Genomic DNA, 57,671 nt, shown 5'->3' with positions numbered 1-57,671 from the left:
AGTCGAAACCCGCAACGGCGCCACCACCGCCCCGGACGCCTTTTACATGCCCCAGTCAGTGTCCGCGGGACCATATGAGTACCAACTGTTTCGCGGCAATGGCGATCCTCAGGACGACGATAACTGGTATCTGCGCTCCACGCTGCCACAGCAAGGAGACAGCGAGCCAGTACCCGTTTACCGCCCCGAGATCCCCCTCTACGCCCAGGCGAAGTCCCTCGCCCGCCTCACTTCCCTGCAGGAAATCGGCAGCTATCACAAGCGAAGGGGAGAACAACGCAGCTGGTTCGATGGCATCAACGACGACTGGCTGCGCGTGCACCACATGAGCGCCGACTACAACTGGAGCGGCGATATCAACAACCGCTTCGACGGCAACATTACCGGCTTCCAGGTGGGTACCAACCTCTGGTCCGGCCCCACCTGCACGGGGGGCGCACGTGAGATGGGCGTCTTTGTCGGCAGCACACGCGCCAGTGGTGACGTGACCGGATTCGCCCGTGGCCTTAGCGATTACAGCTCAGGGCGGAACCAGCTCACCACCTACCATGCGGGCTACTACTTCAACGACTACCGCCCGGATATGGGCTATTTCGACATTACCGCCAAAGTGGCCTATCTGGGGCTTCAAAGCATATCCTCCCGCGGTATCGGCGATACCGTTACCGGCCCCCAGCTCACCGTCTCCGTGGAGAAAGGCTTCACCTGGCAGGCGTCCGAGCAGATCAATTTGGAACCTCAAGTGCAGGCGGTGGTGAACTACAGCAACCTGAGCGCCTACTACGATGACATTTCCTGGGTGGAACCCGACATGACGCCCGAGGCCAATTTCCGCGCTGGCCTGCGCGCCTACAACGTCGACAGTCAGTGGCTGGATGGCCACCTGCGCCTGTATCTGTTCGGAAACCTGTGGCACACACTTGGGGGAAACGACCAGCTGCTGTTCGACCTGAAGCTGCAAACAAGTTTGGAACGACAGGCAACCTGGGGAGAGTTCGGCGGCGGGGTAGTAATACTGGAAAGCAAATTCGGCAGCGCGTTTTTCAACCTGGGCTACCAGCGCTCCCTCGACAGCCTCAATTGGTCCGGCGGCAACGCCAGTCTTGGCTTTAACTGGGCCTGGTAAAGCGCGTGCAGCAGATGGCAAAGCGTTGATTTGGCAGTAAAAATCGAGTACTTTGCCAACCCGCTTGCAGATCACTGCGAGCCCCGGTGGGGGCCCTTAGCTCAGTTGGTTAGAGCATCCGACTCATAATCGGCAGGTCCTGGGTTCAAGTCCCGGAGGGCCCACCATTACTTCATTCCATAAAGTTCCATATACCCCCACAACCCCTACCATAGTTAGCTTTCCACTCTAAACTACTATTGCATACGTACCATACGTACCCCTAAAGACCAGGGTATAGAGGGGTATATGCGGGGGTACTTCGCCCGACACTACGTTCAGGTACCCCCAAAGCGACTGCAGGCCCTGCCACCACTGAGGTAGCGTTATGGCACTGACAGAACTTCAAGTAAAACAAGCAAAGCCCCGAGAGAAGGATTACAAGCTCAGCGACGGGAAGGGCATGTTCTTGCTTGTGGCCAAAAATGGCAGCCGGTACTGGCGACTTAAGTACCGCCACCCAGTAACCAAAAAAGAGCGCCTGCTCGCTCTCGGTGTCTACCCCGAGGTCAGCCTCAAGAAGGCCCGGCAGAAGCGCGATGAAGCCCGGCAACTCCTATCAGATGGTATCGACCCCAGTGATCACCGAAAGGCCCAGAAGGCGGATAGTTTTGCAGCCGCAGCAAACACATTCGAAGCCCTAGCACGAGGCTGGTTCGCCACACGCATGGGCGACAAATCGGTAAGTCACCGCACGAGGACTCTGCGCCTTCTGGAGCGTGACCTCTTCCCCTACCTAGGGTCGCGACCTATAGCGGATATCACCCCACCGGAAGTCCTTGCGGTACTCAAACGAATCGAGGCCCGCGGCGCCATTGAGACCGCAAAGCGCGCGAAGCAAACCGCCAGCATGGTATTCCGCTTTGCCATCGCCGGCGGCTATGCCAGCAATGATCCCGCTGCCGTTGTCGGCGACCAGCTTCAGCCGACTCAAACTCAGCACTTTCCAACGATTACTGACCCAACGGACGTAGGAAAACTACTAATTGCGATTGACGCTTATCACGGCACCCCGACCGTGCGTGCCGCACTCAAACTATCGCCGATACTGTTCTGCAGACCGGGCGAGCTTCGGGCCCTGGAGTGGGCAGAGATCAACTGGGAAAACCAACGTATCGAGCTCCCCGCCGAAAAAATGAAAACCCGGCATCCACATATTATTCCCCTGCCAAGGCAAGCAGTGGAGATTCTCAGAGAGCTACAACCGCTCACCGGACGGTCCCGCTACGTATTTCCATCCCCAAAAGGCGCCAGCCGATGCATGTCGGAGAATGCCGTAAGAACAGCCCTGAGGAACATGGGGTATGGCAACGAAGTCATTACACCGCACGGCTTCCGAGCGATGGCTCGTACTCTTCTCGATGAGGTCCTCAATGAGCGTGTTGAGCATATCGAGCATCAACTAGCCCACACCGTGAAAGACGCCAATGGTAGAGCCTACAACCGAACTAAACACCTGGACCAGAGAGTAAAGATGATGCAGCGATGGGCTGACTATTTGGACGAACTTCGACAACAGGCCAATAAGGAAAACGTCGTAACAGTCAATTTCAACTCCAGGTAAAAGGCGAGCTTCTTTCCGGCTTTAGCTGATTGTGTAGGAATCAACTACATGGAGTGACTACAACTCTGATTTGGATTTGCGCGGACGCCGCCCATGAAAAACTGGCTGACAAGTCTAATCTCGATCAAAAAAGCGATAAAGCAGCATCCAGACATGGCTATCCAACAGATTTTCAGCGAGATTGCCTCTGGATCTCTGGTTCCCTACTACCTGATCCCACCGCACCGGTATGCGAGCGAACGCCCGGTTGAAACATACCGACTGGTCACCGATGAAGACTACGGTACATCGCTAACTGTCTGGGCTGGAGGTCACGATATCTCAGGTCCCTGCCCGCTACCGATAAAGAACAGCGCTCAGCTTATTGAAGACGCGCTGTATAAGTTCGTCACCGACGGCGGTCCCACCAGTCTAAAAACGAGCATCGACCGGCGCCGCATCGAACTCAAAGACGGAGAAAGGGTTTTGATACCCGCCCGATGGCCCCTCATTCCTGCAGCACTTGGCGAAGAGCGTATCTCTCACCAAACCCTGGATGAAATGTTCACGAGGCAGTATCCCGACGCCGAGCAGCCTTTTATATATCGCGAAGTCGACAATACCCAAATCACAGCCGGTGATCTTATGATACCAGTGGAATTCGTGGCGTCAGCTTCCGGTACACCTTCAGAAATAGACCAAGTACCGACCAGTGAGGGAGGTATTGCGCCGAGGGAACGCGACAGTTTTCTGAACATTATCTGGGTTTTCCTACAACTTACTATCGAGAAAAGCCAGAACCCCAATGCTAACCAGACAATGATCCGTGAAGAGCTAATCGAATTACAGGAAAAGTTCGGCAGTATGCGAGGAGTCTCGCGCGCCAAGCTGGACGAAATATTTGCGGAAGCAAATAAGCTCAACAAACATCGAAAGCGGTAATCCAAAGAACACTAAACTAGCAGGCATCCGCAAAACCCTAGGTAGAGTTCCCCGCATACTACCTAGTATTCACTGATATTCCCTTCCCCCCATTTGCCCCATACATTACGCCTCGAATCCCAACGTAATTTAAAGGGCCGATAGATGAGACCGATTAATCAGAAGCAACCGATCAACCCCCAATTCCTGTACCGTGCATCAGAGTGCGCTCGCCTATTTGGGGTTAGCCTAACTACCTGGTGGCGATGGAGCAGTTCGGGTAAAACCAAGCGAGGAGTTCGCCTAGCGCCGAGAATTATCGTCTGGGAGGGGGAGTACCTACTGGAGTTAAAGCACAAACTGATTACATGTGAAGAAGATTGCTAACCATGAAAGATGAAAAAACCGGCCCGAGACAGGGGCGCTCCAAAATGGCAAAACAACCGAGCAGCGACACGGAAAATAGCGTGGCACAAGGCAGCGCCGAGGAAGAGACTAGTCGTACTACCGATGAATTAGAGTTAAAGCGTCTAGCAGCTTTAAACAAGCTCGATTATGGACGCCAGAGAAAAGACGCCGCCACCAAGCTCGGTGTAACTGTGAACATTCTCGACAGATTGGTAAATGACAGGCGAGCCAGCCAAGTCCGCGAGCCGAACGCCGAAAGCTGGGAAGTTAGCGACGGCATACGTCCGTGGCATAGATCAGTGGAGGGGCACACTATCGCTACGGAAATCCAGCAGCAATTTGATCGCTTTTGCATTCTTCCCGACAGCGGAAGCATCGCATTAACTCTATGGACAATCGGCACCTACTGCTATGACGGCTTCAGCATCTTTCCAAAGCTCCTGCTGTCATCGCCGGTAAAACGGTGTGGAAAATCTACCGTTATGGAGCTTCTTTCAAGCATGGCGCATCGAGCGCTACCCACATCTAATGTTTCTGCAGCGGCGATTTTTCGCATGATCCAGGAGTGGTCCCCCGCACTACTAATTGATGAAGCGGATACATTCCTGAATAAGAAGGATAATAGCGATATGGTAGGGATCATCAATTCAGGCCACCGAAAGAGCATGGCATTTGTAATCCGGGTTGGTGGCGATGACTACAAGCCTCAGCGGTTTAGTACATGGTCACCCATGGCCATTGCCATGATTAGTGAGCCCCCAGACACCATCAGAGACCGATCCATAACCATAACGCTACGGCGTAAGCTGACCACCGAAAAAGTCCAAAAGGTTCCAGTGAGTATTAATCGTAATAACCACTCCCTACGGCAGCAATGTCAGCGCTGGGCCCGTGATCATCAACGCAAGCTCAGTATGGCGGAGCCGGATGTTCCCGCGGTTGGTAACGACAGGGCTGAAGACAATTGGATCCCTCTCCTAGCCATCGCTGACACTATTGGTGGTGATTGGCCAAACCTGGCTCGCCTGGCCATGAGTAGGCTCGAAGACTCTCCGCGGGAAAACCAAGACTACAGCACCATGCTGCTAACCGACTTACGCTCGATTTTCTTGAGCACAAGCCGAGACAACCTATGGACAACAGAGTTACTCGGCGCGCTGATTGCAATGGAAGATCGGCCGTGGGGGGAATGGCGCAATGGCAGGCCTATCAGCCCTCATGCTCTCGCCAAGCTGCTACATCCCTTTGGTGTAAAAAGCCAACAACTCAAGAAGGGCTATGAGAACCGTCGAGGATTCTCGCGCGGGGCCTTCCAAGATGCATTTCTTCGGTATCTCCCCGAAGAGGATCTAGGCAGTGCTACTCCGCTACCAACCACGAATAGCAAGGGGACTGAGGTAGCAGAACCTTAAGTTGAACCAATCCATTAATAACTATCCGCTACCAGGAAAACAAGCAATGACACCTCAGGTAGCGATATAGCGTTTAATAACCGGGAGCATCATTGGTTCCCGGTAAGTTAACATCAACTAAGGAACCTTCCCTATGCCACGTCCGACAATTTTCACAAATGAAATGACATCCCAGATTTGTAGTCGAATCGCCAACGGAGAGTCTTTGCACTATATCTGCGCCGACAGGGATATGCCGTCACGCACGACGGTCCTCCTATGGCTTAGATCAGGAGAACACCCTGAGTTTTTGAACCAATATCTGGCAGCCAAGGATGCGAAGGCGGACTATCTCGCCGACCAAGTACTGGAGATCGCCGACAATTGTGAGGGCGCCGAGCTCACTACTGAAATTCAGGCCGCCAAGCTCAGGATTGGTGCCCGACAATGGTACGCAAAGGTCACGGCTCCTAAGAAGTACAGTGACCGACTGGCAGTGGATCAGAGGACTGAGTATCGACCCAACAAAGAAATGACTCCTGAGCAAGCGCGAGCGATCCTACTTGAGCATGGAATTGATCCCGACAAGGTATAGCTCCACGCTGAGTTCAGCCTTGGTAGGGGTAAAACCTGATAATTACTATCAAGCTTACCCACTAACTATTAGATGTGGAATGATGTCAGAGGCACATAGCATAGAAAAATCGCTGATCTAAATGACATCAGGGCTCGGCCAAAGTATTCCCGTGTAAGCCATCACGAATGCGTGAATTCTATCCGTTGAGGCAGCTCCAGAGGATGAGGTGGCCACCACTTTCAGAAACTTGTTATTAAAGACTGTTAGGAAGAGGTGGTGACTTATCTCTCCATCATCAGAAGAAAAATCTAATCTCCTACCCAAAAAATTATTACTACCCGAAACCGATCCCATAGGCACAATTTCTGAAACTTTACCATTATCACCATCCCCTGCCCTAAGGTTATCATTGGCTTCAGATATGAGGCTCTTCAACTCGATTAAAGCTTGTTCAGATCCGGATCCATCAGGAAGGTACTGATATCCTATATCGTATATCGCTAAGGTTATTTTAATACCGGGGCTTGAGTAAGGCAGCCTGGTTACGCGAGCACGCCCTGATGATCCGATGTCGACAGGCGATCCTGACGAAAAACCACCTAGTGAAAGTGGCGCAGGAACCCCTTGAATTTTCCTCTCACGGCCACCCCCAGCAACAGCCTTCGAACACCCATGCTCTGCTCCATCAGATTCCGCCCTTAGAACAAGCGTTTCTTCAGATAACTCTAATATGTCGTAAGTTTCGGCTAAATCATCTGGATCAAGGGAGTCAATATCCATGTATATATCTTTCTGGCTCCAACTACTAGCAGGATACATTTCGAAAGCGTCTTTGACCTGTGTTAACCGACCGCCTTTTACAGACCATCGGAGGCTTTGCTTGAATTTGAGATCAAATGGAATAGGTGATTCTGATTGATACATCACATTTCCAGTTGAATCTGCGCGACCACCTGCGAAATACTCAGCACTTTCAGTAGCACGAACGCGAGCCCCATCCTCGTCGGAATAATATTCACAGAACCACTTTCCGATTATTTTCGCCTCATAAACTACATCCTCACTGATGGGTATTGCCTCACGATTGCCACTGCGAACCTCATAACTTCCCTTTCCTGAGGACACATCTTCCTCGGGAGCCTTATCTATTGGAGAACACCATTGCCTTCTTTTTTCTTGATTACCACTTCCTAATAGAGAACTTGCGAGCGCACACTTCACTATAAGAGGATCCTCCCATATAAAGAATACCAAGCGCCCCAAAGGAATTAATAACGCCGCGATAGCCAGCCCTAAAAATATGCTATAAAGCTTATTAAATGAGCCCTTGATCCCTCTTTCTTTTTGACCACTTCTGAAAAGTATCGCTTGGAAGGACGTGGAAGATTTTCCTTTCTTACTATGGGCCCGAATATCACGTTCAAACCACTTGAGCTCTTCTTCAGAAAAATCTGTCCGGTTGCGCAGAATCTCCTCCAGTGCGCGTGTAGCTTCCGTGGGAAGCCCACCACGGGCATAGAGGTACATAAGCTCATCCGTAGTCGCACGCGAATACCGCCGCTTCCAATCACTGTAATTCATCACACGTCCCTCGCAATGGCGCTTTATTTATAAATTCTTACGAGCAGTATCCCTTCGCCTTTAGACCTGCTCGCCTCCGCTACCCTGCCCATCCCTCTGACAATACTTCTGCCTGCTTCAGCACCAGATCCACAGCTTCGTCCTGCTGGTCCGGAGGGTACTTATATTTCTTGAGTATCCGTTTTACTAACAGGCGCAACTTCGCTCGCACAGATTCCCGCACCTGCCAGTCAACGGTGGTGCTATTCCGGAGCCGCAGCGTTAACTCCACGGCAATGGTACGCAACACTTCCTCCCCGAGTTTCCGCACCGAGGCTTCGTTCATCTCCAATGCCTCGTAGAAGGCAAGCTCGTCTTCACTCAGGCGCAGTTGCTCACCGCGGTTGGCTGCCGCTTTGAATTCTTTGGCCATGGCGATCAGCTCCTCGATCACCTGTGCGGTCTGGATCGAGCGATTCTGATATTTCACCAGCGTGTCTTTGAGGCGGTCGGAGTACTTCTTGGCCTGCACCACATTCTTGGCACTACGGGTCTTGATCTCGTCCGCCAGCAAACGCTCCAGGATTTCCACCGCCAGGTTACGGTGTTTCATCCCCGCAACTTCCTGCATGAATTCCTCAGAGAGAATAGAGATATTCGGCTTATCGAGCCCCACTGCCTCAAAGATATCCACCACCCGATCGGAGACAATCGCGCTGCTCAAGACCTGGCGCATCCGTGCCTGCTTTTCAGCGTCGGTCAGCTTTTTATCCGATTGCTCCCGCTTGATCAGCGCTGCCCTTATCGCCTGCAGGAAAGCAATCTCTTCCTTCAGCGCTGCTGCGTCGTCCAGAGTCCCACACAGGGCGTACGCTTTGCTGATAGCCAGCACCGTATCGCAGTAGCGCGCCTTTCCATCTTCCTGGCCGAGCACGAAGTCCATCACCGGTGCCATCAGTTCCAACGGCTTTGCAGCAAAGTCGGAATAGTCGCAACCGTGGAGCAACGCTCGCACCACCTCTAACTTCTCCAACAACACCGCTAGCGCCTCGTGAGCATCGACGGTGGGTTTGCCGCGGCCATGGCTCGCGGTATATGTCTTCAGTGCCTCCTTCAATTCGGTAGCAATACCGATGTAGTCCACCACCAGTCCACCGGGCTTGTCACCAAACACCCGGTTCACCCGCGCGATAGCCTGCATCAGATTGTGGCCCTTCATGGGCTTATCGATGTACAGGGTATGCAGACAGGGGGCGTCGAAGCCGGTCAGCCACATGTCGCGAACGATCACCAACTGCAACGGGTCTGCCGGGTCCTTAACCCGCTGCTCAAAACGTTTCAGTGTTTCCTTAGGGTGGATATGTGGGCGGTAGTGGGCTGGGTCCGCAGCAGAGCCGGTCATCACCACCTTGATGGCACCTTTCTCGGGATCGGTGTCATGCCACTCCGGGTGCATAGCGGTAATCGCGTTGTACATATCCACGCAGATGGCACGGCTCATGCAGACGATCATGCCCTTGCCGGGAATCGCTGACTGCCGTGTGGCGAAGTGCTGGACAATATCGCCGGCCACCTGCTTGATGCGGGGCTCGGCCCCTACCACCGCCGCCAACGCAGCCCAGCGTCCCTTGAAGCGCTCTCCAGCCTCTTCTTCGTCTGCCTCGGTCAATTCATCTACCTCGGCGTCGATCAACGGCAACTGGTCTTCCTTCAGTTCGATCTTGGCCAGGCGTGATTCGTAGTGGATGGGCACTGTAGCCCCGTCCTTCACAGCCTGCTCTACGTCATAAACATGGATGTAGTCGCCAAATACTGCCCGGGTATCTTTATCCTCCAACTCAATGGGAGTGCCAGTGAATCCGACGAAGGTGGCGTGGGGAAGGGCATCGCGTAGGTGCTTGGCATACCCGTACTGGTACTTACCGGACTCGGTGAGCCGGGCCTTTAGGCCGTACTGGCTGCGGTGCGCCTCATCGCTGATCACCAGCACATTGTTACGCTCACTCAACTGAGGATGATGGTTCTCCCCGTCGAGGAGGGCAAATTTCTGGATCGTGGTAAAGATAATGCCCCCGGAAGCCTGTGCCGACAGCAGCCGCCGCAGCTCATCACGACTGTCCGCCTGCACCGGTGTCTGCCGCAACAGCTGTCGTGCCGCACTGAAAGTCTGGAACAACTGCCCATCCAGATCATTGCGGTCAGTGACGATGACCAGGGTCGGATTACCCAGCTCTGCACTGCCCGCCAACTTGGCAGCAAAACAACACATGGAAATGCTCTTACCGGAACCCTGGGTATGCCATACCACACCCCCACGGTTACTCCCCTCCTGATGGGCTTCAATGGCGGTCTCGGTCGCCGCACGCACGGCAAAGAACTGGTGGTAACCGGCGATTTTTTTGATCACCTTGCCGCGGTCCTCTTCAAAGATGATGAAGTGACGCAGGTAATCGAGCCAGCGCTCCGGGGCAAAGAGCCCTCGCACCAGTACCTCCAGCTCGAGCTTACCGATATCTTCATCCCGCTCCCCTGTGATGCTGCGCCAGGGTAAATAACGCTCCTGATTGGCCGTGAGGGACCCCAGCCGCGCCTGCTGACCATCCGAAATCACCAACGCCGTATTCGGCATGAACAGATCCGGGATCTGCTCCTTGTAGGTATCGATCTGGTTGTAGGCAGACCAGATATCGGTCTTCTCGTCGGCGGGGTTCTTCAGCTCGATCACCGCCAACGGCAGGCCGTTGAGGAACACCACCATGTCCGGGCGGCGTTTGCGGTGACCGACGACGGTGAACTGGCGTACCACCAGCCAATCGTTGTTCTGTGGGTGCTCGAAGTCGATCAAGCGCACAAACACACCCTCGGTGATCTCTTTGCCCGCTACATCGACGTTGACGCCATCCACCAGTAACCGGTGAAAGCCGCGGTTGGCCTGTGCCAGTACCGGCGCCTCCTGATTGGTAACCACGTGGAAGGCCTCCTCACACGCCACCTCCGGCAGGTAACGGTTGAGCCGCTCGATGGCAGCTTTTAGACGTGGGCGCAGGATCACCTGCTGCCAGTCATCGCGCTCGGCACCGGGGGCTTCAGGCGCAATCGTCTCCCCCTGGATCACCTGGTAACCGGTGTCTTCAAACCAGGTCTGGCAGAGGTCTTCGAGTTGGTCTTCGGTAATCATGCTGGTTCCGCTTGCTCCTCTACATCAGAGGCAAGGCAAAGCCTGTCAGCTCTGAATTGGGAAATTTCGCCTGGCCCGGTGACTTTGGCCAAGTGAAGTACTTCTTCCCCTTCAGTCACCAGTCGATACCCGGGGAACGCGCCGCTGGGCGAACTCGCCAAATCGAAGCCGGTCAGTGAACCCAGCAAGCTTTTGACATCAAAGTTCAGGAGCGCCTCGAACCATTGCTTGGAACCCTCATCACCGCTGGCATACACAATGGATGATGCCGTTTCTCTGGCCATCTGGTCTTCACGGATTCTTTGTGCAATGTACAACCAGCAGGCGTTCTCCCAGCGAACGACAGCCTTTTCCTCAAGCTGGGCGGAAAGCGGCAACCTGGCACGCAGCCTGATCCCGCTGGCATAGGCCAACCAGGTCATAACACCCATGAATCGGGACCACTCCTGTGTGCTGAAGACCGAATCCTCCCGAGCTGCACTAAAGAATTCATCGTTGTCGCGCAGGAAGTTTTTACACAGTTCAGTGAGCAAGTCCCGACATGCAGTAGGCGATATCCAGTCCTCTCCCTTGGCCTGAATCACCCGTTGCATAAACATGGCCAAACCGAGCGCAGAGGGGAGGCCACGCTTTGTTTCCCCATCCAATCCTTTTTTCAGCTTGACGATAGCGCGGTCAAACCGCTTTACGCAGTTCAGCCTGGTCTCTTCACTTCCCAGTAAATCGACCGGAACCATAGCGTCATCGGCATCCACGGCTTCTTCTTCGGAGCGCCCGAACTTATCTTCGATCGAACTGCGCTCGGCAAAAACGCTCACCTCGTCACAGGTTCTAATAAGTGCATCCAAAATGAGATCGACATCACCGGCAACGTTCAGTCGACTCCTGATCTGCCCCGTACAGCCACCGGAACCACCCAGATCGGTCAACAGAGATCCGGGAGCCTCGACGCTGCCCGCTGCCTCAACCCGCACTCTCCGGGCCAGTGTTGCCACAGGGTTACCCCCTCGGCTTTCCTTTTCCTCAAGCTTACTAATGCAATCGAAAATCAGCGCCAGATCAATAGCATCGGTATCGATCGAGCCCAGCGCTTGCCGCACCTTTCGCTCAAGCCCTGTATGACTCAGGCGTTCAATTTCCCGTACATGATGGAGCAAAATCGTCGCGACTAATTCTTCCTCAACTCTGACTTGCACCAGAGACTGTCCAAGAACCCGTTCTGCCGGCACTAGGATGGCGTCGGCACTCAGCTTGAAATCAAGCGGCTGCCAAATTTCGTTGTTGTCAAAGAAGCCGAGACTCAAGCGGTCGCCCCACTCAGGGGCCCGGGGGATAGAGATATCCTCTCCTCCCTTAACAGGCAGCACACATATAACCGCGCTGGCATCCTGGCTTTCGCTCTCCTGCTCCACCGGATAATCCAGAGAATCTACTGTTGGCGCATCTGCTAGCTGGGGCAAACCGAGAGACTGTGCGACATCGTCAACATCCTGATCCCGCCTAACCAGAACGGCCTCGGCATTGCTATTCACCCCTGATCTCAGCCAGGCTGGCGCCGAAAGGTTGGCGCTTCCAGTGATCAGGCAGCTACGCTCGCTACCACGCAAATACAGCAGCTTGGCATGGGAGTACCGGTTCTGCTCATCATCTGAAAGGAGCGCGGGGCTAGCTTCAACTACCTGCGCCGAGTCAGTATTTAACAGCTCTGCTGGTGCTTTGACGAATCGCTGTTGAATCCCCAGATGGAAGGAAAGGGGCTGCAAGGCGGCTAGCGCATCTACAAACCCTAGTTTCTTATCGAAAAACGCCGAGACCCCGTATATCCGCAAACTCTCATTGGGTAGGTCACTGGCAACCTGACTCCAGAGGCTCGGGGTACTTGCACTGGACCAAATCAGTTGTGTGTCTGGCGTCCCTCCTGCCGAATCGGGCTTAAGCCAGCTGGCCAGCTTAGACACCTTATTAGTCGATGCAGCAATCTCCCCTGGCAGGGCAGAACCGTAGTCTTCCAACCAGGTTAAAAATGCGCGCAAGGCGGTGTTAAATAAGGGCAGCGCACTCTCGTTTTCACCTCTTTTGAAGCGCACTACGTTGGTGATTTCCAGGTTTCTGCCGAAGCCGGATAACGTGACGTTATGACTACCGACAGCAAGGAGACCTTTGTCTTTACCCACCAATAACAGCAGCTTCGGGTGAAAAGCGCCACCGCAGTTCATCGGCGCGAGGCTGTAGGTTATACCCGCAGCATGGGGCGTATAGTTTGCCAACGCCTGATGGAGCATCCCCTGATCAACAAACAGCGCCTGATGGTCGATACCGGCGCTGCGCATCTTGGGCAGGAGTACGTTTTCATAGAAACTCAAATCCACGTTAAAGCTAGAGAGCAGGCAGGAGCTATAGCCACCTTTCTTGATTTCTTCGAAAAGTGAGATGCATTCAGCCATTAACCTGCTCCTCGAACTGTCTACCACGGGCAGTGGTGCGTACCAGACCGTTAACCTTCTGCAATAAGCCCAAGTCTGTGAGTATTCTCACCGCCTGCGTGAAACGGGGACTGGTATTGGGAGCAGCGGGCACCTTCCGGACCGTAATCCCCATCTCTCCGGGAATGAAGCGAAAGGTATTCTGACCCTGCTGGCGCAGCTTACGCATCGCCACACGGAGGTGTGCATCGAGGCAGAAGCGCCGGCACAGCTGGGCAAAGCCCGCTTCCGGTGATTGTGCAGCCAACTCACTGCGCCAGACGGCAGGCAACGTATTGAGATTGACGGGATAACCTTGCAGATAACCAGGCGGGAAGGCGAATTCCCCATATCCACTTTGGTTCTCTGGCCGCAATATCAGAGCGGCCAGGATAGTCATCGCCCCTCTGAGCACTTCGAGCGTGTCATCGGGTGTCCCGTCCTCTTTACCCGCCAAACCTCCCACTCGACGCATTAGCTCAATTTCGTGGTCCTCTTCCTGCCAGTGGGCGAGGTGGGGCAAGTGGCTATGCATTTCTTCCAGAACCTCTGCTGCCGTGCGTGCCTGAAAGTTCGACAGTAGCTCGTGGCCCAGGGACTCCCGCCAAAACCAGTCAGAGAAAGCCCGAGTGTTATCCAGGCGCACACCGCTCAGCTCCAGTGCTTTAACCTGTACATGCAGAAGCCCCTGCAGAGCGACCGCGAGTAGTTCATTGCGCTGGTATACCTGCCAGATAACAGCAGATGCCTGTATGGCTTCCGGCGCTTGCAGTATTTCACCAGCGGGGTTACAGCCGGTATAGATCATGCCGCGGAAGGTGTGGGCCTCAAACGTGACACCGGCCTCAGCGGCCCGATCCGCCAAATTACAAAGAAGCGACAAGCTCCGCGCTCGGGCTGTTGTAGCGGCTTCCTCTTCCAGAGACGGAGCATACTCCGGGTGCAAGGCCGTCAGCCCATTGGCAAACACACCGATCAGTTGCTCTGCTTCTTCCGAGGCGCGCTTCAGATTGCAAAAGCAGAAGGCACTCAGCGCCCGCAGCCGTTCCGCATCAATGAGGTCACCTTCCAGCGTGCGGATGAATTCCTCTCCGGGTACATGTTTGGATACCGCCCGCGCGAGGGCTTTCCCGGTCTCTTTGATGACTCGCAGGCTTTTGACCGACTCCCCCCGGAGCAGGCCCAACTCCTCCAGCACGCCGAAATAATACTGCCCCAGCCCTCCGTGCGGGTTTTTGAAGTAGCGAGTACCCGCCTCCGCATCCTGGTGGGCAAAATTTGAGAGTCTGACCGAAGCACCGGCGGCAACCTGTGCGGCAGCCTTATCGAGCGTGTTACTGCCCACCATCGCATCGCCGTGCTCTTCATCATCGTCGACGGTGTGGCCATGGAAGTGCGCAATCATGGTAAGCAGACATTCCGCTCGCCGCAGCCGGGGCGCCCACTCCGACTCAGCACGCCAGCCGTTGCGATCGAACTCCGTGAATAACCAGGGGTAAAAGCTGTAGTACCGGGCTCTGTCGGTGACATTAGTGATCCCGGGCAACAATTGACTGTAAATCTTTATGCAGGGTGCTTGTGCCCCCAGGTGGTCAAGCCCGCCGATCTGCTTGGGCGGTTGTACCCACCCCGTTTGCACAGCAGATTCCATTCTCCATTTCCCCCATTTTTTATTGTCTTTTTTCCTGTCGAGGTCGTAGAGCCTTTATCCCGACGTGAATTCAATCCCAATTTTTCGCAATTCCGGCCCGGCAGCGTCCACAAACTGCTGCAAGGTTTCCACCAGCCACTCATTGATGGCCGGCCAGTTGTCTTCATCAAAGGCAGCTACACGATAGCCCGCCACCAACCGCTGTGCCTTGCCCGGAGTCGGCTCCTCCCGTAGCTCCATCGGCATCGCAGCGAGAAAGGCATCGCGGTCGAACTGCTGGTAGTTCAGCAGCCCTTTCTTACGGTGGAAGATCAGCTTCACCCGCACTTCTGACTGGGTAAACTGCAAGGCGATGCGCACCCCTTCGCCGGGCACATCCACCTTGCGTACCGGGTAAATACTCGGCGCCACATTGGCAAACAGGTCGATACCCGACTCCTCCAGAAGAGGAAACAGCTGGGACCAGAACTGCTTGCGTACCCGTTGGCGGTTGGGGATTCCACGCCGTTCCTGTCGCTCGGCATCGGCCTTTTCATTGACACTGATCTGGTACTCTTCCGCCTCCTTCACCGGGATAATCTGCTCCAAGTTGAGGAACAGCTGATCCCCCAAGGCATAAGGCACGGCCTTGATGCACTGGATACGAATGCGATGCTCCATCAGCCATAGCGCGGTGGAGGTGACTTCGCGGCGAAAGTTGGCGGCGACAAAGAGGATGCGCTGGTCGGAACCGGGGTTGAGGGTCAGCTCGTCGAACTCGGCATCGTCGAAGAACTCGCTGAGGCGCTGCTGGGCGCTACTACCACCTTCGTACTTGTCCAGGTACTGCTGATAGATGGCAACGATCTGGCTCTTGGTCAAACCCGCGCAATAGGAAGCATACTTGAGCGCCTGCCACACGACGTCGCGACCGGAATCGTCCAGCTTGTTCTCGATGATAACTAGATGGCCCTGCTTATCTAGCGCCAGCAGATCCAGGCGCTCGCGGGTCTCATCGAAGCCGTCGAACTCCTTTTGGATAATCATTAGCTCCTCGCCCAGCACCTCCGGATTGGCTGCCAGCCACTCCTGCAGGTGCTCGCGCTCGCGAAAACCAAGCTCAGAGAACCTTTTTTCCTGCAGGGGGAGGATACGGTTGGCGCCCTTGTCGATCTGATACATTAGCTAGCCTCGGCGACGAATTCGGAGTTGAGCTGGATCTCACCCGACACCAACTTAGGAAGCAACGCCTCCCGCAACTTAGCCAAGCATGAATTCTCTGGAGAAAACTTTTTCGCATATACATTTTTTGCAATCTGCGAAAACGACCCAAGAACACCCTCTGCAGGTATTACAACCGGTTCCGTCTCCAGAAAATACTTAGTCTGGAAATTGCTAATTCCAGTGCTCTGATTCTGGTATGACCACATTTTACCGGCGTCATAAATACAGCTTAAATGTACGGCGAGATAGGCACCCAGTTCTTTGCTCTTAGGACGGAAAAGTCTACAAAAACTTGCAGGTTCTACAGGGGAATCGAACCGGCGAAGTAAATCCGCAGTAATATATAAAGATCTACCTGTGGACTGATCCTTGCTACCACCTGAAACCTCTATAGCGATATCTCCGTCTTCCAAAGCTCGCTTCGCTAACTTTTTCTTTTCCACCACTCTACCTGGAACAGACTCAACTTCTCCATTGAGGATCTTTGGAATGTCGGTCCCACGGATGATCCTCACCGATTCCGTGTGTTTCTCATCCGCTTCTTCCTTGCCCCAATCACCACCGATCTGACTCTGGAGGAGGTCGCCAAAAGGCCGAAAGCTCCAGCCCGACGGAATTACGCCATATTCATCCTCATCAAAGCTGGCAGGAAACTCCGCAGCAAGCGATCGAAGCTCTGCTCGCTGCTCCCCCTCCATCTCTGCAAGCTTAACTTCCAACATTGCCCGGGTGCCGTCGATATCGGAGGGGTCGAAGCTGAGGCCAGCGATGGTTGCGGCTGCGGCGATGTTCTGGGACTCCTCCATGTCCGCCGATGTCGGCAGCGATGTGCCCTGCTCGACGGCGCACTGCTCGAAGTACTCGCGTACCGCTACCTTCGCGCGCACCGGGTCGAAGTCCACGAACCAGCTTTTGAATAATGTATGGGCTATCTGCTCGAGGGTTTGGTTTATTTGCCGATTTAGTATCTCTTTCTCAACAATGCTTCCAGCTATTCCGGCAATCGCCCTCTGTGCTTCGATCGAAATTTTAGGTATATCGAACTTCTTAATGTCTCTAGCGGGAAGCTGCGGAACAGCAGAGCCAGATGTCAGGCTAGCAATCTGATTTTGTATATAGCTAGAGGTGAACAAAAAATATAAAAACTTCGAATCCCACTCATTTGGATTCGCGCGGACAATTATCATCCCTGAGTTAATACGAACGTGTTCAAAATCCACGGCATCATCAAAAAGCGCAACGTTACCGATTGTGCCGCGCGTCGTGACCACAATGTCACCGCGCTGGAGCTTGCCAGCCCTCAGTAAATTATCCCGCTCTTCGTTAATGAAAATTTTCTCGGAAAATTCGAACCCAGACCTTGTCACATTCTTCGCCGACAGAAATAGGCAATGTCCTTCAGGCTTAAAATCTTTCTGCTTTGGATAATTTTTGCCACGATCTCCGTCAACGAGCTTTATGTTCGCACTTTCGAGTTTTACTGTATCAAAATTCAAAGCCTAGCCCTCCTAGCTGGGCCTTTATCGCTGACTCTAATTCATGCCCCCTCTTAAACTGAGTGGTTAACTGCCCAGTTAGCCCAGCGATCTTCGCGGCAAAAGGCACCCCGTCATCGTCTTCATCCGCAGCACCCACGTAGCGCCCCGGCGTCAGTACATGCTCGTGACCGCGGATTTCTTCCAACGCCGCGCTCTTTACGAAGCCTGGCTCGTCATGATATTTCGCGTCGCCGTTTCGCCACTGATGGTAGACGTCGACGATTGCAGTGATGTCCTCGCTGGAAAATTCCTTCAGCACTCGGCTGGCCATCTCGCCCTTGATTCGGGCATCGATAAAAAGAATCTCTCCCTGGCGCGGCTTGTTGCGAGCCAGAAACCAGATACATGCGGGGATCTGAGTATTGGTGAACAGCTGCCCTGGGAGAGCCACCATACACTCCACCAGGTCCGCCTCCACCAGCGCCTTGCGGATGGCGCCCTCGTTGTTAGTGTTGGAACTCATGGAGCCATTGGCCAATACAATACCTGCACGGCCATTCGGCGCCAGGTGGTGCAGCATGTGCTGGACCCAGGCGAAGTTGGCGTTACCCGCCGGCGGGGTACCGAACTGCCAGCGCTTGTCAGCCTCCAGTGCATCACCACCCCAGTCGGAGATATTGAACGGCGGGTTGGCCATCACGTAGTCGGCCTTGAGGTCCGGGTGCTGGTCGTTGTGGAAGCTGTCCGCCGGTTCCTTGCCGAAATTGAAGTCCATACCACGGATCGCCATGTTCATCGCCGCCAACCGCCAGGTGGTGGGATTGGACTCCTGACCGTAGATGGAGATATCACCCAGCTTGCCGCCGTGGGACTCAATGAATTTCTCCGAAGAAACGAAGAAGCCACCGGACCCCATGGCTGGGTCATACACGCGCCCCTTGTAGGGCTCCAGCATCTCAACAATCAAGCTGACGATGGACTTGGGCGTATAGAACTGGCCGCCTTTCTTGCCCTCTGCACTGGCGAACTGACCGAGGAAGTATTCATACACGTGGCCGAGAACATCCTTGGCACGGTGCTCGGTGTCGTTGAAACCGATGGTGGCGATCAGGTCAATCAGCTCCCCCAGGCGCACCTGTTTCATGCGCTCGCGGCCGTACTCGCGGTTGAGGATACCCTTGAGGCGCGGGTTCTCCTTCTCGATCGCCGCCATGGCGTTGTCGATGGTGCGGCCGATATCCGCTTCCCGCGCCTTGGCCTGGATACTGCCCCAGCGGGCCTCTGCCGGTACCCAGAAGATATTGGCGGCCAGGTAGTGGTCGCGGTCCTCCAGTTCACCGGCGATATCCTCATCGGTGGCATCCTCCCAGTACAGTTCGTCCTCCGGGTCCTGAATGCGGGCGGTGAGCTGGCTGCGGAACTCATCGAAGCTGTCAGAGATGTACTTGAGGAAGATCAGGCCCAGTACCACATGCTTGTATTCCGCGGCATCCATATTGGAACGCAGCTTGTCGGCGGCGGCCCAGAGGGTCTTTTCGATGTTGGCCAGGCTACTGGTCTGTTTCGCCGCTTTCTTTTTGTCCATTTCGAATAATTTTCCTACTTCTACCAGCAATAATGTTCGCAAATGTAATCGAGTGTACCGGTGCTTCCCACGTAGAAAAAGGAGAAATACGTCACGCCAACCTAAGTGACACTACGTGTTCACTTATCGCCTTTCGTCTGGCTAAATGCGGAAACCGTGGATGGGGCAATTAAACATAAGGGAAATATGACCACTACATTAGTCACTGCCGACCTGGGTATTTCAGAGTGGTTGACTGCAGCTGGTATGGCGGCCGACCAAACAATAGTCAATGCACTAGGGGATTACCTACTTGAGGATCCGGATGAGTTCTTGCCAAGCGCAGAGGTAGAAAATATACGAGACCATTTTTTGTTCGGCGGCTACAGTTTCGACTGGTACGATCTACTGTCCGGAAACGCCTATTCCACGGTTGAACTGAATATCGATGAAATCGCAGACGCCTGCCAAGCAGGAACGATAATGACAGCTGATGAGCTGGGACCGTTCGTACTCAGTTTTGTCGGCGAATGGGGCTGGGCGGTGGAGCAAGCTTTTCGAAAGGCGTTGAAGGAGAGCGTAGAGTAAACCCCGCACGAGATGACTCAATGATTCGCCGGCTTAGAGGTCTGCTTTTATAAGGGCGCGCTTGCCGGGGATAATACCACCTAAGGCTTATCAACGGGGGTACATCTGGGGGTATGACAGATACAACAACCCATAAAAAACCATAACAATCAACAGCTTAACAATCATCTTCAATTGACGGAGGGCCCACCATTTTTCCCATCTATTCCGGCTTGCGCCCGTTCAATTCCATTTTCACGATCACCCCCATCTTCGCCGCTCTATTACTGCCCCAGGGTGATAGAGCAAAATTTACTGGAGCGGCACCCTACGAAAGCAGAAACAGCAAAAGAAATCTTTTCAGTGTAATTCCATGCGAATTGACGTTCCGGGAAGTATCTGAATTCAGGCCGCAGGCACCGCAAATACAGTGATAAATCCGAGCGCGGCAGCAATCGAACCGAAGAAACACCGCTGACGGACTGAACGGCTGACACTGGTTGCGACCAGGCATTGCAACAGATAGTAGAAAGCAAAAGCGCGGGACGCGAGCGCGACAATCTGTAATGTGTCCGCGGTCCAGGTAAGCCCGATGGCGCCGCCGCCCACCAGCACAGTGGCAAAACGGGGTTTCAGCTGGTGATGTGTCACCTCCTCCAGGTTACCGGTGGCGGCGAGGGTGTCGGCCACCGCAGCAGAGAACTGGCTCATGGCTGCGGCGATTACCAGCGGTACCACCAGCAGAGCAGATGCCGCAGCGGCGAGGTGGATCAGGCTGTTGTCGCCATAGTTGCCGTTCAGGGTATGCACCAGTGGTAGCGCTACACCGATAAATATCAGGTATACCCCACTCGAGATCAGTTGCGACAGCCGCGAGGCACGGATGCGGGTTCCGGCATCAAATGAGTCGCCCAGGTAACGGGTGGTTTCGAAACCCTGCACCACGATCAGGGTACCGGCGACAATGGTCAGGATTTCCCACAGACTGTGGGGGTTGGCCTTGAAAAACTGCAGCCCCGCAGGAGACTGCCAGGTATGCAGGTCATAAAGTGCAAAGCCGCCGATCAATAGCACGATGATCAGCAGGGTCACAGCCAGTGCCAGCCCTTCCATCGCCGCAAGGCCATTCAGCCCCCGGGTTATGCCAATAATAACGATAAATACGATGACGATGGTGGTCAGCAGATCTTCATTGAATGGGGTATCCAGGTGCAGGCTACCGAGCACAAACGCCGACAGGATATGCAGGTACAGGGCTACCGAGATGACATAGGCCAGCACCAGCGCAAGGTCAGAACTCCGTTCAAATGTGAGCGTGGACTCCGGCGGGTCCTTCTCCAGCACAGGTTCGGCAAAGCGTATATTGAAGCGGATAACGGCTCCGACGCAGAAGGCCAGCCCGCACACCAGTGCCATCGCCAGCACCGCGTAAGTACCCACAGCGCCAGCAAGGATCGGCACAATGACCAGGAAGCCGCTGCCGAAGATGGATGCCAGCGGCGTACAGGTTGCCCGCACAAGCGCGCGCGGGTTGCCGCGGTGGTGTATGGCGGGTTTGCGCTGCATCGACTCCCCTGGTTGGACCGGCAATCTCTCAGCCTAGAGCATAGCGGGGACAGGAAGCATTGCACGGCGCTACGGCGGGCGTTAGAGGCAGTACAAAAAAAGCCCGGCACAGGCCGGGCTTTTGGGGCTTGCAGGTGACGGGCCGAAAGCGGCGCGATCAGGCTTCCAGTCGGCGCAGTGCGCAGATTTTGTTACCGGAAGGATCGCGCAGGTAAGCCAGGTACAACTTCATGTCGCCGCCCTCGCGGACCCCGGGCGGATCCTCACAGGCAACGCCGCCATTGGCGATGCCAGCTGCGTGCCAGGCGTCGCCCTGCTCCTCGCTCTGCACGGTGAAGCCGATGGTGCTGCCATTGCCGCAGCTTGCCGCTTCACCATCGATCGGTTTGGTCAGTGCAAAAACACCGGTATCGGTGAAATAAAAGCAGCGCCCTTTCGGGTCGATAACACCGGGCTTATAGCCCAGCACGCCAAGGATCGCATCGTAGAAATTCTTGGATTCCTCAATATCGTTGGCGCCGAGCATAACGTGACTGAACATCGAATTTCCTTGTTTATCGGAACAGGTTTAGGGTTTGAATCGACGCCGAGCATAGAGGAAAAATGGCGGTAATAAAACACACTCGATGGTGCACAAATACTCGCCACCGATCAAGCCGCAGTGCGTGCCGGCTTCGCTCTGAACTGCAATACCGCTAACGCCACGACGGTGATCGCCAGCGGCAAAAATGAAACCCATAGCACGGTGTTCCAGCCGAATGCGCTCAGGATACCGCCCGAAGCAAAAGAACCGAGTGCCATCAAGCCAAACACAATGAAGTCATTGACGGACTGCACCCGCGTTTTCTCTACCTCTGTATGACACTCCAGCACCAACGCCGAGGCGCCGAGAAATCCGAAGTTCCACCCGACGCCCAAAAGAATAAGCGTCCACCAGAAATGGGCCACATCCATACCGCCGAGTCCGACTGCCGCGGAAATCCCGATTAGCAGCAAACCCACCATCATCACCCGCTCGGCGCTGAAGCGCGCGATCAATTTGCCGGTGAAAAAGCTGGGGCCGAACATGGCAATCACATGCCACTGCAGGCCGAGATTGGACGACTCGGTGGAATGCCCATGGGTGTGCATGGCCAATGGCGCTGCGGTCATCAGGAAATTCATCAGCGTGTAGGAGATGGCGCCACAGGTGGCAGCGGCAACAAAGCGCGGTTGCCGCAGTATGACCTTCAGTGGCCGCCCCCCGCTTTGCGCGTAGGCACTGGGCTTTGGCAGACGAACACCCAGGAGGATCGCGGCAGAGAGGGCAGCCACAGCGGCCTGCGCATAAAAGGTGGCAACGAACATCGGCTCTGGCAACAGGTGCATGGTCGCGGTCACCAGTTGCGGACCGACTACGCCCGCCGCCACCCCACCGGCCATGACCAGTGACAGCGCCTGCGCCTTGCGCGCCGGCGCCACGGCATCTGCCGCCGCAAAGCGGAAAGACAACACTACCGCTGCGTAGGCGCCACCAAAGAAAGCGGACAGGCAGAATAGCCAGAATCCGCTGACTCCCCCGAGATAAACGGCAGCCACTGCAATCAATCCGGCGATGATGCCCGCCGCGGCGCCACCGAGAAAAGCCACGCGGCGGCCATAGCGGCCAGCGATCGCGCCGGCGGGCAGAGTGCACAGCGCCATACCCACCACGAAAATGGTCAGCGGTAGCGTCGCCAGTACTGGCGAGGGGGCCAGCGCATTGCCGACAATCGCACCAGTGGCATAGACCACCACCGAGTTGGCACCTGCAAGTGCCTGGGCAATGGCGAGCCGCCAGATATTGCTGCGCTGTACTTTTTCACTGGGCAGTACAGCGGCGTCAGCTGCCGGGGAACTTGCGGAATCCATTTAGCGGTACTCTTTAATGACGCTCTCTAGCGGTCGTCTTTAGCGATATTTTTCACGCACCAAAGTGCTGAGGCGGTCACGCGGGATGGTCAGGGTCACTTCGCCCATAGAATAAGGCCCGAGAGTATACACGCCGTAAAGCAGCTCTATGCCTTGATCCGTCAGCCGGAAGTCATCACTGTGCGTGAACGGCCAGTTCTTACGAAACTCGCCGTCGACACCCTGTGAGTCCAGCCACTGTTGGTGCGAAGCTTCCGCGAGCTTCCAGAAAGCCTGCGCCTGTCCCGGTGCCAGCACATCGGTCAGTGCAACTGGCTGCTCCTTCGCAAGATCCCAGTTCAGCCAGTGGCTGACCGGCATGCCGTGGGCGCCACCGGTGTACAGGTAACTATTGACCACAATAGTGAGCAGATCCCCGCGCCGCGCCAGTTGCTTGGCGTCACCATTCAGCTCCCAGCGCGCGGCTGAGATTTCGCTAACGGCGCCGGCGTCGTCGATAAACTGCTGTGCAACTTTATCCAGAGAGTCGGCCGCCGCCTCTTCGGAATCTCCACTGCCCTGCAACTGCTGCAACAACTGCGCGTATATTGCGTCGTTCAGCGCGGGGCGATCGACAAAAACCTCGCGGCGAATGGTTACCGATGTACATTCTTCGGGAGAAGTGCAGTCGGGCGCGAGCATTTCCAGCGTTTCCACCTTTGATTCCAACGCAGCGGGTTTGCGGCTTGCCTCATTTTCGCAACCTGTTAACCCGAGCGCGACAGTAAGGCCAATGGCAAAAGTAGTGAAAGCGTGCCGCCTCTGTGACAAAGATCGCATGAAAAATTCTCCGTGCAGATGCGAAATACCTGAGACCAATAAACGATCGGGAAATGGGTACCATCGTACCCCAAGTTAAATTGCCCCGTCATAAGACGCTTGTTAATCTAGCCTGCGCTCAATGGACTGAACGACTCAAAGGAAAGGATTTCACGCATGGGCAATATGCACCTACCCCAGCCATCCAACGCCCTAAAGGCTTGGGGCACCAGCGGCCAGGGCCGTGCAATTTTCGCCAAGGGCTCTCATCGCCAGATTCTGGACAACTTCACCCAACTCAGCCAGCAACAGTGTAGTGAAGGCTATCACGCGCAAGCACTTGTAAAGGCAGTAAATAGCCTGCGCGGCGATGCCAGCCCGGTCAATAGCATGCTCAAACCCAATAATCCTACTCGGCGATTGCTGGTAGCGGGCGCGTTTGAGATTGAGTATGAGCTGAACAGTTACTATGGCGATTGTCAGACGGATGTGGAGATTGTGGATATTCGGTTGGTGACGAGGGAAGCAGAAAACTTCAGGCGACCGGCCCTATGGCGGATAGAAAAGAATGAAAGAGGAGCGCTTGATTTCCCGCCGAAACCCAGTTCGCGGCTAACCCCAACAAGAAAATTGCCAGGTAGCGCGAAGACTCCAATGAAAATAGGTGTGAATGGGCAATTAGGCGCGACAAATGACGTTCTAACGCTGATGACAAGTCATATTAGTCACGGAGATAAAGCAAAGCGCAGAGCATTGCGAGAATCTGGATTTCAGTTACTGTACGTCCCCCCAGAGAGCAGCGCGTGGGCGGCGGGCTGGCGCACTCTCAAGTCCCTCGGTAATCAGGGGTCGGAACAACAGCGTCAGGCGGCGCGAATTCTGGCGCAACACATGCTTGAAGCACATGATCAAAGTCTACATGTCGAGTGGACCAGTCAGGGCGAGGGGGCCTGGGTTCTGATCGAAGCTATGCAGCACTTACAGAGAAAGCAAATAAATTTACAGCAGCGGCAGAAGATCTTTCTCAGTGACCACACCCGCAGTCGATTCAGCGCTGATCGCGCGCGCCGCGAATTGAATATGAATCTCGAGGATGACAAATGGCACAACGCCGCCCCGGGACTAACCCAAACCGTCGGCGGCGAGCAATTCGGCCTGGCACCGCTGCTGAGCGCGGGACACGAGTTGCTACGCCACACACCAAAGGAGGAGCGGCTAGGCAAGTCGGTAAATCTAACGTACCAGACTGGCGAGTATTTATTTAAGAAATGGGGTGCCGCCGGTGTTGCCGGTGGTCTTGCGGCATCTACCGGCGGCTCCGCTTCACTGGCCGTGGCGGTGGTAAAGTCCCTGCACAACCTGGCTCCAACCCTAATTTCATCGCTGCCTGGCGCGAGAAGTTACTACTTCAAGAGCACCGGCGATCAGCTACAAAACCTGATCAACAATCGCCACAAAAGCTAACTCTCTTCGAAAACCGGATATCTCTATGTGGTTTGGTAGCGAACAAAACCCCAAAGGGCCGAACTGGCACAAGGCGCGGCCTGTCATCAAGAACCTGTCAGGCACCCGCATAGCTCTGCATGCTCCACCCTTACAATCCAATGCATACATGCCTTTTGCGTTCGACGATGAGCCGGATTCCTTTGATCTGGACTCGCCAGACACACTTGAGGCTATTGACTACCGCAGCCCGAAGCCGTCCGGCAGCGAGCGTTCAGATCGCCGCACAACCATCTGGAGCAGTGGTTGGAACTTTACCGGCCGTCCACTACTGGACGGGGCCAGTATCGGAGATTTGCAAGTCGAACTGGTACTGGAAGAGATCGACGAGCTGCCGATAAATTGCAGCTTGTTTCGGCGAGAAGATTTAATTCGCTACGCAAAAGGTTATTTTAGCGAGGGCTGGCTGGGTAACTTTCACCACGGCTTTGGTGAACCACACGAGCGCAATGTTTACGATCTCTCACCCCCACGGTGGTCCAATTATTTAGCCCCATTGAATAACCAGTGGCTAGTACTCAATGGCCAAGACTGGCTTTACTTTGAAGTACAACCTCTACGCGAAAGTACCGATGACTTTTACTGGCTATGTCCCATCGGCCACCGCCGCTGTCTGCGAGCAACCTATTCCGTCTCACGCCACCTGTCGAATGCAGGCAACTCCTACCGCAGAGAACGCTCTCCTATAGAAAATTACCGGGACCTGATGGAAAAAATCATGTCCACCATCATCGTGGAACTATCCGAAACAGCGAGACAGCAACAACGTTCGGTAGAAAACCCTGAAGCTCAATACCCACTTTTTCACTGCACCGCCGCGCAGGTGGAAGAAGCCAAGCACGTGATGTATATGCGCAGTGATATCTGCTACCGGGACAAACTTAAACCCGAAGACGCCGATCACCGCGCCCCCAAAGAAGAGGTGGCCGCGTTTATAGACCAGCGCATCCAGCCTCGTCCCCTGCCCGGCTGTCTCGCCATAGGCCCAGCCTTTGAGCAAGCCGATCCCACACCGTCATCACATAAAGACAGAGCCAACCTGAAGCTAGCTCAAAACAAGTAGCCCTACCCCGGGCCTCGCGAATCTCTGCTGCGTCGCCCTCCCGTCTCAACATGGATACTAACGATAATAGTTGGCATGACACCGCCCCAGGTCCGGCTCAGATCACTGGCGGTATGCACTTTGGCGCTGCACCTTTACTGTGTCTCGTGAATGAGCTTCGCAACAGAACGTCTTCAGATGAAGCATTAGGAAAGGGTGGCGACCTGGCCTGGCAAGCGGGCACCAAGGGGTTAGCCGTCTCAGGAGTGGCCTCTGCACTGATATCCGCGGCAGGCATCCCCGGAAGTCTAGCGCTACTGGGCGCAGGTATACTCATAGCTTCCCTACCCGGTGCCCGAGATAAGTATTACAAAAATCCAGGTCAGCAGCTGGGCAATTGGCTAAACCGCCTGCGTAAACCCGGCCGATAAGGAAGATCACATGTTATTTAGCAGTGAACAAAACCCCAAGGGTCCCGGCTGGCGACGACTACGCAAAGTGGAGAAAGACCTGTCAGGTACACGGGTAAATTTTATGGCACCGCCCCTACGCCAGCCGATTCCCTGTGGATTCGAAGCAGAATCGCAGCCCAACAGCTTCGATCTGAACGATCCCAGTATCTATTCGCTATTCGGTGATTTCGATTCAGAAAAGCAGATATATGATGCCCTTATCTGGCGCAGTGGGTGGAATTATACCGGCCGTCCAATCCTTGACGGAGAGACGCTGGGACACCTGATAATGGCCCTATGCGTACAAGAGCTGCGTGATTTTCCTGTAAACCACAGCCTTTTTCAGCGATCGGAAATGATTGAGCTGGCCAAACGTTTGCACGATGTAACGGACCTCGGCCAACACCATGACGGACACTCAGAAGACCGGGACCCTTTTGATCTAACCCGGTACCGCTGGCCCAACCATTTGTCCCCCATCAACTGCCAGTGGCTAGACAGAAACGGCCGCGAGTGGCTTTATTTTGAGACTCAGCCCCTCTGGGATGGCCCAACAGAGTTTTACTGGCTGACACCCATAAGCCACCAGCGCTACATAATGGCGCACTTCCATGTGAACCGCTGGCTGCATAACGCAGGCAATCCATTTCGTGAGCAACGCTCCCCAATAGACAACTATCGCGAACTAATGGAAAACATCATGAACACCATGGTGGTAGACCTTTCACCCTCGGCGAAAAATGAACAACAGATCGTGGATACCCTAGCGCAAGATTTCCCTCTCTATCACTGCAATGAACAGCTTGTGGATCAGGCTAAACACACCCTGTATATGTGGAGCGCTAAAGGCTATCGGAACAAATCCAAACCTAAAGACGCCGATCACCGCGCCCCAAAAGAAGAGGTGGCCGCGTTTATAGACCAGCGAATCCAGCCTCGCCCCCTGCCCGGCTGTCTCGCCATAGGCCCAGCCTTTGAGCAAGCCGATCTCGCACCTTCATCACATGAAGGCCGACCCAACCTGAAGCTCGCTGAAAACAAGTAGCCCTACCCCGGGCCTCGCGCCCCTCTGCTGCGTCGCCCTCCCGTGCTAAAGTGTAAGGTTCGCAACCAAGCTGCACCTGAAAATACCTGCGCGGGAGCCGTTTTGATCACCTTTACCCTCAACAGCGTTCACCGAATGGCCGATGAGCACAGTTTTGTCCGCGGTGAGGACTACTTTGCCCGCGGGCGGGTGATGGAGGCGTATTACGACGAGGAAACGGCCACCTATCACGGGCGGGTGAAAGGTTCGGCACGGTATATCTACCGGGTAGAGCTGGACGTGGAGCGCGGCAGACTGGTGGGGCTCTGTTCCTGCCCGGTGGGGCTGAACTGCAAGCACGCGGTGGCAACGGCACTGGCCCTACTGCACGAGGAGGCCGAGCCCGCTGAGCCGCACCCTGCGGATTCCCCCGCCACGCAACCGCCAGAATCTGCCTGGCAGCGCTGGCTGGCCGAACTGCCGCCGGCACCCGGCATGGAGCCGGCGCCACTGGAGCACGGCAAACTTTACCTGCTGTATATTCTTGAACTGGACGATCAGCGGCGTCTGCGCCTCGCCACGAAAAAGGCCTACCTGAAAAAAGACGGCAGCTGGAGCCAGCTCAAGCACTTCGCGCCGGATAGCGCCACCTTCGGCTGGAACCGACCCAGTTACCTGCTGGATGAAGATGCCACCATCCTGCAGCTGTTACCACGCACCAATGCATCCGGCCGCCTGGGCCTGATCGGTGAACAGGGACGACGCGCGCTGACGCTACTCCTCGACAGCGGCCGCTTCTATTTTGAGGATTCTGCGCTGCAACGCGCCACGGGCAAACGCCTCAGCTGGCAGTGGCAAACCGAAGGAAGCGATAAGCGCAGACTCAACGCCGTGCTGGAGGGGGTCCCCGACCGCGGCCAGTGGCATCTGATTCCGGTACAACCCCCGTGCTACCTGGATACTGAAAACACCACCATCGGCGACATCACCACCAACCTTCCCGTGGGCCAGCTGCAACACTTGCTGGAGATGCCCGCAGTCTCTGACCGAGAACTGGGATTGATGGCGGTAGAGCTGCGGCAGAGAATTCCCGCCACCCAGTTGCCACTGCCGGTGGAACCCAAGCTGGAAACCGTCACCACATTTACGCCGCATATCACTCTGGTGAGCTGTGATATGGAGCACCTCAAACTCCCCGCCATGAAGCTGCAGTTCACGTATGCGGGGTTTCCCTTTGCGCCGCCCTACAGCCGCCATTATGAGGGCCCCGAGGCTACCCGGGAGCGTGAGGGCACCTACTATCATATCCAGCGCGACACGGGCGAGGAGCGCCGCCGCTGCGACGATATTTACCAGCGGGGTCTGTACCTGATACCGGAAACCCTCGGCGGACAGGAAGAAATTTGGTTACCGGACTCGTCGGGCCCCCAGGATATTCCACAGCGCTGGCGTGCACTGCTCAAGGACACCCTGCCCGAACTGGAACAACAGGGTTGGGTCATCAATGCCGACCCGAGTTATCAGTTCGACGTTGCGCGCACGGATATCGCCATCGAGCTCAAGGACAGCGACAACCACTGGTTTGAGTTTGGCCTGGATCTGACACTCGCCGACGGCCGCACTTTCCCCATCGCCGAACTGGTAGAACACTGGCTAGAAAAGGATGCACCGGATGAGCTGACGATCAGCCTCGATGGGGAGTGGGTCAGCGTGAATACCAAACCCCTACAGAGCATCCGCGGCCTGTTACTGGACCTGCTGAAGGAGAAGAAACTCGGCGGTACCGTGCGCCTGCCGGCGTTCCAGGCGGCGCAGTTCGCCGCGCTCGCTGAGCTGGATGAACGCAAAGCCCCGGCCACCCGCAAAATGATCCGGCAACTGCAGGACTTTAGCGGACTGGAAAATATTCCCGTTCCCAAACACCTCAATGCCACACTGCGGCCCTACCAGCAGGAAGGCCTCAACTGGCTGGCATTCCTGCAGCGCTTCGGTTTCGGCGGTATTCTCGCGGATGACATGGGTCTGGGCAAAACGCTACAGACACTGGCGCTGGCCCAGCACATGAAAGAGTGCGGCCAACTGGAGAAGCCCGCACTGATCGTCACCCCCACCAGTCTGACCGGTAACTGGCAGCACGAGGCAGCGCAATTCACGCCGCAGTTAACAGTGACCACCATCCACGGCCCGGAGCGCGCAGCCGCTTTTGCTGCGATCGAATCCAGCGATCTCGTGCTCACCACCTACCCCCTGCTGGTGCGCGACTGGGAGCGCTACAGTGAACGTGCGTTTAGTCTGGTGATCTTGGACGAGGCCCAGGCTATCAAGAACCCGGCAACCAAAATTGCCGAGTGCGTGCGCAAACTCAAGAGCGATACCCGCCTGTGCCTGTCCGGCACCCCACTGGAGAATCACCTGGGAGAACTCTGGTCACTGATGGATTTTGCCCTGCCGGGCCTGCTGGGCGGGCGCAAGACTTTCAACGAGGCCTACCGCACCCCCATCGAAAACCGTGGCGAACATGATCGGCAACAGGAGCTTGCACGCAAGGTGCGGCCGTTCATGCTACGACGCACCAAGTCGCAAGTGGTTGCGGAACTGCCACCAAAGACCGAAACCATTCAATATGTGGAACTGGGGCGCAAACAGCGGGCGCTGTATGAAAGCGTGCGCATCAGTATGGAAAAACGCATTCGCGAACTGGTCGCCCGCCAGGGTATCGCGAAAAGCCATATCGAGTTTCTCGACGCGCTGCTGAAGCTGCGCCAGGCGTGTATCGACCCGCGGCTGGTCAAGCTCGACAAGGCGAAAGGCATCCAGGAGAGCGCCAAACTGAGCTGGCTGGCAGAAACCCTGCCGCGAATGCTGGAGGAAGGACGCAGTGTGCTGATTTTTTCCCAGTTCACCGAAGTGCTGAACCTGGTAGAGGCGCAACTGCAGGACCAGAGAATCGACTACACGAAACTCACCGGCCAGACGCGCAAGCGCCAGCAGGTCATCGACCGCTTCCAGAGCGGCGATGTGCGCGTATTCCTGATCAGTCTCAAGGCCGGCGGCGCCGGGCTCAATCTCACCGCCGCCGATGTGGTCATCCATATGGACCCCTGGTGGAACCCGGCGGTGGAAAATCAGGCTACCGACCGCGCCCACCGCATCGGCCAGGAGAAGCCCATATTCGTGTACAAACTGGTGGCGGCGGAGACAATCGAAGAACGTATTCACCAGATGCAGCAGCAGAAGCAGGCACTGGCAGATTCACTGTTTGACGCAACCAGCTCTGCCGGATTACCAACAGACAAGGAGGAGCTGTTGACACTGCTGCAGTAGACCAGCGGTCAAGCACAGCGCACTTTTATAAGGAAGAGTTAGAAAAATTTAGAAAGAATTAGAAAGAAACCGAGAGCCCAATCCCCGAGAAAGTCGCATTCTCGTACTGCCCGACAAATTCTTGCGATCGGCGCGCGTGATACACGCTGAGCTGATAGCGCCCAACCGCAAAAGCGCCACCAAAGCGCCACTCGTTTACCCGCGGCTCTTTCTCCACGCTATGGCTGGGCTTGCTGCTGTTACCGTCGAGGAAAATATCCCGGCTGACAAACCGAGTCTGCCAATCCGAAAATAGAAACCAGCTGCCCGCTGCAGATGTCGCACCGAAATCCGGCGCAACCGTCGCCGGCTGCAACGCACTGACACCGGCACTGGTGTAGAGATTTTTGCCCACCCGCACACCCAACCCGAGCGCGGCCTGGGTCGACACATTGCCTGCACTGCCGCCAAGTGTGCCGGAGAATTCCACGCCGGTGCCGTTATCCGAAACAGGGTGGATACGCGCCCACTTGCGCACATAGCTCACCACAAATCCGGGCTCATCCTTCAGCTGATGATCCCAACCGTAGACATCGTAGGCGCGCAGTACCTGATGCGTCGTGCGTTGTGCCTGCTCGGCGCCGGAAGACGGACCAACAATACCCGCCTGCACATCCAGCCGCTCGGCAATCAGCCATCCGTTCTGGGGCAAAACATAGTGGGATTTGAGAGTGCCACCGAGATATAACCAACCTGCATAGGGGCGGTCGTCACGAATGAGGTCCGACCGGGCCACCTCATAGGGAGTATAAATTGCCTGGCCGACCGAAAACTGAGATTGAATTACTCGGTTATCGTAACTTGAGGGTAAAAGATTTTTCGGCCAGTTGACCGGGGCATCCGGTGCGTAGGTGAGTTGAAGCCCCTGCGTATAGTAGGCGTCGCTGGCACCATCAAAGGAATCGTTTTCCAGCTGCAAACTCAAGGAGCCCGCCACTGCCGGCGCGGAGGATGCGACCAACCAGAGTGTGCTTGTCCATAGCACGCGGGTGGGCCACAGAAACGAATTTCCATTTCGCTTTGCATATTTCACCCATAAATTTTAGGAGAGCCCGAGCGAGCCTCCAGAAACCTGCGTGAAGATATACGTCTGGTAAATTTATGAATTAAGGGTCATTTCACAGACCCGTGCGCTAGATCAAAACCGGAGCCGATTCTGGTGCCGGCTTTTCCTCTTCCGGTGGCTGAGCTTTGCGCTCTTCAAGTTTGCGCTGCAGCGACTCATCCATATCTTCGAGTGCTCTCTGCAATTCCTGCGAAAACACGTCGAGGGCCTCCGACGCCTGCTCGCTCATTTCTTTGCCGGTGCTTTCCAGCTCCTCGAGCATCTGGTCCATCTGCACACCGGCTTCGTCCGCCGAGCGCTCAAACTCTTTTGACAGGTCTTTGCTGAATAGGTCGAATTTGTTCAGCAGTTCTCCAAACGCACCACCGTTGATACTCATCGCCGTGCGCTTGTAGTCCACCAGCCATTGTCCATCGCGCTGAACCAGATAGGTGGTGAAGGAGCGAATGCGCCCTGTTTCCCGGTTGGCTAGTTTGGACACCACGCTGGCCTCATCGCCATCGATGATCACTCGCCCCCACTGGGGCTGGTAACCGTCCCACTCTCCGGAAAAAGCGTCGAAACCCTCGGCGCCGGTCGGCGTCGAATAACGGGCGGCGCTAACAGCGTCGTCGTCAATGGCGGCATCCCAAAACGCCTCGGTCACCTGCTGTGGAGTTTCCGGTCCGGAGCACGCCGAAAAAAGCACGGCGAGGCCGATGATCACGGATGCAAGGCTGCGGCGCAGAATCAAAGGTAACTTCATAGTCGTTAAGCAATAGTCGTTCAGCGTTAGGCATTTAGCAGGTCAGTTGCAGATATAGGCGCCCGTAGTACTGGTCTCCCAGCACAAGCGGATTTGGGCAATTTAACACACTGCAGGCGTGACTGACCGGCCAGCGCAAAGCTGGACACGACGGTAAAGGCGTATTAATCAGCCACACTCGCGGGCGCGTGACTGCAAGACTTCTGCAATCTGAAAATCCAGCCAACCAGTGTACCGATCAGGGTTCCGAAGACGGTGCCAAGAAAATGACTGGATACTGCCACCTTGGCCTCGATTATGCTCGCGGTGACAGCACTTGGGCCGACAGCCAGTTCCCAGCCGACTTTTGCAAAGCACCCGATCAGTAATAGCCCTCCGGACCAGCGACGCTGGAACAGCTCACTGACGGCCGCGAAACAGAAGAGTCCATGTAAGGCACCAGAGAGGCCATAGTAGATCTCTACTTCCGGAAACCAGATCCACAGACCGGTGCTGATTAGCACAGAGAGAAGCGCGACCACGCCTAGATAGGCCACAATCCGGTGACGCCGGCCAAGCAAGTGGCTCTGCCCAAACACAAACCAAAGCACAACCACCGCGGCGCCATTCATTAGCAGGTGTGCGGTATTGGTATGTACCAGGTGCCCGGTCAACAAGCGCCACAACTGCCCCTCGGCCAGCAATGTGCGGTCGTACATAAACCAGTCCGGGTGTAAGGACTGGATAAACTGCAGCAGGATGCAAAGCAAAAGCAGTATCAGCGGGCCACCGATACTGCCGAACAGTTTGTTTCTTTCCATACCAGGCATGATCGAAGTGCGTGTAAGCCATCTGCGAGGTTAAAAATTTCGATGCTGCACTATGGTAGAAAAGTAGCTACTTGGCAATTTCCGTGCACTTCAGTTGGGGCCCGGGGGGGTTCAGCCTGGCACTTCGGCTTCGCAACTGTGGGCCTCCAGGCGCTTCAGCAATACACGAGTTACCAATGCGGTTACGACCTTTTCAGCACACATACCTGGTCACCGTAGTAGTTGTTGCCGTAGTTACATGAATAGCTACATGAATAGTTGCATGAAGAGTTATGTTCAATTACCGGCGTTTTCTTGCTAACTGACTTTTGCATGTTTGTTCTCCTTTACATTGTGAGCCTGCTTCGAGTTACATCTACACAATACGCCCGAAACACTCATTGCGGAAATCAAATAAAGCTTTCGCGCCAATAGTTTTTAGTGATGGAGAACGGAGCCACAACACACAGGAGATGGTTCTGCAGATCCCGATAAAGCACACACCGAGGAGGCGCCCGGATGATCTATTCCCCTCATGGGATTTAGAAAGCTTGTACTGCGTCTCAAAGCCGTTGGGATTCACGCGCAATCTAAGGCAGGTGCGGCTGATTCAGCGAGTTTTACACTACAGTTAATTGGTAGCTGTGACGCACCCAAAACTCTTTTCCGGGCCCCGCCACGCTACTACGCCCTAGCCACACTAGAGCAGCATGGAATTGAGCAGCAGCGTATAAAGAAGTAGAGGTTGTCGTCATGAATACGCCATTACCGGTAAATGCCCGGAGCTCGCAAAAGCCCGCCATACTGGCCGCGCAAAAGAAAGCCGGCCCAGACCCGCAGAACTCTCACACCAAGACCGGTAAAAGCTACCCCAATCTGAGCCTTCGATACCCAAAGGACCTGGAACACTGTTTTGTACTTGGCAATAACTGAGCAACATCATGCCTTCCGAGACGCTCAAGATACTCGCCATCTCCGGCAGTCTGCGCCAAGACTCCTTTAATAGCGCAGCGCTCAAAACCGCTGCGGATCTTGCCGGTGACAGTGCCGAATTTACCTTTGCCAGCCTTGCCGACATCCCGCTGTATGATCAGGACCTGCGAGATAAGGGCGTGCCCGATGCGGTGGAAACCCTGCAACAACAGGTGCTGAAGGCCGATGCCATTCTCTTCTCCACTCCGGAATACAACTACTCCGTTTCCGGTGTATTGAAGAATGCCATCGACTGGCTGTCTCGCGTTGACCCGCAGCCATTTGCCGACAAGCCGGTAGCGGTGATGAGCGCGAGCATGAGTGCATTCGGTGGCGCGCGGGCACAGTACGACCTGCGTCGAATCCTGATTTACCTGGATGCGCACTTTGTAAATAAGCCGGAAGTGATGATCAGCTTCGCGCACAAGAAGTTCGATGACAACGGCGCGCTGAAAGATGAAGACACCAGGAAGTTTATTGGCGACCTGGTAGAGGCTCTGGGGAAATGGCAGCGGCGCCTAAGCGCCGGCAAGCCATCCTGAGAAAGCGGGTCCAGTTACCATCGGCGGAATTTCCGGGAGACGTGAACGGCCCTGATCGATCAGGCAGGTACCTGGATATCTTCGGGCTCCGCTTGCGGACCTTTGCTGCGGTTCCACCACTTCTCATGGAAGTAAAAGGCCACGGTATTGCAGGCCGGCTCCACCAGCGCCAGGGCACTACCCACCCATACATCACCGGTCAATGCAAAGCCCACCGCAAATGCGACTGCCATATGCACAACGGCAAAGCTACAAGTTTTGGTCATGGCCTGCTGCTTCATGGAATCACCCTCTCAAACTATCTGGTGATCGGCGCATCCATTAGAGACACGCAACTGATCAAAAAACCACCAGAACACTATGCATATTATCGAGAATGATTCCCATTTGTTAAAGGCAACCGGGTTAACCACCGTGATAGAACCGACCAATAGGTCAGGAAAACCCTGCTCCCCTCTCTAAATCGTTAACGCTGGTAATAGCCGACACTATCCGCGTATTCGATCAACTCACTACCGTAGTCACCGCCCCACTCGTAGCCATAGCGGCGCTCGGCATCGATGGCCATGATGTCGTATTGCTTGATACCAGAGCGGTCGGCGAAGAACCCGGTATCGTCACCAACGTTGTAAAAGCGATACCACATGGTACTGCCGGCCCTACTCTGGATTGGGTTATAGGTGTCGTCGCTGCTACCGCTGGCGCGTTTTACGTAAGCGGTATCCGCCTCCTGCACTGCCGGGCTTCGATACCAGTCGAGGGCGGAACGAACGGCTTCCTCCACTTCAGCGGTCTGCGGCTGCGACATCAGGAAGGCCGTTACCAGCATGGATTCCTTGCCACTTTTGGATTCCAACTCGTAGGCGCGCGCCGCGCGGGGCTCGTAGGTAACCGGATCGTGCTGGGCACACCACACAGTCCTGGCGCCGGCCTGCACTATTTGCGCCTTGAGAATAAAATCGACGCCCCCTGCGATTGCCGATTCCATACGCGTGCGCTGGTCTTCGGTAAACAGGTCGCCATTCAACGGCGCTTCCTCGCGCAAGGCGTGATCGAGCAGGATCAATACCCGGGCCATGGCACCGTCATTGAAGGTGACATGATTGGAGTAAGTGGTTCCGGCACGCGCCGGGTAGACCTGGGGCCAGCCGCCACTTTCGTACTGCATGGTCAACAGAAATTCGAGCGCGTCGCGCGCGGCGTCGCGGTACTTGGTATCGTTGCTGCGCTGGTAAACGTCGGCGAGAAACATCAGCTCGGTAACGGTGGCATCGTTGTCGATGGTACCCAGTTCCACACCACCCGAGCCGGTCCAACCGGAGCGCGCATCACTGCCATTCCAAGGTGCGTCGTAGGTGGACCCGTCATTTTTATAAAAACCACCGTGGTCCATCTGCCAGGTGATCATATTGTCAGCGCGAGTCCGATCCGCTGCGAGGCTGCTGCCCAGCCAGGACTTGTAGTTGTCCAACTCGCCGTAAATTGGGTTGCCGGCCTGTGCCAACATTGGCGCTTCACCACCCGACGAAGATGAGCTGGACCCACCGGAGGATGAAGAGCTGCTGGAAGAGCTGGAGCTACCGCCAGATGAACTCGACGAACTGCTGGACGAGCTGCTTGAAGAACTTGAGCTGGAAGAGCTTCCGCCATTCGCCGGAGGAATGGTTTCGCTGGAGCCTCCACCACCGCAGGCAACCAGCATTACAGACAGCACCACTGTAGCCAGCGGCGTAAACGGATTATTGAACATAAGTGCACCTAGATACTCGGTTACTAATTTTTTGGAGCAACAGCCAGCGCTGGTGAATGTTGTTTTTCGACAGCCAGAGCCAAAAAAGCCCCGCAAGCGGGGCAAGAATGGCAAATTACCAATGAGGGTTAGAAGTCGACAGTCAGGCCAAACTGCACTGCGGGGCCATAGGCTTCGACGTTGTAAAGGATGCGACCGCCGGAATCGGCGTTACCGGCAAAGTACTGCTGGTCAGCATTGTCGGAAAGGTTGACCGCATCGAAGTAGGCTCGTACACCATCCGCAACGCGGTAGGTCGCTTTCACGTCAAAGGTCAGCGAGTCATCCTGGTACATATCCGCCCACACGCGGCAGTTGCCGGCGTAACCCAACTCCAGGTCCGCAGCCTTGTCCGCCTCGGTACAGGCTCCGATACGCTTCAGGATTTCACTGGTGTAGTTGGCAATAAAGCGGATGGAGAAATCATCGTTCTCCCAACCAACCGTGATATTCGCAGCGGTGTCCGCGGTTTCCGGCAGCTGAATGGAATCCGCACGCACCGAGTCACCTACGTTGCCGTCACTGCTCTGCAGGGTCAGGTTGGATTGCACAAAGATATTATCGAGGTAGCGACCGATATTGTGCTCTTCCCACTGACCGTCAAAGTAGTGGCTGAAGCTGAGCTCCATACCGTAGACCTTGGCGGATTCACCGTTGAGGTAGGTGTTTACGTTCGTCAGCTCCAGATCCGCCGGGATAGTAAACAGGTCTACTTGATCGATCGGCAGCGCGAACGGGGTATCCGCAATATTCATGCGGATGCCGTTGGCGTCGACAATAAAGTCGGTGATGTCTTTATAGAAAAGCGCGCCTTCGAGGAAGGTGCTCTCACCGTAGTAGCTCAGTGACAGGTCCAGGTTGGTGGCGCGCATCGGATCCAGCGCCGGGTTACCAATACGCACGGTATTGTCACCGGACATCTCGAAGAACTCTTTCTGATACTCGACATCTCCACGGGCAGAACCAATATCATTCGGGTCCTCGTTACACTGACCTACGAACTCGGAGTCCGGGTCGGTGTTACAGAACACCACGCGGTCGGTAACTTCGAAAAATGCGCGGCTCTTACCGAAATCCGGACGGGAGAAGCTGGTCCAGATGGATGCGCGGCCGAGGAGGTTGTCACTCAGTTCATGGCGGTAATGCAGTGCTGGCAAAAACACACCGTAGTCATTACCGGTTTTCTCCAGCGGCAGCGCGATATCCAGAGAGGTCAGTCCCTCACTGTCTTCATTGCGGTCGTTGCGTAACGCCAGATAACCAGTGGAAGTGAAATCCGTATACGCGTAGCGCGCGCCGGCAATCAGGGTCGCTTCCGGCAACACCTGCATCTCTGCCATCATGTAGGCCGCTGCGGTATCTTCGGTCAGCTCGTAGTCAAGTTTGGTAGAGTCCAGCTCTTTCTGCTCGACGTCGTAGTTATCACCAATCGCGCGAGTCGCGTTGATCAGCCGCTCCGCTTCGGCGCGGGTGATTACCGCATTATCGAAGGCGGGATTGTCCGGAATATAGGTGGCGAAATCACCCAGGCGCGAACCGGCCAGAGCGATACACTCAAAATCATCGCCACAACCGGCCACAGCACGATCATTTGGCACGATGCTCGAGCGGTTCTTGTCATTGCTGCGCTCGCGCTGATTGACCTTTACACCCGCCTTAACGTAGTTCACTAGGCCGGCGTCCCAGTCGTGCCGCAGGTTCAGAGAGAACTGGTCCACCGCGTCTTCACGGATGGAATCTTCCAGGAACAGGTTGTCATAGTTCAGGTTCGGCTGGACAGCGCTGCCGTACTGGTAACCACCATTCGGGTTGGAAATCGCACCGCTGGAAATTTTGCCGGTCGAGATCAGTTCATCAAGCTGCGGACCGGAAACCAGCTGACCGTTCAATGAATAGTCGCTGTAGCTGCCGATCGCGTTCAACTCGCGCAGACGGAACTGTACGCGGCGGCCGTCAGGCTTCGAGTTTTCACTGCGCGAGGAGACTACTTCGTAATCTACTTCCCAGCCGTCACCAAAGCGATTCTCACCACCGAGCGCGATGGTGTTGGTCTCTACCTCAGACTCCTGAATAAAGAACTGCTGTTGCAGATCGACGCTGCTACCGCCGAATACCTGTGCATCTCTGTCAATAAACTGCAGGTCTTCGTCGCCGTTCTCCCAGTTGAAGCGGTAATACTCCCGCAGAGCAATATCGTTATCCGAGTAGCTGGTGTGATTCAACTTCACGTGGTAGCGGCTGTTGTCGTTTGGCTGGTACTCGACATTCAGCAGACCGGCGATACGTTCACGCTCGGCGTTTTCTTCATAGGTGGTGAACTCCCAAGGGATAATCATTTGTTCACCACCCAGCTCTACATACTGCGGCAAGGTGGAGCTGTGGTGTCGAGTCTGTGCGCCCTGGGTATTACGCTTTTCCCAAGAACCGGTGTAGGCGACACCAACGGTGTCATTGAGGAACAGATTGGTACCCTGCAGAGTAACCTTGGGCGAATTCTCTTCCGCCTGCTCCTGATAGTAGTTCTGCACGCGCAGCTTGTAGGTTTCTTTACCGCGATCCAGTGCCGACAGCGTCTTCACGTTAATGGAACCACCGATCGCATCCAGCTCCATATCTGGCGTCAGTGATTTGTTCACCTCGATCGATTGCAGTACATCGGATGGCAGGCTATCCAGGGAAAACGCGCGGTCTTCGAGGGTCTCGTCGGTACCGCCACCAGCATTTGCCATGGCACCGCCATCCATGCGCACGCTTACCATGCCCGCACCCAGGCCGCGCAGGTTTACAAACTTGCCTTCGCCCTCGCTCTTTTGCAGGGTTATACCCGGCATACGCTGCAGCAATTCGGCTACGTTCTGGTCGGAGAAGTTACCGGCATCATCCTGGGTAACAATGGAGCTGAAGTTATCCTTGCCCCGCTCCGCGGCGCGTGCATTGACGTCGGCGCTACGCACACCTTCTACATAGACTTCTTCCAGAGAGGCGCCGGAAGCTTCCTCTTGCTGTTCCTGCTCCACTTCCTGGGCTACCAGGCTAGCGGATGTAGCCATGGCGATTGCCATAGCGAGAATCTGTTTTTTATAAGTCATTTTGACTCTCCCATCGGTTTTTCCGTGCCCCGTTCCGTTGGGGCCGCTTCGATGTTTTTTTGATGGCCGCCGGCTCTGGATTTCAACCGGCGTCATCTCTGCGTATTAACGAAAGACAATTACTGATAAGTGATCTTGAAGTCGTCAATCACTACGGGCATACCCTCCGTGCCGCTGTCACAGCGAACCTGCAGGAATGAGTTGGCTGTGCCCAAGTCACTTTCGATGGTGACGGTTCCCGTGGGTTGATCGCCGTCAGCCAGCTGGGACGCAAACTTCTCAATCAGCTTGGAGTCACCACCGTGCATGGATTTGCTGGAGCTGGAAGTGTTGTTGTCAACGTAGACCTGACACTTGCCCGATTCCACAGAAGTATTCGGGTTTTCGACGACTTCGAAGGAAATAACATAGGGCTTGCTGAGGTCCAGGTCGCCGCGACCAGCAGTGTCAGTATCCGCGGTATCGGTGCCGTGCATCGCATCACCGATGGAGAAACGCGCGTTGTTCAACGCTAGAGTGCCACCGGCAACCGTGATACGGGAGCTACCACTGGTTACGTTGAACATCGGCTTGGTCGCATCGCCGGACTGGCCGCGGTAATCCGCAGTGAAGAAGTTGGTGTCTTCTGTTTCCGAGTCTTCCACCAGACCAATGCCATTGAAGTTTTCCTCAAAGGCAGAACTCGCGTCTGCGCCTGCATATACGCCCAGTTCACCGATATCTGCCGGCAGCTCACCGACTAGCTGCTCCGCAGTCAAGCCAGCGGCAGTGGCGTTGTCGGTCCATACCAGCCAGTCCACGTCTGCATAGAATGGGCTGCTAGAACCCTCACCAATGCGCATCCGGCTACCGGAAGAGCCACCATCGCGGCCATTACCGGTAAAGCTGCCGACTTCGACACCATCGCGATAAACCTTGGCGGTGATGTATTCATTTCCGGCGGTAGCGGGGTCATTGACGGTGAAGCTGACCTGATAGATGTGATAGCCATCGGTCATATCCATATCCACTTCCGCGGTGCTGTCGTCGGAGAGGAATTTGTCCAGCTGGATCTTGTTGCCGTCCGGGCGCAGGATCGTCTTGATCCGGGCCGGACCTCGCGCATCTACACCGCCGTCACCCAGATGCGTCTCGATCTCAAAACCGCGCACACTATCCAGCGTGGTGGCAAATGAAGTATCGATGCGCGCAATAAAGGTGAAGTGCTTGGGATAAGTCGCCGCGTCGCCGGCGATTACGCCATCCAGATCACCCACTGGTTTGGTATTCTCGTCACCATCACGAGTATCCAGATTCATGACGCCGAGGGGGCTCACTTCGAACCACGGCAATTCTTCTTCAGAAAACGCGAAATTGCTTGCCTCGCTACCATTAATTACGACAGCGCCAAGGTCACCGGGATGTGAACAGCCGTCGTACACGTTCCACTGGATCATGTTGGTTGCAGACGGGTCCACCGATGTGGTCGGTACGCAGTTGTCACCAACCGGTGCTACGGGAGTCGCCGTGGTGGCTTCACTCCATGCGCCAGCGCCAACGTTGTTCACCGCGCGCACCCAAACACTGTACTCGCTGCCATTTTCCAACTCGGTCAGGGTAGTGCTCGTCTCGGTCAGCCCTTCTACAACATCGGCAGCGTTCACGTCTGTGCCAGTGCTGTAGGCCACGTCATAGGAAGTGGCGCCGATGGAAGAGGTCCAGCTGACGGCGACCTGTGCATCACTCGCAAACAGGCTCGGCGCTTCCGGCGCCTCCGGCGCAGTAGCCGGCTGGAATACATTACACGCAGGCAGCTCGGACTGGCCATCGTCTTCCTGGCGCTCTACCAGCAGGTCATCAAAGATTACGGAACTGCCGCCTTCGACGCGGAACTGCAGGAAGGAGCTGGTGCTGCCGACCTGTGCCTGGCGAACGTCTTTTACCTCGCCACCCTGTTCATAGGTGATATCGCCCGGTACGTTGATCTGTACACGCTTGCCCGGGATCAGGTCACCGGCGGGGATATTGAAGATACGCGAGCCAGTGCCGCCGCCACCCCAGGTGGAGTTGGCTTCGCCGGAGGTGTTGTTGTCCACATACACCTGCATGTTGCGGGTACCGGAAGCGTCTTTCACACAGAAAGAGATACGGTACGGTTCGCTCAGATCCAGCTCACCCCAGGTGGTCACGTCGTCGGAGGTGGTGGTGTCCTTCTTCGGGTCCGCGTCGTCGATATCCGGGCGGGTCTGACCGACACTGAAACGGCCGGTATTCAATAACATCGCCGGGTTGCCGCTGTCGCTCACAATACCCATTTGATCCAGTGAAACCTCGACGCCGTCGGCCGGGTTATCGTTCAGGAAGAAACAGCAGGTGGGGTAGTAAAAAGACGGCCAAGCATCGGCGGCATTGCTCGCATCCAGCGCTTTGTAGTCCTGACTGAAGAAAAACTGGGTATCTGCCTCGTCAAAGTTGACGAACAGGTCGTCTCCAAAGTTCTCAGAAAGAATTGGGCCTTCGGCGCCGCCGCCCGATGAACCACCGCTGGAGGAACCACCGCTGGAAGAACCGCCAGATGAACTGCTGGACGACTGCGGGGGAGGAGTGACAACCACGTCCCCCTCGTTGTTCTCATTGGCACCACCGCCGCCACAGGCGGTCAGTGTCCCCATAATGCACAGCGCGAGTGCGGACTTTGCCCAAGGTAAAGGTTTCATGCTCACCCCTTCTCTCATTGTCGATCGTTATTTTTATGAGCCTGGATACGTCTCCTGGATGTCGCACATTGCGTGCTCGGTAACCATCCAGGCCCAGTCTTAATACTTATTGGTTTGGCAATGAAACCAGATTGGTTAGGCATATACAACCATTTGTACCAATTGGTAATAAAGATATTGATGACTCGGGTCAGACAGGCGGGTTTTTGTCTTTTTTCGCACAATTACTGGGCAAGAAAGGCGAAACCTGTAGCTTAACTACAGATAAATCGACGGCAGAGCATAAAAAAGCACCGCGTTAAGCGGTGCTTTTATGAACAAAAGCGGCCAGACCACTGCTGAAAAGTGCTGACCAGAGTGCGCTTTCAGGGGGTGTATTCAATCAGAATGTCATCTACTGCAACGGTAGCGCTACTCTCGGTTCGCAGGGTCACAAATGAATTCGCGCTGGCGGTCAGGCCGGGAGCCGTATAAGTCTGCCCTTCGACCAGATCACTGAGCAGCACCTGGTGGAACTTTGAGGCGCTCCCCCAGATGGAGTTGCCACTGGACGCCGTGTTGTTATCCACATACAGCTGAAAGTATTTGCTGGTATCACCGCTCACGCCGACCACCTTAAAGGTGATCTGCCAGGGCATACTCAAGTCAAACACGCCGGTATTACCGTCGCCGCTGGTGGTGCTGACAGTTGGTGTCGTGTTGCCGATAGATACCCGGCTGCCCGTCAGGCTCAGTGCCCCACTCTGGATCTCTGCAGTTCCGGTTACCCGGTGGTATATGGGAGTGCCTTCACCCGACGCGCCACTGAGGTCACGGTAGCTATTGCTAAAGAAGGTCGCGGTATCGGTGGCAAAGTTTTCTGCATACGGCAGCGCCACATCTTCAATGGTGGGTTCTTCTTCCACCGGCAACTCATCTTCCGGTGTCACCGGCTCGGGAATTTCCAGGCCGGACTGATCCAGCTTGCCGCGGCCAGCATTGGCAATCACGTAATCCTTGAGACCATCGGTCGAGTCCAGTGTGTACTCGTATGGCACACTGTAGGTCGAGGTGGACTCACCATCTTGCGCGGTAATATCTGTGCCGCTGCCACTGCTCCAGGTCACACCGGTTCCGAACAGGTTGCCGCTCAGGTTCCAGTAACCGATCACATCGGAATAGAACGACACCACCGGGTTCTGGGTATTTTCGAACACATTATTTTCGATCAGCATCTCGGCACCGGCGCGAGAGTTGATCGCCGTCGAGCGGATGTTGTTGTAGTAGTTGTTGTACACATGCCCTTTACCGTGACGGTAAAGGGGAACTCGGCTTTCCAGGTTTTCGAATCGGTTGTGGTGGAAAGTCACCAGGCGGTCGGTATCCGGATTGCTGTCATTTTCCGTGTGTCCGTGCAGAGTGGTCTTCCAGGCATCGTGCAAATAGTTGTACGACAGGGTGATATAGCGCGCGCCGCTTTTGGAATCGATCAGGCCATCGTAATAATCCTTGCCAACGTCGAGGGAGTTGTACAACTCGCAGTGGTCAATCCAGATATGACTGGTAGTGGAGCCATCGTCGTCACCTTCGATACTGATATTGTCCCTCTCCTGCCCGGGCCAGGCTTCATGGAACAGCAGGTTCTGCACGATAATGTTGTTGGCACGGCGGATGGATAGACCGATGCCATCAAATTCGCCATTTTCTCCAACACCGATCAGCGACACATTGTCCATGTCCTTGATCTGGATATCGGTGCCGGTACCGGTGTTGAAGTCGGTGATGGTGCCATCGATATAGATGGTGACTGGCTGACTGGTGTCCTTGGCTTCATCCAGTTTTTCCTGCAGGTCGGCACCGTTGTTGACCGTGTAAACCAGGCCGCCGGCACCACCGGTGAGGTTGTACTGGTAACCCGCAAATCCGCCATCCGGACTTGCGCCCGATGAACCGGAGCCCGAGCTGCTGGACGAGCCGGAAGATGAACTGCTTGACGAGCCACTTGAAGAGCCACTTGAAGAGCTACTGGAAGAGCTACTTGAAGAACCGGAGGACGATCCGGAAGACGAGCTGGATGACGAGCTGCTGGAACTACCGGACGAACTGCCGGAAGAACCCGAGGAACTGCCACCGTCGCTGCCACCACCCCCACAGGCGGTAAGGCTGGCACAGAGCACCAAAGCCAGTAATGAACGCAATGATTGTTGCATAAATCACATCCTGAATATGGACCCCGCGTTATACGCGGGGCACTGATTAAAAGGATTAATTCCGGTGTTTCTTATTGTGTGAGCTGGATATCTTCAAAAGTGAAAGCCTGGTCGTCGTTATAGGGCGCAGCGAAGAGGCCCACTTTCAGTGAGTCGGGCAAACCGGTGAAGCTATCGGCACCCAGCTCGATATAGCTGGCACCGCCATCCGTAGAAACGGAGGCGTAATACGCTTGGCCTTGGCGCTCCAGCTTGAGGTAGAGACTGTCACCGACAGTGACCGCGCTTCCGCTGGATTTGCCCCAGCCTCCAGCGGCCTCCTTGATGTGGCCATATTGAGTGACCCAATCGGCACCGGACATATGCACACCTACGTGGGCCAGCGGTGAAGTGGTGCCCGAAGTCACGTCGCATTCACACATCATCAAACCCACCGGAAACTGATTGGCCGCATAGTTGCTACCGGCACTTTTCAGTTTTGCGGTCAGTACAAAATCGCCTTCCACCTGCTGGGATACCAGGTAGAAAGACTGCGCCATGGTTTCGAATTTGCCGTCACTGGCAGCGAAGCTGACGCTGTTGTCAGACTGTTCGCTGATGCTGCCGGTGGCCACGGTCGCGGAAGACTGGCTGCTGTCGCCAACCAGAAGGCCGTTACCGCTCCAGGTTTCACTGGGACCAGCGGCAAGGACACAGCCGTCGTCACTGGTATCTTCTGGATAGGGATCCCAACCTTCGCCGCTGTTCCAGCTGGCAAAAATCTGTGCGCGGGAACAGAAGCGTGTGGCGACGTCCTCCTCGCTGAGCTGGTAACAGCTGCCGGTACCCCCACAGCGCTGACTCATATCCAGCGGACTGCCGGCAAGATCGGTGCTGCCATATTCGCGCCATCCGGCGTCCGCTGTAGCGACAACCGGGTTGGGCGCGGGCTGGCCATTGACGCCTTCGGTGGCCCAGCCGGCCGCGGCTACATGGGAGTCCATGCCGGTATTGATAAAGGTGACATTGTCGTAGTCACCGCTGTTGCCACCACTGCGGGCCAGATAGGTGGTACCCGTTTCAATGGTGACTCCAGTGGGACCTGCCGCACTGGTGAGCTTCGAGTTCAGGAATACAAAACCGGGGGCGGTTTCACTGGGGGTACGCGCCTGCAGTACATAACCGCCGCTGCTGGTCGCCTCCGTGCTTTTGGAATCACCCAGGGAGCGGATTTCCGAATCCTCAAACACCGTGGCGGTGCTGTAGCCCCAGATAAAGTCCACGTTACCGGCCACCAAGGTGTTGTAGAACCAGTTGTATCCCTTCAGTAACAGTGTGTCCTGCTCGGATATAAAGCCCGCGTTGCGCGCAATCAGACGCCCACCACTGTTGAAGTAAATGGTCTCAGCCTGATCACCACCACCGGTGCGCCGGTGGGTATTCTCGATGGTGAGATCTTCGATGGTGAGCATGTCACCGCCCTTCACCAGAAACAGGCCGCGGCCTTCGGTACCACCATTCAATGCCTCGTAATTGGCGTAGTGAATACGGGTCTGGTCTGCGCCGGCCCCCTTGATGGTGAGATTATTCTTGCCAGAGAGAAACAGCAGTTCACGATAGTCACCAGCCGCGATCGTAATGCTCGAAGTATCATCCACGCCGACGTTTTCCATCACATGGTTGAGTGCGCCCTGTACAGTGCGGAAATCCGCGGCGCCGTCGTCATCGACAGTGACGTCCGCGCCCATGGGCAACGCTGCGCGGGTGGTGAATGTCCAGCCCGCGTCTTTACCGATACCGACAAAATCACTGCCGTTCAGCTTGGCGCCCTGCACCAGGTCGGTGCTGATAGCGACGAAGTATTCCACACCGGCTTCCAACACATCGGTGTGCGGTGCAATAGTCAGGGTATTGCCATCGATTTGGAACGGCGTGGTGTTCAGGATACGGGGCTGCGCCTGGCCGCTGTAACCAAGCACATCCATTTCACCCCCCGCACGAATCGCGTCCACTTCGGTGTTGTCATCGGCGCGGAAAATACGCACGGAACCGACAGTGGTATTCAAGGTGGGGACGTTATCGAAGGTAATACTCAGGCGTGTGTCTTCATACTCGCCAGTAGCACCGGGCAGCGGCGTAACCAGGGCGCTGATGTCACCATAGGTAGCGGTGGGCATGGCAAATGCCTTCGCAATTTCCACACTGATAGTGCGCTGCAAGCTGCTGTCAGAACCGCTGATAAAGGTGATGTCTGCACTGCCCTCTGCAAGGGGAATCACCTTGACCTGGTTATCGACGACCTCCACGGAAGCTACCGCACTATCGCTGGATACCACATCAAAGCTATCTGCGGTGACGCCATCGCTTTGCACTGCGGTGACATTGATCTCCAGTGCTGGATCACCGGCAGTAGCGGTCCAAGTGGGCTCCGCATAATCGATGGTCAGCTGCACCGGTTTTACAGACGGATCGCCGACTTTTACGTAGTCCACTTCAAAGGACCGGTTATAAGTAAAAAAGCCAATGCGGCCGGCGGTGGTGTACTTGTTTTCGGTGTCTGAATAGGTACCCAGTTCTTCGCCATCCAAATATACGGTCACGTCGCTGCCAACCATGTCATAGCGCACGGTATACCAACTGCCGTCGGTGCCACCCTGTTCGCCCAGTAACAGCGGCTTTTTCGCCTGCACTTCGCGGTTCACGGCACTACCATCAGCGTAGCCCGCCTCTACCTGGGTGGACTCGCTGCTGTTCTGCATATTCAGTCCGCCGAAGTACCACTGCAGCGGCCCCTGGTAGCGGCCTACGCTGTACAGGTATTTGTTGCCGGTGTTGCCGTTGGCGCGTGGTCGGATGCGGTATTCCACAAAGTAGTCCGCGGGCACACTGCCGAATGCCGCTTGCTTCACCAGAATCAATTCGCCTTCACTCAGGTTTTCACCGCGGGTACCGGCAGTAAAGCGGAGGGACTTGCTCTCGCCCTCGTCGAGAATATCGAACACACCGGGATCACTGAGACCGTAGCCGTCAATCAGGGCATCCCAGGTACTGGCGAATTCGCCATCTTCAAAGTCGTCACAAAAGTACAAGCCTGTTTCTGGACAGGTAAAGACGATGGGCTCTGGTTCTGGTTCGGGCTCCGGCTCCGGCTCCGGCTCGGGCTCTGGTTCGGGCTCCGGTTCAGGCTCTGGTTCGGCAACGACGATGTTATTCAATTCAGCCAGTTCCTTCTTTTCGCCGTCGTCACTACAGCCAGCCAACAGGCTGCCGAGTAGCGCGGCCATGGACGTGGCCAACAGGGTGCTTGGTACTCTCATAGAATACTCCTGAGTTGCGATTTTATTGTTATTACCCGGCGGTGTTCCTACCTCCGGTACTCTTCCACTGCCCTGCCGCCTGAAACTCCCCCTTTAGAGATACGGCAAGACAAATGAACCTCATGAAAATTTCTTTTCTGCACAAAAAAAACCATCCGCCCTAAAGCGGATGGGTTGCGACTTAATGCCAAATCACTCCAATTGGCGTATTCACTGGCAGCTGGCGCCGCCAAGGCCAATCACGTAGTTCTGGTCATAGCCCAGCGGTGAGTTAAATGGAATTTCTCCACCATTACCCGCCGTAGCGATCACGTAGTCCGCCAATGCCTGACCGGCAGGGCGACGCTCGCTCGCAATCACATCGCGTGAGTACTGTGAGTAGTTCAGCGAGAGGTCGGCCACGGAGCCGGAGCTGTCGGTAATGGTGTAATCCATCGAAGAGTCCAGATTACAGGCGCCATCGGACAACCAGACGAGACTGCCGTCGCTGCGGAAATTGCCATCGGCTACATCGCGGGCCAACTGCGATCCGCGCTCTACCAGCCATGCATTAATGTCATCCTTTTCCTGATGAATCGCATTGATCATGAAGGTGTTGTCTTCCCACAAGACCGTTGCGCCGACGCGAACACTCAGTACGTCTTTGCGATAGTTCATAAAGAAGTTATCGAACATATGCGACGTACCGCGACGGATGAGCGGTATACGACGCAGGGTATTACCCAGGGAGTCGTAATGATCGTCCGTGGTGACAAATGCATTGTGGTGCATTGTGGTAGTGATCTGCTCGTTGATGGTTCGACTGTCACTGGAACCGTGCAGTGCAGCGCGCTTCACATTGATCAACTTATTGAACGAAATAGTGATGTCGTAGGCACCCACCTTCACATCAAACGCTGCGTCACCAGTAGTGTCGAAGGTATTTTTGTGAATCCAGATATCGTGAGACGCACCGGTGTTGCGGATCATGTCCGGATCCAGGCCGTGGTCTTCGGTGTGGCCAGCACCACGGAAGTCCAGGTGGGTTAGGATCACGCTCTCGGCAGTCTGTGTCGGCTGACCGCTACTGTCTGCACCAATGGCAAAACCATTGAAGCGGAAGTAACCGTTGCTCAGTCGACCATCCAGGGTTTTGTGGGAGCCAATCTTGGTATTTCGAATCGGCAGGGCGCTATCGTTCAGACGGTTGTTGAAGAACTCCACCTGACAGGCATCACCCGAGTAGCCGTTATCGGCGCACCACTGGCGGTAGTCGATACACTGGGCTTCTGTGCCTCCAATCGCCGCCTGCACGGTACTGTCTGCGCAGTGGTTGCGGTGCATGGAGATCTCCGTTTCGCTCGCGAAATCGAACTTGTCGAACACAATCCAGTTGTGGCTATCACCGGTTACCGCATCCAGAAGCTGCTGCTCGACGCTGCGACCTTGCGGGTCATTCTTAGTGATCACCGTCAGCTGGCTGTTACCGTTCGGGTCGTAACCACCCATGGCGTTTTCACCGTAGCCGACCGCACGGCCAAGGGTGACCGATAGACACTCGACAATTTCCTGATCCGTGGTCAGCTCCGCAGAGTCACGCCAGTTAACGTTTGGATCGGTAGCCAGAATGTAACAGGCATTGCTCACTTCCGGAGACGGGAAGGCTCCCCCGGAAGAAGAGGTACCACCGCTTGAAGAAGAGCTCGAACTGCTGGTACCGCCAGAGGAGGATGAGCTGCTGGTACCACCGGAGGAAGAGCTGCTGCTGGAACTGCTGGTGCCACCAGAAGAACTGGAGCTACTCGAAGAGCTACCGCCGGAAGAGGAACCGCTTCCACCGGCGCAATCCCCCGCCACCGGAGCCGCACCAGTAACAGACAGGCTGTCGATGTTCGCGAGGCCGCTGCTGCCGGTAGCTTCCAGGCGAATCTCGTTATACCCGGCGTTCAGCCACACAGTTATGGCACCGCTGTCGGCATAGTTACCCCAGGCTCCGGTACCGCCCATGCTGACGCTGGTCTGGGTACCGGTGTTCACCAGCACGTTTGCCGGGCGATCACTGCCACCGTTGGCGTAGCGCCACTGCAAGGTGTAATTGCCGGCGCTCGGCACAACCACGGACCAGTCAACACCCATGCCGCTGTCATTGTCGGTATTGGCGTAGCCGCTGCCGGTATAACCGCTGTGTTCCGATTCAAGCGCACCATCCACGGAACAGAAACCCGCTTCGCTCTCCTGCAACACCAGAGTAATCGGCGCTGTGTTGATGACGGCATCATCACCATTGGAGTTGTAAACGACCAGATCCTGATCGGTGATTTTTACCCAGTAGTAGTAGGTACCATCCGCCAGACCTGTGTCGGTATAACTGTTGCCGAGAACACTGCTGGCAATTCGCAAACGACCGCTGGGATCAGGATCTGTATCGCGATAAATCTCCTGGGTGCGCACATCGATGTTGCTTACATTCCAGTTCAGGTTTGCATTGCTTCCGTTTACGGAAACACTCAGGGTGACACTGCCCGCGCCGGAAGATGAGGAGCCGCCCGAGGACGAAGAACTGGAGGAGGACGAGGAACTGCCACCGGAAGAAGAACCACTGCCGGTCGCATTGTAGATTTCGAACTCAGCAATCTGCGGATCACTGCTGGCACTATCAATCATCAGATTGATCTTGCTCATGCTCACGTCACCGAGGTAAACCTGCAGCGCGGAACCGATACCATTACCCGAGGCGAGCTCTGCACCGTTATCATTGTTGACCAGCCGCCACGCCTGCGCATTGTTGCCGATTTCACGAATGATGACGGTGTTGAAATTGTCACCGAAGTTCTTCGCAGAAATGCGCTCGCCACTTGTGGAACTCGGTTGCCAGTAGCTGGCCAGGTCACCATCCACCGCATTACCGTAGCTGGAACCGCCGCCCTTACTGGACCCATCGGCATCACCGCTTAGCGCCAGGTTGGGACCCAGCTCACCGCCGCCTGAACCACTGCCGCCCGAGCTGCTTGAGGATGAACTCGAAGAAGAACTGGAAGAAGAGCTGCTCGAGGAACTTCCACCTGACGAGCTGGAGCTACTGCCACCGGAGGAACTGGAGCTACTGGAAGAGCCTCCGGAGCAGCTGGCATCTGCCACCTGCATGCCGGTGTTGGCGCCGGCAGTGGCTGCGACAATCTGGGGGACCAGGTTAGCGTCACACAGTTGATAGCTGTAGGGAATACTGATGGAGGTGGTGGACACCGGATTGGGTCCGGCGGGATGGTTGTCGTCGCTATCTGCAGTCCAGGTAATGTTGGACCAGATGTTGCCACTTACCTCCCAGTAGCCCATGTCATCGGTATAGAAAGTGCCGAGCGGATCCTGCGAGTTCTCGAAGTAGTTGTTCTCGGCTTTCATTTCCCCGCCGATACGCGGGTTCATACCGGATTTGGTGATACCCGTGTAATGGTTATTGAACGCGTGCGCGGTTGCATGGCGCAACAGCGGTGTACGGGAATCGATATTTTCATACAGGTTGTGGTGGAAAGTGACCGGACCATTATTGCTGTCGCTGTCACTGGAACCCACAAGACCACCGCGGCCGGAGTTGCGAAGAATACTGTAGGAAAGGGTTACGTACTTGGTCTCCGCTTTCATGTCGAAGAGCGCATCGTAGCCCTCACTCTCTCCACCGGAAGCCTCCAGAGTGAGGTGGTCCGCCCACACGTTGTAGACGTTGCTCTCCATACCAATGGCATCGCCACCGTTGGAAGTCGGTGAACCGGACTTTTTCACATTCCGCACGTGCAGGTTCTGCAAAATAATGTTGGACGCACTGCGCAGATGGATTCCCAGCTCATCGAACAGCGCACCGCTGCCGACCCCGATGATGGAAACGTTGCTGACGTCCTTGATTTCGATCTTGTCTTCGGCGGTATTACAGCTGTCACCGGATACCTTGGTGGTATTGCCGTGGTTGATGGTGCCTTCGACGTGAATGATGATCGGCGTATCACTGGAGGCGCGATTACACAGCGCCGCGTGTATTTCGGTACCGGTAGTGGCATACACCACATTGCCGCCGGCACCGCCGGTGGTACCGCCGTTTTGGGTGGCAAACCCCGTGGCCTGTGCGGAGACTTCCGCGGCCGCGAAGCAGCCCAGCAATGCACTTAGCATCGCTGCTCTCTTCAGCTTGATTTGCATGTGACCTTCCGTTTTTATTTTTGGCTTCGATCAAGACGATCGGTCACGGAGCAGGACCCGAGGAACAGCTTGCAGGGAGGTACGGACCAATCATCATCGCTGTGGGCGGCAGATACTGCGGGGTCCGCCCGATATTTGGCCAAACTGGCCTGTAAAGCCAACACTCTATATTTTTATTAATTGGCAATACCAAATATCGAACCGAAGGTTAACCACCTTGTGCGCACGTGTAAAGCCTGTTTCACGTCGTGTTAAGCCAATTCCACTGAAATGTGGGTTCGCGCCAATGCATGGCGTGGCAATGGCCGCCAATTGCCCTTAAAAGACACGCAAAAAAAAGCCGGGCTAAAAAGCCCGGCAATGCCATCCTGATGATGATGCGAGGAAATCAGTGAAAGGTATTCAATACAACTGGCGCGCTTTAATTCTTTTGAATAATTAGGGAAGCGCCCACGGATAGTTACTCAATCAAGCCCAGCGCGCGCGGCAGAAACTCGCTGATTGCCGGCACCAGGGTGACCAGCGCCAGCACCACAAACATCATGAGGTACATGGGCAACAGCGGGCGAATCAACGCCGTGATTGATGTTTTGGAAATACTGGCCCCCACGAACAACACACTGCCCACGGGCGGCGTGCACAGGCCGATACACAGGTTCAGGATCATCACGATACCGAACTGGAGGGGCGACATCCCCAGCTCCACCACGACCGGCAGGAAGATCGGGGTAAAGATCAGCACTGCCGGGGTCATGTCCATAAAGGCACCCACCGCCAGCAGAATCAGGTTGATGGTGAGCAGGATCAGCAGCGGGTTGTCGCTCAGGGTGATCAGCGCCTGACTGATGGTCTGCGGAATATTCTGGTAAGACATGATCCAGGACATCGCGGAAGACGCGGCTATCAGGAACATCACAATCGCCGTGGTCTCGACCGACTTGGTCAGCAGCGCCGGCAATTGATTCAGCTTCACTTCCTTGTACACCACACAGGACAGCAGCAGTGAGTAGAGCACCGCAATCGCACTGGCCTCGGTGGCGGTGAAGAAGCCGCTGATGATGCCGCCGATCACGATAAAGATCAGGAACAGGCTGGGTACGGCATCGATGGTTTTTTCGAAGGCTTCCTTCAGGGTGGGTTTCTCACCCACCGGGTAGCCTTTGGCTTTTGCCCACAGCCCGCACACCATCATCAGACCCAGCGCCAGCAGCAGGCCCGGCAGGTAACCGGCAATAAACAGTGCAGCGATGGATACGCCACCGGAGGCCAGGGAGAATACGATGAGAATATTGCTCGGCGGAATCAACAGACCGGTGGTGGAGGAAGCCACGGTAACCGCGGTGTTGAAGTTCTTGTCGTAACCCGCCTTGGTCATGGACGGAATCATAAAGCCGCCGATGGCCGAGGTGGCGGCTACCGCAGAACCGGAAATGGAACCGAACAGGGTACAGCTGATGATATTCACGAACGCCAGGCCGCCGGGGAGCATACCGACTAACACCTTGGCGAAGTCGATAATGCGTCGGGCGATACCGCCGCTGCCCATCAACATACCGGAGAAGATAAAGAACGGTATCGCGAGCAGCGCAAAGCTGTCGATACCGCTGGCCATACGCTGAGCCATGGTGATCATGGCCGGGTCAAAATCAATGGTGCACAGCATGGTGAGCACGGTGGCGGCACCAATACTGACGGAAATGGGAACATTCAGGGCGAGAAGGATCAGAAAACTGACCAGCAATACCAGAACTGCAACTTCCACGATGTTTCTCCTCGCTTAGGCTTCGACGGCAGCTTCGGGCTGCTTTTGTTTTTCTTTCTGCACCGGGGCGCCCTGCACTTCTGCGTCGTCGCTATACGGGTGCACGTCCGAATCAAACTCGGTGGGCAGCTCTTCTTTCGCGTTCACCAGTTCAATCAGATGGTCGATGGAGAAGAGACAGATCAGCAGACCGGATATCGGCAACACGCTGTACACATAACCCATAGGCAGGTTCAGTGCCGCGGAAGTCTGCTCCAACTCAAACGTGAGCAGCATCAGCTTGGCACCGCCGTAAACCATGGCAGAGGCGGCAAAGGCGAAGCACACCAGCACCACGAAAATCTGCAGCGCACGGCGCTTAGCGCCGTGCAGGGCGTTGCTCAGCAGGTCGATTCCCAGGTGAGACCGTTTGCGGTAGGCGTAGGCACCGCCGAGCAGCCCGATCCAAACCAGCAGGTAGCGCGCCACCTCTTCGGTGTAGGAGCTTGGCTGCATGGGCAGGAAGCGGGTAAGGATCTGCCAGGTCACGTCCAGCACCATCAGTGCCAGCAGCGCACCCAGCACAAGGCCCAGGGCCTTTTCAATTTTCTGCATCATCTTTGCCTTCCACTGTTATTTTTCTAGTGGGCTTTTATTCTGAACAATTAGTTAATGGCTTTGATCTGGTCCAGCAGCTCACCGACTTCGGTGCCCTGGTAGCTGTCGTGCAGCGGCTTCACCGCATCGATAAATGGCTGCTTGTCCGGGTAGATCACTTCCACACCGGCCGCCTTGACTGCGGCCAGGGACTCCTCGGTGGACTCCTGCCACAAGGTGCGCTGGTAGGCCACCGCCTCATCGACCGCCTGGTTCAGCCAGGCCTGCTGTTGCGGCTCCAGCTTGTTCCAAACCTCGGTGCTGATCAGCAGCAGGTCCGGTACATAGGTGTGCTCGTCCAGGGTGTAGTACTTGGACACTTCGTAGTGTTTGGAGAGGTAGAAACTCGGCGGGTTGTTCTCGGCACCGTTGACCACGCCCTGCTGCAGCGCGGTGTACAGCTCACCCCAGCTTACCGGCGTCGCGGCGCCGCCGAGGGTATTCACCATCTTGATCGCGGTCTGGCTGTTCTGCACGCGGATCTTCTGGCCGTTCAGGTCTGCCGGGCTATGCACTGCAATGTCGTTCATGTAGAAGCTGCGGCTGCCGGCATCCAGATAGCCCAGGCCGCGCAGGCGGGCGCGCTCGCAGGCCACCAGCAGCTGTTTGCCGATGGGGCTCTGCAGTACATTCCAGAAGTGTTCGGAATCGCGGAATACGTAGGGAAGATTGAACACCTTCATCTCCGGCACGAAGCCCTCCATGGGGCTGGCGGAGACTTTGGTCATGGCCAGGCTGCCGATCTGCAGCAGTTCAATCAATTCGCGCTCGCTGCCCAGCTGGCCACCGGAATAGATATCGATGCGCATGGAATCACCGGACAGTTCCCGCAGCCGCTCATCCATAAACACCATGGCGCGGTGTACGGAGTGCTGCTGATCCAGGGTATGCGCGAGCTTCAAGGCAACCTGGTCTTCCTGGAAACCACAGCTGGCGAGAAATAGCGTAGCGCCAGCCAAGGCCGCAGTGCGGAACTGCCGCCAAAATCTTCTCATTATCATCATTGTGACCTGCGATTTATTTCTTATCGGGTACAGGTTTTCTGATTTGCCGCTTCAACGAGCACGATCACCCGGCGGCAGACCAGATTGGTCATACCATCGTAACAACTTGCGCACTGCCTGTGCAATCTTGAATTTGCTGGGCCGTCATATAGTCAGCGCGCGGAATGATCGCGCCGCGGTGGCCGATCACCCGGGCGGCGCAGCGGTTGCCGGCAGCGATTGACTGCTCCGGGCTTGCGCCTTGCAGGCGTGCCGCCAAGTAACCGGCATTGAACGAGTCCCCGGCGCCGGTGGTGTCCACCACACTGCTGACCGGCGGCACATCGATGGCGGTAAGCGCCCCGTCGACCTGCAGCAACACAGGCTCGGCACCGCGCTTGATCACCAGCTCCGTTACGCCGAAGCCGGAATTGCGCTTCACGCAGCTCCCCGGGCGCTTGTCACCCCACAGGGCCTGCTCGTCTTCGAAGGTCAGCAACGCCATGTCTGCCTGCTGCAGGAACTGCGCAACCACTTCCCGCGCGGCATCCGCGGACGCCCACAGGCGCGGGCGATAGTTGCTGTCGAAGGCAACCCAACCGCCCTGGGCGCGATACGCCGCCAGGAAGGCCAGCAGCTCGGCGCGAGCTTCGGCACTCATGATGGCAAGGGTGATACCGGACAGGTACAGGCAGTCCATCTGCAACAGATGATTTTTGAGCGCCTCGCGCCGCGTGGGGTCGGCAAACAGCTCCCGCGCAGGGGCCTCGCCGCGCCAGTAGGTAAAGTAGCGCTCACCATCGGGGGTGTTCTGGATCATGTAGAGGCCGGGACAGCGGCCGGGCAGGCGGGCGATGGCCGAGGTATCAATGCCCTCGGCAGCAAGGCGTGTGAGCACTTCCTCACTGTACGGGTCATCGCCGAGTAGCGTTACGTAGCTCACACTGACGCCACCGCGGGCGATGTACACCGCGGTGTTATAGGTATCGCCAGCGTACGATTGCGCCAGCAGCGGCCTGCCGCCATCGGCCTGTCCCTGAACCGACGCCTGCGGCGCCAGTTCCACCATTACTTCTCCCAGTGCTGCCAGTTTCACGGCGCCCACCTCTGTTGTATTTATCATCGATAGCCCTGTAATTACAAATGAAAGGCCTTACCAATATTTCATAAAGGTATAACCAATCATACTCTATAAGGCAATCGAAACGAACACCCATGATGGAACCCGCTATGAGACCCTGGTTGAAGCGGCAAGCTCGATTCGGCGCGAACAAGTTGAAGCTATATGGCTAAACCGAGCAGAAACCACAGTAGCGTTCAGGCTAGCCAAAATTGGAAACTCAGAATCAAAATCGGCCGAGACTATTCAATGTATGAATAACACCGCGCAATTCCGCGAGCCCCTTGAGCCTACCGACATAGGAGTACCCTGGCTTGGAAGAGCCATCTTTCAGCTCATCCGCCAGAAGGTGTCCGTGGTCCGGACGCATGGGGATTTCCTCGCCGTCTCCAGTTTTACGTCGACGTGACTCCTCTTCCAACAATGCCTGTATCAGGCCAACCATATCGTTGTCGCCCGCCAGGTGATCGGATTCGTAGAAGGAACCGTCCGCTTCACGGATAACATTGCGCAAATGTACAAAGT

General features: G+C 55.7%; 38 protein-coding genes and 1 tRNA gene (2 of these 39 only partly in view). 13 read left to right on the top strand and 26 right to left on the bottom strand.

Annotated elements, in window-relative coordinates; translation table 11 throughout:
• From LC059_RS15375 to LC059_RS15345, 7 genes are all read left to right on the top strand, one after another.
• On the top strand, window positions 1–1,126 hold the 3' portion of the coding sequence (locus LC059_RS15375; protein ID WP_226704752.1) for a hypothetical protein. It extends 674 nt beyond the left edge of the window; 1,126 of the gene's 1,800 nt are visible here — the last part of the coding sequence; its start codon lies off the left edge, out of view; it ends in the stop codon at window positions 1,124–1,126.
• 90 nt (window positions 1,127–1,216) lie between these two features.
• Window positions 1,217–1,293: transfer RNA gene (locus LC059_RS15370), tRNA-Ile, on the top strand.
• Between the two features lie 200 nt (window positions 1,294–1,493).
• The gene (locus tag LC059_RS15365) at window positions 1,494–2,729 is read left to right on the top strand and encodes a tyrosine-type recombinase/integrase (RefSeq protein WP_226704751.1); all 1,236 of its coding nucleotides are present in this window, start codon (window positions 1,494–1,496) and stop codon (window positions 2,727–2,729) included.
• 93 nt (window positions 2,730–2,822) lie between these two features.
• A complete protein-coding gene (locus tag LC059_RS15360; protein WP_226704750.1) occupies window positions 2,823–3,650 on the top strand; it encodes a hypothetical protein in 828 nt (275 codons plus the stop codon).
• 144 nt (window positions 3,651–3,794) lie between these two features.
• Window positions 3,795–4,016 carry a DUF3853 family protein gene (locus tag LC059_RS18145; protein ID WP_226704749.1) on the top strand — a complete coding sequence of 74 codons (222 nt, stop codon included), beginning with the start codon at window positions 3,795–3,797 and terminating at the stop codon, window positions 4,014–4,016.
• Window positions 4,017–4,018: 2 nt separating this feature from the next.
• Window positions 4,019–5,449, top strand: coding sequence for a DUF3631 domain-containing protein (locus LC059_RS15350; protein WP_226704748.1), 1,431 nt, complete (start codon window positions 4,019–4,021; stop codon window positions 5,447–5,449).
• 133 nt (window positions 5,450–5,582) lie between these two features.
• Window positions 5,583–6,023, top strand: coding sequence for a hypothetical protein (locus LC059_RS15345; protein WP_226704747.1), 441 nt, complete (start codon window positions 5,583–5,585; stop codon window positions 6,021–6,023).
• Window positions 6,024–6,140: 117 nt separating this feature from the next.
• On the opposite strand, the gene LC059_RS15340 is transcribed toward LC059_RS15345, so the two are convergent.
• The 7 genes from LC059_RS15340 to LC059_RS15310 all read right to left on the bottom strand — a co-directional run bounded on the left by LC059_RS15340 (window position 6,141) and on the right by LC059_RS15310 (window position 19,122).
• Entirely contained in the window at window positions 6,141–7,532 is a 1,392-nt protein-coding gene (locus LC059_RS15340) for a hypothetical protein (RefSeq protein ID WP_226704746.1), read from the bottom strand.
• A 133-nt stretch (window positions 7,533–7,665) separates the two neighbouring features.
• Window positions 7,666–10,743 (bottom strand): type I restriction endonuclease subunit R, encoded by a 3,078-nt coding sequence (locus LC059_RS15335; protein WP_226704745.1) that lies wholly within the window; start codon window positions 10,741–10,743, stop codon window positions 7,666–7,668.
• Entirely contained in the window at window positions 10,740–13,187 is a 2,448-nt protein-coding gene (locus LC059_RS15330; RefSeq protein ID WP_226704744.1) for a hypothetical protein, read from the bottom strand. Before LC059_RS15330 ends, LC059_RS15335 begins: the two co-directional genes overlap by 4 nt.
• Window positions 13,180–14,610 carry a hypothetical protein gene (locus LC059_RS15325; protein WP_226704743.1) on the bottom strand — a complete coding sequence of 477 codons (1,431 nt, stop codon included), beginning with the start codon at window positions 14,608–14,610 and terminating at the stop codon, window positions 13,180–13,182. Before LC059_RS15325 ends, LC059_RS15330 begins: the two co-directional genes overlap by 8 nt.
• A gap of 300 nt (window positions 14,611–14,910) precedes the next feature.
• The gene (locus LC059_RS15320) at window positions 14,911–16,017 is read right to left on the bottom strand and encodes a DUF4268 domain-containing protein (RefSeq protein ID WP_226704742.1); all 1,107 of its coding nucleotides are present in this window, start codon (window positions 16,015–16,017) and stop codon (window positions 14,911–14,913) included.
• On the bottom strand, window positions 16,017–17,555 hold the full coding sequence (locus LC059_RS15315) for a restriction endonuclease subunit S (protein WP_226704741.1): 1,539 nt from the start codon (window positions 17,553–17,555) through the stop codon (window positions 16,017–16,019). Before LC059_RS15315 ends, LC059_RS15320 begins: the two co-directional genes overlap by 1 nt.
• Window positions 17,545–19,122 (bottom strand): type I restriction-modification system subunit M, encoded by a 1,578-nt coding sequence (locus LC059_RS15310; protein WP_226704740.1) that lies wholly within the window; start codon window positions 19,120–19,122, stop codon window positions 17,545–17,547. The genes LC059_RS15315 and LC059_RS15310 overlap by 11 nt, the downstream gene beginning before the upstream one ends.
• A gap of 186 nt (window positions 19,123–19,308) precedes the next feature.
• Here LC059_RS15310 and LC059_RS15305 point away from each other — a divergent pair, with 186 nt between their 5' ends.
• Window positions 19,309–19,689 (top strand): hypothetical protein, encoded by a 381-nt coding sequence (locus LC059_RS15305; protein ID WP_226704739.1) that lies wholly within the window; start codon window positions 19,309–19,311, stop codon window positions 19,687–19,689.
• A gap of 384 nt (window positions 19,690–20,073) precedes the next feature.
• Here the strand turns inward: LC059_RS15305 and LC059_RS15300 are convergent, their stop codons facing one another.
• The 4 genes from LC059_RS15300 to LC059_RS15285 form a co-directional block, all read right to left on the bottom strand.
• On the bottom strand, window positions 20,074–21,234 hold the full coding sequence (locus LC059_RS15300; RefSeq protein WP_226704738.1) for a hypothetical protein: 1,161 nt from the start codon (window positions 21,232–21,234) through the stop codon (window positions 20,074–20,076).
• 157 nt (window positions 21,235–21,391) lie between these two features.
• Window positions 21,392–21,775 carry a VOC family protein gene (locus LC059_RS15295; protein ID WP_226704737.1) on the bottom strand — a complete coding sequence of 128 codons (384 nt, stop codon included), beginning with the start codon at window positions 21,773–21,775 and terminating at the stop codon, window positions 21,392–21,394.
• Between the two features lie 110 nt (window positions 21,776–21,885).
• Window positions 21,886–23,124: an MFS transporter gene (locus tag LC059_RS15290; protein WP_226704736.1), complete on the bottom strand. Its 1,239-nt coding sequence runs from the start codon at window positions 23,122–23,124 to the stop codon at window positions 21,886–21,888.
• Between the two features lie 39 nt (window positions 23,125–23,163).
• The gene (locus LC059_RS15285; RefSeq protein ID WP_226704735.1) at window positions 23,164–23,820 is read right to left on the bottom strand and encodes a DUF3298 and DUF4163 domain-containing protein; all 657 of its coding nucleotides are present in this window, start codon (window positions 23,818–23,820) and stop codon (window positions 23,164–23,166) included.
• Window positions 23,821–24,099: 279 nt separating this feature from the next.
• Between LC059_RS15285 and LC059_RS15280 the strand changes: the two genes are divergently transcribed.
• From LC059_RS15280 to LC059_RS15265, 4 genes are all read left to right on the top strand, one after another.
• A complete protein-coding gene (locus LC059_RS15280) occupies window positions 24,100–25,386 on the top strand; it encodes a hypothetical protein (protein WP_226704734.1) in 1,287 nt (428 codons plus the stop codon).
• Between the two features lie 25 nt (window positions 25,387–25,411).
• The gene (locus LC059_RS15275) at window positions 25,412–26,488 is read left to right on the top strand and encodes a hypothetical protein (protein ID WP_226704733.1); all 1,077 of its coding nucleotides are present in this window, start codon (window positions 25,412–25,414) and stop codon (window positions 26,486–26,488) included.
• Between the two features lie 420 nt (window positions 26,489–26,908).
• A complete protein-coding gene (locus LC059_RS15270) occupies window positions 26,909–27,964 on the top strand; it encodes a hypothetical protein (protein WP_226704732.1) in 1,056 nt (351 codons plus the stop codon).
• 102 nt (window positions 27,965–28,066) lie between these two features.
• The gene (locus tag LC059_RS15265) at window positions 28,067–31,267 is read left to right on the top strand and encodes a DEAD/DEAH box helicase (RefSeq protein WP_226704731.1); all 3,201 of its coding nucleotides are present in this window, start codon (window positions 28,067–28,069) and stop codon (window positions 31,265–31,267) included.
• 58 nt (window positions 31,268–31,325) lie between these two features.
• On the opposite strand, the gene LC059_RS15260 is transcribed toward LC059_RS15265, so the two are convergent.
• The 3 genes from LC059_RS15260 to rrtA all read right to left on the bottom strand — a co-directional run bounded on the left by LC059_RS15260 (window position 31,326) and on the right by rrtA (window position 33,917).
• Window positions 31,326–32,291, bottom strand: coding sequence for a lipid A deacylase LpxR family protein (locus tag LC059_RS15260; protein ID WP_413231571.1), 966 nt, complete (start codon window positions 32,289–32,291; stop codon window positions 31,326–31,328).
• Between the two features lie 148 nt (window positions 32,292–32,439).
• The gene (locus tag LC059_RS15255) at window positions 32,440–33,117 is read right to left on the bottom strand and encodes a hypothetical protein (RefSeq protein ID WP_226704729.1); all 678 of its coding nucleotides are present in this window, start codon (window positions 33,115–33,117) and stop codon (window positions 32,440–32,442) included.
• 164 nt (window positions 33,118–33,281) lie between these two features.
• Window positions 33,282–33,917, bottom strand: a complete 636-nt coding sequence (rrtA, locus tag LC059_RS15250) for a rhombosortase (protein ID WP_226704728.1) — start codon at window positions 33,915–33,917, stop codon at window positions 33,282–33,284.
• 929 nt (window positions 33,918–34,846) lie between these two features.
• On the opposite strand from rrtA, the gene LC059_RS15245 reads away from it, so the two are divergent.
• Entirely contained in the window at window positions 34,847–35,419 is a 573-nt protein-coding gene (locus tag LC059_RS15245; protein WP_226704727.1) for an NADPH-dependent FMN reductase, read from the top strand.
• Between the two features lie 59 nt (window positions 35,420–35,478).
• On the opposite strand, the gene LC059_RS15240 is transcribed toward LC059_RS15245, so the two are convergent.
• The 12 genes from LC059_RS15240 to uxuA all read right to left on the bottom strand — a co-directional run.
• Complete coding sequence (locus tag LC059_RS15240; protein ID WP_226704726.1) at window positions 35,479–35,685, bottom strand: DUF2061 domain-containing protein; 207 nt, start codon at window positions 35,683–35,685, stop codon at window positions 35,479–35,481.
• Window positions 35,686–35,885: 200 nt separating this feature from the next.
• Window positions 35,886–37,169 (bottom strand): pectate lyase, encoded by a 1,284-nt coding sequence (gene pelA / locus LC059_RS15235; protein ID WP_226704725.1) that lies wholly within the window; start codon window positions 37,167–37,169, stop codon window positions 35,886–35,888.
• 128 nt (window positions 37,170–37,297) lie between these two features.
• A complete protein-coding gene (locus LC059_RS15230) occupies window positions 37,298–40,297 on the bottom strand; it encodes a TonB-dependent receptor (RefSeq protein WP_226704724.1) in 3,000 nt (999 codons plus the stop codon).
• A gap of 119 nt (window positions 40,298–40,416) precedes the next feature.
• On the bottom strand, window positions 40,417–42,993 hold the full coding sequence (locus tag LC059_RS15225; RefSeq protein WP_226704723.1) for a fibronectin type III domain-containing protein: 2,577 nt from the start codon (window positions 42,991–42,993) through the stop codon (window positions 40,417–40,419).
• A 365-nt stretch (window positions 42,994–43,358) separates the two neighbouring features.
• Entirely contained in the window at window positions 43,359–45,182 is a 1,824-nt protein-coding gene (locus tag LC059_RS15220; protein WP_226704722.1) for a polysaccharide lyase family 1 protein, read from the bottom strand.
• A gap of 71 nt (window positions 45,183–45,253) precedes the next feature.
• Window positions 45,254–48,478 carry a pectinesterase family protein gene (locus LC059_RS15215; RefSeq protein WP_226704721.1) on the bottom strand — a complete coding sequence of 1,075 codons (3,225 nt, stop codon included), beginning with the start codon at window positions 48,476–48,478 and terminating at the stop codon, window positions 45,254–45,256.
• Window positions 48,479–48,688: 210 nt separating this feature from the next.
• The gene (locus tag LC059_RS15210) at window positions 48,689–52,645 is read right to left on the bottom strand and encodes a CBM35 domain-containing protein (protein WP_226704720.1); all 3,957 of its coding nucleotides are present in this window, start codon (window positions 52,643–52,645) and stop codon (window positions 48,689–48,691) included.
• Window positions 52,646–53,105: 460 nt separating this feature from the next.
• The gene (locus tag LC059_RS15205) at window positions 53,106–54,407 is read right to left on the bottom strand and encodes a TRAP transporter large permease (RefSeq protein ID WP_226704719.1); all 1,302 of its coding nucleotides are present in this window, start codon (window positions 54,405–54,407) and stop codon (window positions 53,106–53,108) included.
• A gap of 15 nt (window positions 54,408–54,422) precedes the next feature.
• Complete coding sequence (locus LC059_RS15200) at window positions 54,423–55,004, bottom strand: TRAP transporter small permease (RefSeq protein WP_319005117.1); 582 nt, start codon at window positions 55,002–55,004, stop codon at window positions 54,423–54,425.
• Window positions 55,005–55,051: 47 nt separating this feature from the next.
• Entirely contained in the window at window positions 55,052–56,038 is a 987-nt protein-coding gene (locus tag LC059_RS15195) for a TRAP transporter substrate-binding protein (protein WP_226704718.1), read from the bottom strand.
• Between the two features lie 97 nt (window positions 56,039–56,135).
• Entirely contained in the window at window positions 56,136–57,149 is a 1,014-nt protein-coding gene (locus tag LC059_RS15190) for a sugar kinase (RefSeq protein ID WP_226704717.1), read from the bottom strand.
• 223 nt (window positions 57,150–57,372) lie between these two features.
• Window positions 57,373–57,671: the 3' portion of a mannonate dehydratase gene (gene uxuA / locus LC059_RS15185; protein WP_226704716.1), read on the bottom strand. It continues 883 nt past the right edge of the window; only the last 299 of its 1,182 coding nucleotides appear in the window; its start codon lies off the right edge, out of view — the gene reads right to left on this strand; its stop codon occupies window positions 57,373–57,375.

The organism is Microbulbifer elongatus, from assembly GCF_020524885.1.
Classification (GTDB): domain Bacteria; phylum Pseudomonadota; class Gammaproteobacteria; order Pseudomonadales; family Cellvibrionaceae; genus Microbulbifer; species Microbulbifer elongatus_A.
The sequence above is the reverse complement of the archived record's forward strand: the minus strand, read 5'-3'. Positions and strand labels throughout refer to the sequence as shown.

What these genes read in the sequence shown, in the direction of transcription:
- LC059_RS15255 (WP_226704729.1), bottom strand. Translation starts at nt 33,117, where the DNA reads ATGAAGTTACCTTTGATTCTGCGCCGCAGCCTTGCATCCGTGATCATC.
- LC059_RS15220 (WP_226704722.1), bottom strand. Translation starts at nt 45,182, where the DNA reads ATGCAACAATCATTGCGTTCATTACTGGCTTTGGTGCTCTGTGCCAGC.
- LC059_RS15225 (WP_226704723.1), bottom strand. Translation starts at nt 42,993, where the DNA reads ATGAAACCTTTACCTTGGGCAAAGTCCGCACTCGCGCTGTGCATTATG.
- LC059_RS15195 (WP_226704718.1), bottom strand. Translation starts at nt 56,038, where the DNA reads ATGAGAAGATTTTGGCGGCAGTTCCGCACTGCGGCCTTGGCTGGCGCT.
- LC059_RS15360 (WP_226704750.1), top strand. Translation starts at nt 2,823, where the DNA reads ATGAAAAACTGGCTGACAAGTCTAATCTCGATCAAAAAAGCGATAAAG.
- LC059_RS15300 (WP_226704738.1), bottom strand. Translation starts at nt 21,234, where the DNA reads ATGCAGCGCAAACCCGCCATACACCACCGCGGCAACCCGCGCGCGCTT.
- LC059_RS15330 (WP_226704744.1), bottom strand. Translation starts at nt 13,187, where the DNA reads ATGGCTGAATGCATCTCACTTTTCGAAGAAATCAAGAAAGGTGGCTAT.
- LC059_RS15210 (WP_226704720.1), bottom strand. Translation starts at nt 52,645, where the DNA reads ATGCAAATCAAGCTGAAGAGAGCAGCGATGCTAAGTGCATTGCTGGGC.
- LC059_RS15365 (WP_226704751.1), top strand. Translation starts at nt 1,494, where the DNA reads ATGGCACTGACAGAACTTCAAGTAAAACAAGCAAAGCCCCGAGAGAAG.
- rrtA (WP_226704728.1), bottom strand. Translation starts at nt 33,917, where the DNA reads ATGGAAAGAAACAAACTGTTCGGCAGTATCGGTGGCCCGCTGATACTG.
- pelA (WP_226704725.1), bottom strand. Translation starts at nt 37,169, where the DNA reads ATGTTCAATAATCCGTTTACGCCGCTGGCTACAGTGGTGCTGTCTGTA.
- LC059_RS15290 (WP_226704736.1), bottom strand. Translation starts at nt 23,124, where the DNA reads ATGGATTCCGCAAGTTCCCCGGCAGCTGACGCCGCTGTACTGCCCAGT.
- LC059_RS15280 (WP_226704734.1), top strand. Translation starts at nt 24,100, where the DNA reads ATGGGCAATATGCACCTACCCCAGCCATCCAACGCCCTAAAGGCTTGG.
- LC059_RS18145 (WP_226704749.1), top strand. Translation starts at nt 3,795, where the DNA reads ATGAGACCGATTAATCAGAAGCAACCGATCAACCCCCAATTCCTGTAC.
- LC059_RS15200 (WP_319005117.1), bottom strand. Translation starts at nt 55,004, where the DNA reads ATGATGCAGAAAATTGAAAAGGCCCTGGGCCTTGTGCTGGGTGCGCTG.
- LC059_RS15245 (WP_226704727.1), top strand. Translation starts at nt 34,847, where the DNA reads ATGCCTTCCGAGACGCTCAAGATACTCGCCATCTCCGGCAGTCTGCGC.
- LC059_RS15270 (WP_226704732.1), top strand. Translation starts at nt 26,909, where the DNA reads ATGTTATTTAGCAGTGAACAAAACCCCAAGGGTCCCGGCTGGCGACGA.
- LC059_RS15190 (WP_226704717.1), bottom strand. Translation starts at nt 57,149, where the DNA reads ATGATAAATACAACAGAGGTGGGCGCCGTGAAACTGGCAGCACTGGGA.
- LC059_RS15325 (WP_226704743.1), bottom strand. Translation starts at nt 14,610, where the DNA reads ATGATTGCGCACTTCCATGGCCACACCGTCGACGATGATGAAGAGCAC.
- LC059_RS15215 (WP_226704721.1), bottom strand. Translation starts at nt 48,478, where the DNA reads ATGAGAGTACCAAGCACCCTGTTGGCCACGTCCATGGCCGCGCTACTC.
- LC059_RS15335 (WP_226704745.1), bottom strand. Translation starts at nt 10,743, where the DNA reads ATGATTACCGAAGACCAACTCGAAGACCTCTGCCAGACCTGGTTTGAA.
- LC059_RS15295 (WP_226704737.1), bottom strand. Translation starts at nt 21,775, where the DNA reads ATGTTCAGTCACGTTATGCTCGGCGCCAACGATATTGAGGAATCCAAG.
- LC059_RS15230 (WP_226704724.1), bottom strand. Translation starts at nt 40,297, where the DNA reads ATGACTTATAAAAAACAGATTCTCGCTATGGCAATCGCCATGGCTACA.
- LC059_RS15275 (WP_226704733.1), top strand. Translation starts at nt 25,412, where the DNA reads ATGTGGTTTGGTAGCGAACAAAACCCCAAAGGGCCGAACTGGCACAAG.
- LC059_RS15345 (WP_226704747.1), top strand. Translation starts at nt 5,583, where the DNA reads ATGCCACGTCCGACAATTTTCACAAATGAAATGACATCCCAGATTTGT.
- LC059_RS15340 (WP_226704746.1), bottom strand. Translation starts at nt 7,532, where the DNA reads ATGTACCTCTATGCCCGTGGTGGGCTTCCCACGGAAGCTACACGCGCA.
- LC059_RS15350 (WP_226704748.1), top strand. Translation starts at nt 4,019, where the DNA reads ATGAAAGATGAAAAAACCGGCCCGAGACAGGGGCGCTCCAAAATGGCA.
- LC059_RS15310 (WP_226704740.1), bottom strand. Translation starts at nt 19,122, where the DNA reads ATGGACAAAAAGAAAGCGGCGAAACAGACCAGTAGCCTGGCCAACATC.
- LC059_RS15240 (WP_226704726.1), bottom strand. Translation starts at nt 35,685, where the DNA reads ATGACCAAAACTTGTAGCTTTGCCGTTGTGCATATGGCAGTCGCATTT.
- LC059_RS15305 (WP_226704739.1), top strand. Translation starts at nt 19,309, where the DNA reads ATGACCACTACATTAGTCACTGCCGACCTGGGTATTTCAGAGTGGTTG.
- LC059_RS15320 (WP_226704742.1), bottom strand. Translation starts at nt 16,017, where the DNA reads ATGTATCAGATCGACAAGGGCGCCAACCGTATCCTCCCCCTGCAGGAA.